Source organism: Caballeronia sp. LZ043 (genome assembly GCF_031451075.1).
Lineage (GTDB): Bacteria > Pseudomonadota > Gammaproteobacteria > Burkholderiales > Burkholderiaceae > Caballeronia.
In genome coordinates, this window is record NZ_JARUXT010000001.1 from 2,499,435 (window position 1) to 2,550,560 (window position 51,126).

Sequence of the window (51,126 nt, forward strand, 5' to 3'; positions counted from 1 at the left end):
AACCACTGCACTTCCGTCTTGCGTCGCTGCATCAGCAGCAGAGAAACGAGATTATGAACAACGTTTTGAAGTCTGTCAACAAGAAATTCGAACTTCCTTATCGACCAAAACTGCTTTGCGTCGATCCGCCTCACTTGATGCAAACGGGCCGTGTGGACTTCACACGGCCCGTCGACCTCAAGCTTGGTGCCGGCTGCAGGACTCGAACCCGCCACCTCATGATTACAAGTCAAGCGCTCTACCTGATGAGCTAAGCCGGCGAAGGACGAGATTCTACTTCATTTGACGACTTTGAGGTGGGACCTCACAGCCGATTTCGAAGCGTCTTCTTCGAGCCCGGACTGCGGCTCTTCGCGCGCGGCATCGGCTGCCTCGCCCGGCGATTCCCCAACCTGGCGAGGAGCGCGCTCGGTGGGACGCGGCGCAAGCGGCGCACCGACCGGTTCCGCGCCAGGATGCGCCGCCGGCTCGACCGGGAAGGCCATGCCCTGCCCATTCTCTCGTGCATAAATGGCGAGCACATTCGCCACCTGCACTTCGATCTTGTGCGACTTGCCAGAGAACCGCGCGCTGAACTCGATCCATTCATTGCCCATCTGCAACTGGCTCGTCGCCTCGAAGCTGATGTTCAACACGATCTCGTCGTTGCGGACGAACTGCCGCGGCACGCGCGTAGCCGCGTCGACCCGCACCGCGATGTGTGGCGTGAACCCGTTATCCGTGCACCATTCGTACAGCGCGCGCAGCAGATAAGGCTTGGTGGAAATCTCTTGCATCAACTTTCCTCCGCCGGGAGCGCCGCGCCGCACAAGTGCGCGCCGCCGCGTCCCAACGCTCTCAGACTAGCGACGCATCACCTTTTCGGAAGGCGTCAGCGCTTCAATATAAGCCGGTCGGCTGAAGATCCGCTCGGCATACTTCATCAACGGCGCTGCATTCTTCGACAGCTCGATGCCGTAGTGATCCAGACGCCACAACAGCGGTGCGATTGCCACGTCGAGCATCGAGAATTCTTCGCCCAGCATGTACTTGTTCTTCAGGAAGATCGGTGCGAGCTGCGTGAGACGGTCGCGGATGGCACTGCGCGCCTTCTCGTGATTCTTCTCGGCCGCCTTGCCCTTCTCGTTCTCGAGCGTCCCGACGTGCACGAACAACTCTTTCTCGAAATTGAGCAGGAACAGCCGCGCCCGTGCGCGCTGCACAGGATCCGCGGGCATCAGCTGCGGATGCGGAAAACGCTCGTCGATGTATTCATTGATGATATTCGACTCGTACAGGATCAGGTCCCGCTCGACGAGAATCGGCACCTGGCCATACGGATTCATCACCGCGATGTCTTCCGGCTTGTTGAACAGGTCAACGTCGCGAATCTCGAAATCCATGCCCTTTTCGAACAACACCAGCCGGCAGCGCTGGGAGAACGGGCAAGTAGTGCCGGAATACAGAACCATCATGTTTTTAAAGTTCCTTCAGTAAACTCGAAGGGCCGGCCGCGGCATTTTCCTGAGAAAACGCCGTCGCGCCGACCCACGCCGTTGAAGGCGCGCTATTTGATATCTTTCCAGTATGCCGCGTTCAGGCGCCACGCGAGGAAACTCAAGAGCGCCAGGAACAGCAGAACCCAGACGCCGAGCCGCTTGCGCGTCTGCTGCGCAGGTTCCGACATCCACGACATGTACGAAACGAGATCGGCTACAGCAGAATCATAATCCACGGACGACATGGCGCCTGGTGTAACCTGAGTGTAACCCACGAATCTTCTTACCTTTTCGCCAGTGTGCTCGTCGACGTCAATCTCGAACTTGGCGTCCCGGATGCCCTGCAACGTCCACAACACATGGGGCATGCCGACGTTCTCATACACGAGATTGTTCCAGCCGGTGGGCCGGGTCGGATCACGGTAGAAGCTCCGCAGATACGTGTACAACCAGTCCTTGCCGCGCGCCCGCGCCTCCACCGACAAATCCGGCGGCGCCGCGCCGAGCCACGCCTTCGCGTCATCCGGACGCATCGCTATGGACATGGTATTGCCGACCTTGTCCGTCGTGAAGAGCAGATTTTCCTGAATTTGCTTCTCACTGAGGCCGATGTCGGTCAGCCGGTTGTACCGCATCAGCGTCGCGCTATGGCAGTTCAGGCAGTAGTTTACAAAAATCTGGGCGCCATGCTGCAGGGACGCAAGATTGTCGGAACTGTCCGGCGCGCGATCCAGGACCGCGCCTTCCTGGGCATGCACCGTCGTCGCCGTTCCGAACGCAAACAGCACCGCACCGATCATCGATATTGTAGAGAGCCATTTTTTCATCGTATTCGTCTCCGGACGTGAGCTCAGTGAGGTTTGTAGTGCACTCGCTCCGGCGGCGTCTTGAATTTGCCGCGCGGCGTCCAGAACGGCATGCCGAGGAAAAACGCGAAGTAGATCAGCGCGCAGATCTGCGCGATCAGCGTCGCGGCGGGCGATGGCGGTCGCGTTCCCAAAAAGCCCAGCAGCAGGAAGGCGAACACGAAGATCCCGTAGAACACCTTGTGGAACAGCGGCCGGTAACGGATCGACTTGACCGGGCTGCGGTCAAGCCACGGCAGGAAGAACAGCGACACCACCGCCGCGCCCATCACCACCACGCCCCAGAATTTCGATTCGGTCAGCGCCATGAAGATCAGCACGAGCACCGCCAGCACCGGCAGGCCCAGCCGCCACTTGCCGCGCGCCTTCAGCAACGCGAGCAAACCAAGCACCGCGATCACGATCATCAGCACGATCTTGAACGGATCCGTGGTCGCGCGCAGCATCGCGTAGAAAGCCGTGAAATACCAGACCGGCGCGATTTCCGGCGGCGTCTGCAACGGATTGGCCGGCACGAAGTTGTTCGCTTCGAGGAAATACCCGCCCATTTCCGGCGCGAAGAAGATGATCGCCGCAAAAATCAGCAGAAATACGCTCACGCCCATGAAGTCGTGCACGGAGTAGTACGGGTGGAACGGAATGCCGTCGACCGGGATGCCGTTCGCGTCCTTCTTCGCCTTGATCTCGATGCCGTCCGGATTGTTCGAGCCCACTTCATGCAGCGCGACCAGATGCGCGACCACCAGACCCAGCAGCACCAGCGGAATTGCAATGACGTGGAACGCGAAGAAGCGGTTCAGCGTGACATCGGAGACGACGTAATCGCCGCGAATCCACAGCGACAGGTCCGGCCCGATGAACGGAATCGCCGAGAACAGGTTCACGATCACCTGCGCGCCCCAGAACGACATCTGCCCCCACGGCAGCAGATAGCCGAAGAACGCCTCGGCCATGAGACACAGGAAGATGGCGCAGCCGAAAATCCACACGAGTTCGCGCGGCTTGCGGTACGAGCCGTATATCAGCCCGCGGAACATGTGCAGGTAGACGACGACGAAGAACATCGAGGCGCCCGTCGAGTGCATGTAGCGGATGAGCCAGCCCCATGGCACCTCGCGCATGATGTACTCGACCGATGCGAACGCGAGCGTCGCATCGGGCTTGTAGTTCATCGTCAGGAAGATGCCGGTGACGATCTGGTTCACCAGCACCAGCATGGCAAGCGAGCCGAAGAAGTACCAGAAGTTGAAGTTCTTCGGTGCGTAGTATTCGGAAACGTGCTTCTTCCACGTGGAGGTCAGCGGAAACCGGCGATCGATCCAGCCGATCAGGCCCGTAGTCTCCACTTCCTTGTCTGCGGTCGCCATTTACGCCTCTCCCTTTTCGTCCTTGCCGATCACGAGTTGCGTCGCGGAAGTGAACATGAACGGGGGAATGTCCAGGTTCTGCGGCGCAGGCTTGTTTTTGAAGACGCGGCCCGCCAGGTCATACGTGGAGCCGTGACACGGGCAGAGGAAACCGCCCGGCCAGTTATCGGGGAGATTGGGTTGGGCACCTTCCTGGAAGCGCGGCGTCGGCGTGCAGCCCAGATGGGTGCACACGGCGACCGCCACGAGAATGTTCTTGCGATCGGCACGGGACCGATACTCGTTGTTGCAGTACTCCGGCAACGGCATCGAGAATTCCATCTTGGACTTCGGGTCGGCCACTTCGTTGTCGGCCTTCTTGATGTCCGCGAGCATCTCGTCGGTGCGGTTGAGGATCCACACCGGTTTGCCGCGCCAGGCAACCGTCATCATTTCGCCCGGCTTGAGTCCGCTGATGTCGACCTCGACGGGCGCGCCCGCCGCCTTGGCCTTCTCCGATGGAGCGAACGAGCCCACGAAGGGCACGAGCGTTGCCACACCTCCGACACCACCTGCTACGGTCGTCGCAATCAGCCAGGTACGGCGGCCGCCGTCGACGCGTTTCTCATCCTTGTCTCGCATCACACGCCCCACTTCTGAGTTGGATTTATACCGTCACATCAGTGTTCCGCCGTTAGTGTGCGCGAATGGACTTGGCATTTACAAGGGCTGACTAGCAAAAATCACTCGAAGTAATTGATGCTTCAGGGTTTTCCCCACGTTTTTCGCGCAATCTCGTGAAGCATTCTTTTAACGCTGTTAAGGCGGTTGCAAGCAGAAATAATCGATGCTGCGACTTAATGGCGCATTAAACCGGGTTATCGATGTCGATAAAAAGATGCTCGATATCGAACTGCTCCGAGAGATGTGCGCCCAGCGCCTGCACGCCATAACGTTCGGTGGCGTGATGACCCGCGCCGATATACGCGACGCCCGATTCCGCCGCCGTGTGCATGGTCTGCTCGGAGACTTCGCCGCTCAGATACACGTCGGCGCCGGCCGCGATGGCTTCGTCGAAATAGCCTTGCGCGCCGCCGGTGCACCATGCCACGCGGCGCAGTTCGCGGTCCGCATCGCCGAATACGAGCGGCTTGCGGCCGAGCGCATTCTCGACCATCGCGCTGAAGTGCTCGAGCGAGAGCGGCATCCCGAGCGTCGCGATCCAGCCCAGGTCCTGGTCGGCGAAACGGTTGTCCGCGATCAACCCGAGCCGCGCACCAATCTGCGCATTGTTGCCGAACTCCGGATGCGAATCGAGCGGCAGGTGGTAGGCGAACAGGTTGACGTCGTTGGCGATCAGCGTGCGCAGTCTGCGATGCTTGCGCCCCGTGATCTGCGGCGCCTCGTTGCGCCAGAAGTAGCCGTGATGCACGAGCACGGTGTCGGCGCCCCATTCCAGCGCGGCCTCGAGGAACGCCAGCGAGGCCGTCACGCCGGTCGCGATCTTCTGCACGCGGCGCGTGCCTTCAACCTGCAGACCGTTCGGGCAATAGTCCTTGAAGCGGCCGATTTCCAGCAGATTGTTCAGATACAATTCGAGTTCGATCCGATCCATGAAATCCTCTATCCCTTCAAATGCTTAGACGCTTCTGGCTATTTTTTGCCCAAGCGGTCACCGTGCTTTTGGCCCTGATGTTCATCATTGCGACCTTGAAACCGCAGTGGCTTCAGCGCCAGGGCCAGTTCGGCAAGCAGCTTGCCGAGCCGATCGTCGCGTTGCAGGAAGTGGCGCCGAGCATCGGCTCACGCCCCGTTCAATCGTCCTATTCGGAAGGCGCGCAAAAGGCGATGCCGGCCGTCGTGAACGTGTTCTCCAGCAAGGACGGCAACCTGCCGCCCGACCCGCGCGCGAAAGACCCGCTGTTCCGCTATTTCTTCGGTGACAAGAACAAGCGCAAGAGCGACGAGCCGCCGGCGTCGAATCTCGGCTCAGGTGTCATCGTCAGCTCGGAAGGTTACATTCTAACGAACCAGCATGTCGTCGACGGCGCAGATCAAATCGAGGTTGCGCTCGCCGATGGCCGCACGTCCAGCGCAAAGGTGATCGGCGTCGATCCGGAAACCGATCTGGCGGTGCTGAAGATCAACATGACCAACCTGCCGTCCATCACGCTCGGCCGCATGGACCAGACGCGCGTCGGCGATGTCGTGCTGGCGATCGGCAATCCGTTCGGCGTCGGGCAGACGGTCACGATGGGCATCGTCAGCGCGCTCGGCCGCAATCACCTCGGCATCAACACGTTCGAGAACTTCATCCAGACCGACGCGGCCATCAACCCGGGCAATTCCGGCGGCGCGCTCGTCGACGTCAACGGCAACCTGCTCGGCATCAATACTGCCATCTACTCGCGCAGCGGCGGCTCGCTCGGTATCGGCTTCGCGATTCCGGTGTCCACTGCGCGCAGCGTGCTCGAAAGCATCATCACGACGGGCAGCGTGACGCGCGGCTGGATCGGCGTGGAGCCGCAGGATGTGACGCCGGAGATCGCCGAATCGTTCGGGCTGGACCAGAAGGCCGGTGCGATCGTTGCGGGCGTGCTGCAAGGCGGCCCGGCCGACAAGGCCGGCATCAAGCCGGGCGACATCCTCGTGTCCATCAACGACGACACGATCACCGACACCACGCGCCTGCTCAACGTCGTTGCACAGATCAAGCCGGGCACCTCGGTGAAGGTTCACCTGATGCGCAAGAACAAGGAGCTCGACGTCAACGTGATGATCGGCAAGCGCCCCGCGCCGCCGCGCGCGCCGCAGATGCCGGAAGACGATCAGGGCGATCAGAACGACGAGTAAGCGGCGCCGCGTCTGAATGGCGAAAAAGGCAGCTTCGATGACTCGAAGCTGCCTTTTTATTTGCATGAGCGCGTGGGGCGCGACAATCGGCCGCACCCGTTCGGCTATTCCGTTGCCGCTTCGTCCTTCTTGACGCCATCCTTGCCGATCACCATCCGCGCCGCGATGATGCCGGCCTCATAGAGAATCACCAGCGGAATGGCGAGGATCAGTTGCGAGAACACGTCGGGCGGTGTGACCACCGCCGAAATGACGAAGGCGCCGACGATCACGTAAGGGCGGATCTGCTTGAGCTTCTGAATGGACACGACGCCCATGCGCGCGAGCAGCACCACGACGATCGGCACCTCGAAGGTCACGCCGAACGCAAGGAACATGGTCAGCACGAAGCTCAGATAGTTGTCGATATCCGTCGTCATTTCCGCGCCGAGCGGCGCATTGTAATGGGCCATCACGCGGAAGATGGTCGGGAACACGACGAAATAGGCGAACGCCATGCCGCACAGAAACAGCGAATAGCTGCTGAACACGAGCGGCGCGACCAGCTTCTTCTCGTGCTGGTATAGACCCGGCGCGACGAACGCCCAGATCTGGTACAGCACGAACGGCAGCGCAATGACGAAGGCGACGAGCATGGTCACCTTCATCGGCACGAAGAACGAGCCGGTGACGTCGGTGACGATCATCTTGCCGTCGCGCGGCAGGTTCTGCATCAGCGGGCGCGCCAGCAGCCGGAAAATGTCCGGCGCCCAGTACACCAGCCCGATGAACACGACGATGACCGACGCGCCCGCGCGAATGATGCGGTCACGCAGTTCGACGAGATGGGAAATGAACGTCTCTTCGACGGGCTCTTGCTTTGTTTCTTGCGGGTCGCTCACGCCGCCCTCGGTTGGAGTCATCGGTGAAGGAAGTGCGGCTCTCAGAAGAACTTCGTCGGCCGGCGCAGGGTGGCCGGGGTATGGCGGGCAACGCGCGCCGCGCCCGATTGCACGCGCGTGCGATGCACGGTGGTGCGCTTGTACCAGTTGGGGATTGCGCCCTGCTTGACGCGCCAGTTCTTGCGCTTCGCCGTGCCCGAAGTGGACGACGACTGCGCCCAGGGCTTGTCCGATCCAGCCGACGCCATGTCCACCGCTTCATCGGCACCGCCCGCGATGCTCGGCGCGACCGACGTGCCCTGATTCCACGCGTCGTTGAGTTCGGTTTCGTGGCGCTTCAGATTCTCGTGGATCGACGTTTCGACGTTGGACGCCGCCGTCTCGAACTCGGTGCGCATCTTCTTGAGTTCGTCGAGCTCCATCTCGCGCACGACTTCCGACTTGACGTCGTTGATGTAGCGTTGCGCGCGCCCGAACAGCGCGCCCGCCGTGCGGGCCACGCCGGGCAGGCGCTCCGGCCCGAGGACCACCAGCGCCACGACGCCGATGACCGCCATTTTTGTCAGACCGAGATCGAGCATTGAACGAGCTGTGAAGAGTTGCGGTCGGCGGACGGATTAACGGTAGTCGCCCGAACGGGACTTGTCCTTCGCTTCGACGTCCACCGCGCCGTTACGCGGCAGTTCGCGCTGGTCGGCCGGAGTGGCAGCCGTTTCATTCTCGCGCATGCCTTCCTTGAAGCCCTTCACCGCGCCGCCCAGATCGCCGCCGATGTTACGCAGCTTCTTCGTGCCGAAGACCAGCGCCACGATCAACAGAACGATCAACCAATGCCAAATGCTCAACGAACCCATGAATGAAAACTCTCCGTGATTCCGCCCCGATTGGGATTCCGCGACGGAAGGTCGGCCTTTCAGCCCGTGCCGAGACAGGTCGCCTCTGCATCAATTATCGATTTTGCTCGCCCAATATTTCATTGGAAAGGAGAAAGCCAACAAACCTTTCAGTTTTATCCCATCCGGCGCCACGGACGGTCGCCCGCCAGCAGATGCGCATGAATGTGATACACCTCCTGACCGCCCCCCGGCCCGGTATTGATGACCGTGCGAAAACCGGTTTCGCCGCCCGTGTAGGCCACGCCCAGTTCCTTCGCCAGCCGTCCGACGAGGCTCACCATTCTACCAAGCAGCGGACTATCGCTTTCCGTGCAGTGCGAAAGTGTCTCGATATGTTTCCGCGGAATCACCAGCACGTGCACCGGCGCCGCCGGATTGATGTCGTTGAAGGCAACGAATTCATCGTCTTCGTAGACTTTCGTGCTCGGCAACTGGCCCGAAGCAATCTTGCAGAAGATGCAGTTGTCTTGGCTCATGAATGTTCCGTGGATCAGAACCACGCACGCGGTTCGATCGTCTTGTTTTCGTAGAGAAACAGCCAGCCCTTGACGACGCGGTAAAGCGTCCAGATGCTGACCGCGGCAAGAATCAGGAAGCCGACGCCGATCCAGATCGTCACGAGTCCGATCACATGGCCGAGCAGCGCCCACCAGAACGTGCGGATCTGCCAGGTGAAGTGATCTTCGTACGGCGTGCCGGCGGCGTCGCCGCGCTTGATGTAGTTGAGAATGATGGCGATCAGGCCGGTCAGCCCGCCCGTCAGCCAGTAGACGGCGTACAGCGCGTACAGCACATGGGTGAAGGTGCGCATGTTGCGCGGATCGCTCGAATCCTGCACGACAGGCGGCGGATACGGTTCATAAGGCCGGTTCATGCTTGCCCTCCTTCGCATCTAGGCGAAAAGCTCGTCAGCCGCCGTTCTGCTCGCGCTCGCGCGACTTGCGCAGCGCCTTCTCCTCGATTCCCGACAAACCTTCGCGCCGCTCCAGTTCCGCGATCACGTCGGCAGGGCTCAAGTCGAAGTGCGACAGCATCACGAGACAATGAAACCACAAATCGGCGACTTCGCTGACGAGCGCCTTCGGCGCGCCGCCATGTCGCGCGTCCTTCGCGGCGAGCACGACCTCCGTCGCTTCCTCGCCGATCTTCTTCAGGACCGCGTCGTCACCTTTGTGAAAGAGTCGCGAAACGTAGGATTGTTCCGGATCGCCGCCCTTGCGGCCGTCGATGACGGCGGCAAGGCGCAACAACGTGTCCAGCGTGGTGGCTTGCGTCATTTGTAGATGCGTTCGGGGTCTTTCAGCACGGGCTCGACGGCAACCCACTCGCCGCTGTCCGCCGTGCCTTCGAATTTCTGGAAAAAACAGGAATGGCGGCCGGTGTGGCACGCAATGCCCGACACCTGCTCGACCTTGAGCAGCACGACGTCTTCGTCGCAATCGAGCCGCACGTCGTGGACATGCTGCACGTGTCCGGATTCCTCGCCCTTGAACCACAGGCGCTGGCGCGAGCGCGAGAAATACACCGCGCGCTTGAGTTCGATGGTCTTCGCGAGCGCCTCGCGGTTCATCCACGCGAACATCAGCACGTCGTTGGTCGAGGCTTCCTGCGCGATCACCGGCACGAGGCCGTTCGCGTCCCATTTGACGTGGTCGAGCCAGCTGGCGTTATCAGTCATGCTTCAGGTCCTCACCGCGATGCCCTGCCCGGCCATGAAGCGCTTCGCTTCGCCGACCGTGTGCTCGCCGTAGTGGAAGATGCTGGCGGCCAGCACGGCGTCCGCATGACCTTGCACGACGCCGTCCGCGAGATGCTGGAGCGAACCCACGCCGCCCGACGCGATCACCGGCACCGGCACCGCGTCCGAGACGGCGCGCGTCAGGGCGAGATCGAAGCCGGACTTGGTGCCGTCGCGGTCCATGCTGGTCAGGAGAATTTCGCCCGCGCCGAACTCGGCCATCTTGCGCGCCCATTCGATCGCGTCGATGCCGGTCGCCTTGCGGCCGCCGTGCGTGAAGACTTCCCAGCGCGACGGTTCGCCGTCCGCCGACACACGCTTGGCGTCGATGGCGACCACGATGCATTGCGAGCCGTGCTTGTCCGAGGCGTCGCGCACGAGCTGCGGGTTCGCGACCGCCGACGAGTTCATGCTGATCTTGTCCGCGCCGGCATTGAGCAGGCGCCGCACGTCTTCCACGGCGCGCACGCCGCCGCCGACGGTCAGCGGAATGAACACCTGGGACGCGACGGCCTCGATGATCGGCAGGATCAGGTCGCGCTGGTCCGAGGTGGCGGTGATGTCGAGGAAGGTGAGTTCGTCGGCGCCCTGGTCGTCATAGCGGCGCGCGATTTCGACGGGATCGCCGGCGTCGCGCAGCTCGACGAAGTTGACGCCCTTCACGACGCGGCCCGCGGTCACGTCGAGACAGGGAATGATGCGTTTAGCGAGAGCCATGTTCTGCCACTACTGGTTCGGTACGAAGTGAGGGCGGCTCGCGCCGCCCGATGCGCTTCTCAACATGTCCGCGCTGCAACGGCTTCAGGCGCCGTCGGCCTCGCGCAGCGCGTCGGCGCGCGTCTGGGCCGACTGGAAGTCGAGGTCGCCGGAGTAGATCGCGCGGCCGCAGATCACGCCTTCGATGCCTTCCGACTCGACCTCGCAGAGCGATTCGATGTCCGCCAGGTTCGACAGGCCGCCGCTCGCGATCACCGGAATCTTGACGGACTGCGCGAGCCGCACGGTGGCGTCGATGTTGATGCCCTGAAGCATGCCGTCACGGCCGATGTCGGTGTAGATGATCGACTCGCAGCCGTAGTCCTCGAACTTGCGCGCGAGATCGACGACTTCGTGACCGGTCAGCTTGCTCCAGCCGTCGGTGGCGACCTTGCCGTCCTTGGCGTCGAGCCCGACGATGATATGTCCGCCGAACGCGCTGCAGGCATCGCGCAGGAAACCCGGATTCTTCACCGCCGCCGTGCCGATGATCACATAGGCGAGGCCGTCGTCCAGATAGCGCTCGATGGTCTCGAGATCGCGGATGCCGCCGCCCAGCTGCACGGGGATCTGGCCGCCGACTTCATCGACGATGGCGCGGATCGCGTCGCCGTTGCGCGGCTTGCCTGCGAATGCGCCGTTCAGATCGACGAGATGAAGCCGCCGTGCGCCGCGATCGACCCAATGTCGGGCCATGGCCGCTGGATCTTCTGAAAAAATGGTCGCCTGGTCCATATCGCCCTGCTTGAGGCGCACGCACTGACCGTCCTTGAGATCGATGGCCGGAATGAGCAGCATAGGTATCGCGTATCTTCTGGGTGGAGTTGATCAAAACGGCGCCGGGCCGGTGCCCTTGCGGAGGCCTGCCCCGCGCGCCGTCTCGCTAGTGTAGTACAAGTCTTGCAGCGGTCATGCGCCCGTAGCAATACGCGCAAACGCAAGCGTATGCACGGTTTTACGGGTTCCAGTGAACGAAGTTCCGATACACGCGCAAGCCCGCCTCCGCGCTCTTCTCGGGGTGAAACTGGGTGGCGAAGAGGTTGTCGCGCGCCACTGCCGACGTGAACGCGGCGCCGTAGACCGTTTCGCCCGACGTATGCGCCGGATTCGCCGGCACCACGTGGTAGCTGTGCACGAAATAGAAGAACGCGCCGTCCGCGACGCCGTCCCACAGCGGATGCCGCTGCGTCTGGCGCACGCGGTTCCAGCCCATCTGCGGCACCTTGAAGCGCGAGCCGTCGTCCTGCAGCTGGCCGTCCAGCTGGAAGCGCACGACCTTGCCCGGCAGCAGGCCGAGGCCTTTCGTGTCGCCTTCCTCGCTCCAGTCGAACAGCATCTGCTCGCCGACGCACACGCCGAGCATCGGCTTTTCGCGCGCCGCCTGCAGCACCGCGTCCTGCAAACCGGATTCGCCCAGATGCGCCATGCAGTCGCGCATCGCGCCCTGCCCCGGCAGCACCACGCGATCCGCCGTGCGAATGCCTTCCGGCTGGGCGACGATCGCCACCTCCGCTTCGGGAGCCGCCTTCTTCAGCGCCTGGTAGACCGAGCGCAGGTTGCCCATTCCGTAATCAACAATCGCAATCGAAGTTTTCATTTCAAAGATGGCATCAGAGCCTTCAGACCGTTGACGATGAACTCCACCGCCAGCGCGGACAACATCAAACCCATGAGACGCGTCCCGATATTGATTCCGGTGCGTCCGACCCAGCGCGCAATGGGCTCCGCGAGATTCAGCGCGCCGAAGCACAGCCCCGCGATGATCGCGCCCAGCAGGACCAGTCCGAAGCGGTCGTACCAGTGCTGCGCATTGGCAGCATAGACGATCACCGTGCTGATCGAGCCGGGGCCGGTGAGAAGCGGAATGGCGAGCGGCACGACCGCGATGCTGTTGCGTTCCTCGGCTTCCATGCGTTCTTCCGGCGTGGAGCGCGCGTTGCCGACCTGCGCGTTCAACATGCTGATCGCCATGAGCAGCATGATGATGCCGCCGCCCACTTCGAACGAGCCCACCGAGATGCCGAAGAACGCGATGATCTGCTGACCGAGCAGCGCCGTCACCCCGATCACGCAGAACACCGAAATGGACGCGACGCGGATGGTATTGCGCCGCTCGATATCGGATTGCTGCGAGGTCAGGCTGAGAAAAAACGGGATCGCGCCGATCGGATTGATCAGCGCGAGCAACGAGATGAACGACTTGAACAGATCCATCGTGGTCGCGGCACGCGCGCTCCCGGACAGCGTGATCGCTTAGAGACTGCCCTTGGTCGACGGAATCTGCCCCGCCGCGCGTTCGTCCAGTTCCACGGCCATGCGCAGCGCGCGGCCGAAGGCCTTGAAGACGGTCTCGACCTGATGGTGCGTGTTGAGGCCGCGCAGGTTGTCGATATGCAGCGTGACGCCCGCGTGATTCACGAAGCCGCGGAAGAATTCAATGCTGAGATCGACGTCGAAGGTGCCGATGCGCGCGCGCGTGAACGGCACATGGAACTCGAGACCCGGCCGGCCGGAGAAGTCGATGACGACGCGCGACAGCGCCTCGTCCAGCGGCACGTACGAATGACCGTAGCGGCGAATGCCCTTGCGGTCGCCGATGGCCTTCGCCACCGCCTGCCCGAGCGTGATGCCGGTGTCTTCCACCGTGTGATGGTCGTCGATATGGAGGTCGCCATGCGCTTCGATGTCGAGATCGATGAGCCCGTGACGGGCAATCTGGTCGAGCATGTGATCGAGGAACGGGACGCCGGTGGCGAGCTTCTGCTTGCCGGTGCCGTCCAGATCGAGCTTCACACGGATCTGCGTTTCGCTGGTGTTGCGAACGACTTCCGCAATGCGCATGGTGATTCCTTGAGACTGATCGAATGTGGGGGTTAGTTTGGGGCGAGCGGTGCGAGCTTTTTCAGCGCCGCGACCATGTGCGCGTTTTCTTCAGCCGTTCCGACCGTCAAACGCACGCAATTTGCCAGCAATGGGTGCATTTTACCCACGTTTTTGATCAAAACCCGCGAAGTCAAAAGGGTTTCGAAAGCCACCGCGGCATCCGGCACGCGCACCAGCAGGAAGTTGCCGGCGCTCGGAAAAACCGTCATGCCGGGCAAGGCCGCGACTTCCGCCGCGAGCTGCGTGCGCTGGCGGCGCAACTCGGCGGCCTGGGCGTCGAGCACGTCGAGGTGATCGAGCAGGAAGGCGGCGGTCGCCTGCGTCAGCACGTTGATATTGTATGGCGGGCGCACCTTGTCGAACTGCATGATCCAGCCGGGACGCGCCGCCATGTAGCCCAGCCGGATGCCCGCGAGCCCCAGCTTCGATACGGTGCGCATCACGGCCACGTTGTCGAACTCCGCCGCGCGCGGCATCCAGCTCTTTTCCGCGAACGGCTGATACGCCTCGTCGATCACGACGAGACTCCGGCTCGCCGCGGCGATGACGCGCTCGATGTCGGCGTCGTCGTAGAGCGTGCCGGTCGGATTGTTCGGGTACGCGAGATACACGAGCGCGGGCGTGTGCGTTTCGATGGCGGCGATCAGCGCATCGATGTCCAGCGTGAAGTCCGCCTTCAGCGGCACGCCGATGAAGTCGAGATGCGCGAACTTCGCCGACATCTCGTACATGACGAAGCCCGGCACCGGCGCGACGATCTTCGCGCCCGGCTTCGAGCACGCCACCGACATCATGCTGATGAGTTCGTCCGAACCGTTGCCGAGCAGCACGTCGCAGGCATCGGGCACCTGCATCGTGCGCTTGATCTTCGCGAGCAGTTCGGCGGGACGCGGCGCCGGATAGCGGTTCAGCGCGACGCCGGCGAGATGCTCGCCCAGCGCCTTCGCGAGACTCTCCGGCAGCGTCCAGGGATTCTCCATCGCGTCGAGCTTGATGAGGCCCGTGGCGTCGGGCACCGGATAGCTCGCCATCGCGAGGACGTCGGGACGAATGATGTCTTGTGCTGTGGTCATGTTGTTCCAGCGTCTCTCTCGCCGGTCAGACGGCAACTCTCAGGTTGCCTCGTTCAGTGGGCCGGCCTCGTTCAGCCGACGTTCTTCATCCGGTATTCCGCGCTGCGCGCATGCGCCTGCAAGCCTTCGCCGTAAGCCAGTTCCGCCGCGATCTCGCCGAGCGTCTGCGCACCGTCCGCGCTCACTTCGATCACGCTCGAACGCTTCATGAAGTCGTACACGCCGAGCGGCGACGAGAAGCGCGCCGTGCGCGAGGTGGGCAACACGTGATTCGGTCCGGCGCAATAGTCGCCCAGGCTCTCACTCGTGTAGCGGCCGAGGAACATCGCGCCCGCGTTGTGGATCTGCGCGGCCCATTGATGCGGATCGAGCGCGGAGATTTCCAGGTGTTCCGGCGCGATGTCGTTGGCGATCGCGCACGCTTCGGCCATGTCCTTCACCTTGATGAGCGCGCCACGGTCTTCCAGCGAACGCAGGATGACGTCGCGGCGCGGCATCGCCGGCAGCAGTTCGATGATCGCTTCCTCGACGCGCCGGATGAAGGCCTCGTCCGGGCACAGCAGGATGGATTGCGCGAGTTCGTCGTGCTCGGCTTGCGAGAACAGGTCCATCGCGACCCAGCGCGGGTCCGTGGTGGCGTCGCAGATCACGAGAATTTCGGACGGTCCCGCGATCATGTCGATGCCGACCGTGCCGAACACGCGCCGCTTCGCCGACGCCACGTAGGCATTGCCCGGGCCGCAGATCTTGTCGACGGCCGGCACGGTCTTCGTGCCGTAGGCGAGCGCGGCCACGGCCTGCGCGCCGCCGATCGTGAACACGCGGTCCACGCCGCCCAGCAGCGCCGCCGCGAGCACCAGCGGATTCTTCACGCCGTCGGGCGTCGGCACGACCATGACGATTTCCTTCACGCCTGCGACGCGCGCCGGAATCGCGTTCATCAGCACCGACGACGGATACGCCGCCTTGCCGCCCGGCACGTAGATGCCCGCGCGGTCGAGCGGCGTGACCTTCTGGCCGAGCACGGTGCCGTCGGCTTCCGTGTATTGCCAGCTATGGCTGCCGCACTCGATGCGCTGCTTCTCGTGATAGCCGCGCACGCGCGCCGCCGCCGCTTCGAGCGCCGCGCGACGCTTCGGTTCGAGTCCTTCGAGCGCGGCTTCCATCTCGGCGAACGGCAGTTCGAGCGCAGCCACGCTGTCCGCCTTCAGGCGGTCGAACTTGTTGGTGTAGTCGAGCACGGCTGCGTCGCCGCGCGCCTTCACATCGGCGAGGATCTGCGCGACCGAGCGCTCGATCGCTTCGTCTTCACTGGCCTCGAAGGCGAGCACCGCGCGCAGCGCCTGCTGGAAGCCGTCGGTGCTGGAATCGAGTTTGCGAATCTTGATGGACATGCCGGTTTTCCGTTTTGCTGATGGCGCGCCGCGCGTGCGGCCCGCCTAATTGCCTGACCCGCCGGTGGCGCGCTCGAACGCGTCGAGGTACGGCTTCAGCGCCGCCCGCTTGAGCTTCAGCGCCGCCTGATTCACGACGAGGCGCGACGAAATCTGCATGATCTCCTCCACCTCGACCAGATTGTTCGCCTTGAGCGTGCCGCCCGAGCTGACCAGGTCGACGATCGCATCCGCGAGCCCGACCAGCGGCGCCAGTTCCATGGAGCCGTACAGCTTGATCAGGTCCACGTGCACGCCCTTCGACGCGAAATGCTGCCGCGCCGTCTCGGTGTACTTGGTCGCGACCCGCAGGCGCGCGCCCTGGCGCACCGCGCTCGCGTAGTCGAAACCGGCCTTGACCGCGACCGACATCCGGCACCGCGCGATATCCAGATCCACCGGCTGATACAGGCCACCGCCGCCATGTTCGATCAGCACGTCCTTTCCCGCCACGCCGAATTCCGCCGCGCCGTATTCGACGTAGGTGGGGACATCGGTTGCGCGCACGATGATGACGCGGAGATTCGGATTGGTGGTCGGCAGAATGAGCTTGCGCGAGCTTTCCGGATCCTCTGCCACCTGCACGCCGGCTGCCGCGAGCAGCGGCAGCGTTTCCTCGAAGATACGCCCTTTCGACAAGGCGAGCGTCAGCGGCGCGCTCGCCGCCAGCGACGACGACGTCTGCGGCAACGAACTCATTGTTCGCCTCCGCTGCCCGCGATACGGCGCACGTTGGCGCCGACCGCTGTCAGCTTCGCTTCCATGCGGTCGTAGCCGCGGTCGAGGTGGTAGATGCGGTCGATCAAGGTTTCGCCGTCTGCGCACATCGCCGCGATCACGAGGCAGGCCGAGGCCCGCAGGTCCGTTGCCATGACCTTCGCGCCGGACAGCTTCTCGACGCCGGCGACCAGCGCCGTATTGCCGTCGATGGTGATGCTCGCGCCCAGACGGTTCAGCTCCTGCACGTGCATGAAGCGGTTCTCGAAGATCGTCTCGACCACTTGCGAGGTGCCGTTGGCAATGGTGTTGAGCGCCATGAACTGCGCCTGCATGTCGGTCGGGAACGCCGGGTATTCGGAGGTGCGGATGTTCACCGCTTCGGCGCGCTGCGCCATGCGCACGCGCATCCAGTCGTCGCCTTCCTCGATGCTCACGCCCGCCTCGCGCAGCTTGGCCGTCACGGCATCGAGCAGATGCGGCCTGACGTGACGCAGCGTGACGTCGCCGCCCGCCGCCGCGACCGCGCACAGGAACGTGCCCGCTTCGATACGGTCCGGCACGACCGCATGCCGCGCGCCGTGCAATTTCTCGACGCCCTGGATCACGAGCCGGTCCGTGCCGATGCCGTCGATCTTCGCGCCCATTTTCACGAGCAGTTGCGCGAGGTCCGTCACTTCCGGTTCGCGCGCGGCGTTCTCGATCACCGTCTCGCCGTCGGCGAGGACCGCTGCCATCAGCAGGTTCTCGGTGCCGGTCACGGTGATCATGTCGGTGATGATGCGCGCGCCCTTCAGACGCTTCGCGCGCGCTTCGATGAAGCCGTGCTCGATGTTGATCTCGGCGCCCATCGCCTGCAGGCCCTTGATGTGCTGATCGACCGGACGCGCGCCGATCGCGCAGCCGCCCGGCAGCGACACCTTCGCCTCGCCGAAGCGCGCGACCAGCGGCCCGAGCACGAGGATCGACGCGCGCATCGTCTTCACGAGCTCGTACGGCGCGACGAGGTTGTCGACCTTCGATGCATTGAGCGTCACGCGGCCGTCCGCCGACACTTCCGACTGCACGCCCATCTGTTTCAGCAGCTTGAGCGTGGTGCGCACGTCCTGCAGGTTCGGCACGTTCGACAGATGAACGTCGTCCGCGGTGAGCAGGCTTGCGCAAAGAATCGGCAGCGCCGCGTTCTTGGCGCCCGAGACGGTGATTTCGCCGGAAAGCGGGGTGCCTCCCGTAATGACCAGTTTATCCATGATGACGTGTCCTTCGACCGAGCTTCCTGCTGCGGAGCCGCTTTCGACGCCGCGGTTGTCTTTGATGATTCGCACTGTCTACTGCCTATGTCTGCGTGATTCTCCCGGCGATGCCGGCATGGCCGGCCGGGTTCAGGCCGCTTGCCACTCCTCGGGCGTGAGCGTCTTCATGCTGAGCGCGTGAATTTCCTCGCGCATGCGCTCGCCGAGCGCGGCATAGACGAGCTGATGGCGTGCGATCGGCCGCTTGCCGGCGAACGCGTCGCTCACGATGGTCGCGAAGAAGTGCTGGCCGTCGCCCTCCACTTCGAGATGCTGGCAGGCGAGACCGGCTGCGATATAGCCTTTCACCTGCTCCGGAGTCGGTTGCATGGAAGTCTCCTTGAATTTAATGACGCAGCTTGAAGCCGCTCGCGAGCATGCGCACGGCGATCAACGCCAGCGCGGCCAGGAATGCGCCGACGATGCACAGGCTCACCAGCGGATTCACGTCCGAGACGCCGAAGAAGCCGTAGCGAAAGCCGTCGATCATGTAGAAGAACGGGTTCAGATGCGACACCGCGCGCCACAGCGGCGGCAGCGAATGTGTCGAGTAGAACACGCCGGAAAGAAACGTGAGCGGCATGATCAGGAAGTTCTGAAATGCGGACAGATGGTCGAACTTGTCGGCCCAGATGCCCGCGATCAGACCCAGCGTACCGAGGATGCCCGAGCCGAGCACCGCGAACGCAATGATGTAGAACGGCGCGGAAAAAGACATCGGGATGAACCATATCGTCACGATGAACACGCCTAGCCCGACGCACAGCCCACGCGCCACCGACGCCAGCACATAGGCGAAGAACATCTCCCAGTGCGCGATGGGCGGCAGCAGCACGAACACCAGATTGCCGGTGATCTTCGACTGGATCAGCGACGACGAGCTGTTGGCGAACGCGTTCTGCAACACGCTCATCATCACGAGGCCGGGCACGAGAAAGCTCGTGTAGCCCACGCCCGGATACACCTGCACGTGCCCCGACAATGCATGACCGAAGATGGTCAGGTACAGGAGCGCCGTCACCACCGGCGCCAGCACGGTCTGGAACGACACCTTCCAGAAGCGCAGCAGCTCCTTGTAGAACAACGTCTGGAAACCGCTCATGAAAGTCCCTCGACCACTTCGGGCCCGTTCATCACCTGCATGAACACGTCTTCGAGATCCGCCTTGCGCACTTCGATTTCGTCGAAGGTGCAGCCGGCCGCGCGGCATTTGGCGAGGATCGGCTCGACGTCGTCGTAGCTCGTGAGCCGCAGCAGATGCTGGGCGCCGGACACGGCCTGCGGATCTACTTCGAGCGCACGCAGTTCGGTGGGCAACGGGCCATTCGCCAGACGCAGGTAAAGCTGCATGCCGGCGAAGCGCTGCAACAGCGTGCTCGTGCGTTCCAGCGCGACGACTTCGCCGCGCCGCAGCATCGCGAGGCGGTCGCACAGGGATTCGGCTTCTTCCAGGTAATGCGTGGTCAGCACGATGGTGTGACCTTCGCGGTTCAGGCGCGAGATGAACTTCCAGAGCGTCTGGCGCAATTCGACATCGACGCCGGCGGTGGGCTCGTCGAGCACGATCACCGGCGGCCGGTGCACCAGCGCCTGCGCCACCAGCACGCGGCGCTTCATGCCGCCCGACAGCGCGCGGGTGTTGACGTCGGCTTTCTCGGTGAGATCGAGATTGGCCATCACTTCATCGATCCAGTCGTCGTTGCGGCGCAGGCCGAAGTAGCCCGACTGGATCCGCAGCGACTCACGGACGGTGAAGAAAGGATCGAACACGAGTTCCTGCGGCACCACGCCCAGCGCGCGGCGCGCCGCGCGAAAGTCGCTGACGACGTCGTGTCCGCGCACGGAGATCGTGCCGCTATCGGCACGGGCGAGGCCGGCCAGGATGCTGATCAAGGTGGTTTTGCCCGCGCCGTTCGGGCCGAGCAGACCGAAGAATTCACCCTCTTCGACCGTGAGGCTCACGCCTTTGAGCGCCTGGAGCTCCTTGTAGCGCTTCCTGACGTTTCGGATTTCTATCGCTGACATGGACTGTGCGCGGGCCACGTTCGGCCGCGCCTCGATTGTGCGGGGATGGCGCTTTCGGGCCCGCTCGAACCGGCTCGCATAAAGAGGGCCGGGGCAACGCCCGAAAAAACGTTTGATTATAGGGCAAAGCGGCCTGGGCCGACCTTGCGGCGATCCTGCTGGCGTGAACGCAGCGGCCACCTGGGCCGCTGCGAGTTCAGTGCTGGATCAATGTCGGAAGGAGAGAAGCGTATCGACGCCATAGGCTCGCGCAAGACTCTCGAGCCCGGAGGGAAGATTGAAGACGCCGAGCGCGGCGCCACGCGCCGACGCGGCGCGCTGCCATGCGAGCAGCACGGCGAGCGCGGAGGAATCGAACTGCGTGAGCGGTGCGCAATCCACCTCGCTCGCGCCCGCCGCGATGCGCGACAGGCCGGCTTCGAGCGCGGCCTTCGCGCTCTCATGCGTCAGCGACGCGGCCGTCTGAAAACGGCCGCCCGTGGCCGGCGTACTCACGATGCCTTGCCGCTCGCGAGCTGCTGATTGCGCTGCGTGAGGAACTGCAGGAGGCCGCTCACGCCATGCTGCTGGATCTGCTCGTTGAACTGCTGCTGATACGCCTGGATCAGCCACGCGCCGAGCACGTTGATGTCGTACACGCGCCAGCCTTGCGGGGTCTTGTACAGGCGGTAATCCAGTTCGACCGGCGAACCGTTGTTCATCACGACCGAGCGGACCACGACATCGTTATCTTCCGGCGACGCGCGGAACGGCTTGTACTGGATGGTCTGGTTACGCACTTGCGCCAGCGCGCCCGCGTAGGTGCGGATCAGCAGCATCTTGAACTGCTCGACGATCTGCTTCTGCTGTTCGGGCGTGGCCGTGTTCCAGTTGCGGCCCATCACGAGACGCGTGGTGCGCGTGAAATCCGTATAAGGCAGGATCTTTTCGTTGACGAGCTTGGTGATCTCGTTGATGTTGCCCGACTGGATCTGCTTGTCGGACTTGAGTTGATCGAGTACTTGCGTGGTCACGGTCTTGATCAGCTGTTCCGGCGAATTCGCATCCACCGACTGCGCCGACGCCGAACCGCAGAAAGCCACCAACATGGCGAAAAGGGGAAGAAGCAATAGTTTTTTCATCGCAAACCCTGCAGAGATAGAGGCTTCAGTTTGAGCGTGCTGCCTGAATCGAGTTCAGGCGAGACACGCTCCAAATCGTAAGAAATGACGTCAGCTATGTTACCGCGCGTTAGCTAACCACCGCTCAACGCAGGCGGAACGAAGGGAACCCGGGCGGCGCGCGCGGCGGTACGTACTGGTTGCCGGGCACGGTGCCGTTGACGTCGCTCGCCGGAGCAGGTGCAGCCGCCGTGCCTGATGCCGGCGCGGCGCCCTCGGCTGCCGATGATGCTGCCGACGCGGGCTCGGCGGGTGCTGCCGTTTCCGATGCCCCGGTCGCAGCGGCCGCGCCTTCGCTGTCGGAATAATTCGGCGGCGGCGTTTCATAGTCGGACATGCTGCTGCCGCCCCCGGTGATCAGGAACTGGCGGCGCTGCAGGTACGTGTTGCGCACGAACGTGTATTTGTCGAGGGCGGCGTCGGCCAGCAGGTCGGAGACGTCCAGCAAATTCGCCCGCGTGTTGATGAGGTTCACGCCGTACAGCGCCCAGCTCACCGAATCCGGGCTGACGTAGGTCAGCGGATTGCCGAAATAGTCGACCACCAGGCCGGCGGAATCGCGCACGGTGCTCGGGCCGAGCAGCGGCAGCACGACATACGGCCCCGGCGGCACGCCGTAATGGCCCATGGTCAGGCCGAAATCGCCCACGTGCTTCGGCAGCTTCGCGAGCGTTGCGACGTCGAACAGGCCGCCGACGCCGAACACCGTGTTGATCGCGACGCGCATGATGTCCGACACGCCGTCCGCGATCTTCAACTGCATGAGATTGTTCGCGGCGATGTACACGTCGCCGATGTTCGAGAAGAAGTTGGTCACGCTGTTGCGCACCGGCTCCGGCACCGCCCACACGTAGCCCTTCGCCACCGGCTTCAGCGCGTAGCGGTCCACCGTGTCGTTGATCGTGAACATCGTGCGGTTGTAGCTCTCAAACGGATCGCCCTTGCTGGGCGTCGTCACGGTGGCACACCCGCCGAGTGCCGCTGCGCACACGATCATCGCCGCGCACCGCATCCCCATGGCCTGCATGTTCTTCTCCTTATTGAGCCGCGCCCGATGCAGGCGACGCAGCCGAAGCCCCAGAAGCCCCCATTGCGCTCGCCGCGCCCGGGAAGGCCGGTGCAGCGGGAGCCGGTGCAGCCGGCGCCTTCGATGCGCCGGAATCCGCCGCCTTGTTATAGAGGAACTGGCCGATCAGGTTTTCGAGCACCACGGCGGACTGCGTCATCGTGATGGTGTCGCCGTTCTTGAGCATCTGGTCGTCGCCGCCGGGATCGAGGCCGATGTACTGCTCGCCGAGCAGGCCCGAGGTCAGGATCTTCGCCGACGAGTCCTTCGGAAACTGGTACTGCTTGTCGATGTCGATGGTGACCACGGCCTGGTACGTGTTCTGGTCGAAGCCGATGCTGCCGACCCGTCCCACGGTCACGCCCGCGCTCTTGACCGGCGCGCGCGGCTTCAGTCCGCCGATGTTGTCGAACTTGAGCTTCACCGCATAGGTTTGCTGGAACGACAGGGAACTCATGTTGCCCGCCTTCAGCGCGAGAAACAGCAGCGCCACGAAACCGAGCACCACGAACAGGCCGACCCAAAAGTCGAGAGCAGTCTTTTTCATCGTCTTCCCAAAGAGAATCTTTTCGCAGATGGCGCGTGACGGTCTGTGGCCTTCACAACGCCCGCGCCGGATCCGGCACCTGGCACCGGGTTCTAGCTGAACATCAGCGCGGTCAGCAGGAAATCGAGCCCGAGCACGGCCAGCGACGCGTACACGACGGTTTTCGTCGTCGCGCGCGACACGCCTTCCGGCGTCGGCCTCGCTTCGTAGCCCTGGAACAGCGCGATGAACGTCACCGCGAAACCGAACACCACGCTCTTGAGGACGCCGTTGCCGACGTCGCGCCAGACATCCACGCCGCTTTGCATCTGCGACCAGAACGCGCCCGGATCCACGCCGATCAGCATCACCCCGACCACATAGCCGCCGAGAATGCCCACCGCGCTGAAGATGGCCGCCAGCACCGGCATGGCGATGATGCCCGCCCACAGGCGCGGCGCCACGACGACCCTCAGCGGGTCGACGGCCATCATTTCCATGGCCGTGAGTTGTTCGCCGGCCTTCATCAAGCCGATTTCCGCCGTCAGCGACGTGCCCGCGCGCCCGGCGAACAGCAGCGCGGTGACGACCGGGCCGAGTTCGCGCACCAGCGACAGCGCGACCAGCAGGCCGAGCGCCTGTTCGGAACCGTAGCGGCTCAGCGTGTAATAGCCCTGCAAGCCGAGCACGAAACCGACGAACAGGCCCGACACCGCGATGATGACGAGCGAATAGTTGCCGACGAAGTGAATCTGTTTCGTGACGAGCCGCGGACGGCGCAGCAGCGGGAAGAATTCGAGCACGAGCCGCGCGAACATGCGCGTGGCGTAGCCCGCGGTGCCGAAGCCGTCCAGCACCCAGCGTCCGATTGCGCTGATCATGCGCGCCCTCCGATGCCGAAATCCTCAGCAAGCGGAGTGCTCGCGTAGTGGAACTTGAACGGGCCGTCCGGCGTGCCGTCGATGAACTGGCGCACGGTCGGGTCTTCCGAGGCCCGCAGTTGCGCCGGCGTGCCTTCGGCGTGAATGCCGCCGTTCGCGATGAAATACACGTAGTCGGCGATGGCGAAGGATTCGGGCACGTCGTGCGTGACCAGAATGGATGTGGCGCCGAGGGCGTCGTTGAGCGTGCGGATGAGCTGCGCCGTGATGCCGAGCGAGATGGGATCGAGGCCGGCGAAGGGCTCGTCGTACATCATCAGTTGCGGATCCAGGGCAATGGCGCGCGCCAGCGCCACGCGCCGCGCCATGCCGCCGGAAATCTCCGACGGCGCGAGGTCGCGCGCGCCGCGCAGGCCGACCGCGTTCAGCTTCATCAGCACGAGGTCGCGGATCAGATCTTCCGGAAGATCGGTGTGTTCGCGCAGTGCAAACGCGACGTTTTCGAACACGGTCTGGTCCGTGAACAGCGCGCCGAACTGGAACAGCATGCCCATCTTGCGGCGCAGTGCGTACAGGCCTTCGCGCGTCTGCGCGCCGACGTCCTGGCCGCCGAACATCACCTGGCCGCGGCTCGCCTTCACGAGGCCGCCGATCAGACGCAAGGTAGTGGTCTTGCCGCAGCCGGAGCCGCCCATGACGGCGACCACCTGCCCACGCGTGAAACGCATGTTCAGGTTGGATAGAACGAGCCGGTCGCCGTAGCCGAAATCGACGTCGCGCAGCTCCAGCAGAGTCTCGGAAGAAGCAGGCACTGGGTAAGAGATTCCGTTGACGCAAGAGGCCGAATTATAGGGCCTGCGCGCAATCGGTGCTTTGCCTAGGGCCGTGCCTCCGCCTTTTTGAGAGTTTTCACGGTTGACCAGCAAACATTTGTTGCAATGTCGAAACCGCTACGGCGGTGTCCGGCGCCTCGGTGACGGCACGCACTACCGCGCCGCTGCCGACGCCCGTCGCGAGCACGCCGGGCATCGCCTGGGCATCGATTCCGCCGATCGCCACCAGCGGCACGCGGCCCGACAGCAACTGCACGTAGCGCGCGAGCCGCGCCAGGCCCTGCGGTTTGGTCGGCATGACCTTGGTCGTGGTCGGGAACACGGCGCCGAGAGCCAGGTAGCTCGGCCGGAAATGCAGCGCGCGCAGCATCTCGTAATAGCCGTGCGTGGACAGGCCGAGCCGCACGCCGGCCCGCGCGATCGCGTTCAGATCCGCCGTCTGCACGTCTTCCTGGCCGAGATGCACGCCATAGGCGCCCGCCGCGATCGCCTCGCGCCAGTGATCGTTGATGAACAGCTGCGCGCCGTGCCTGCGCCCCGCTTCGACCGAAAGCGAAATTTGCTCGCGCAAAACGGCGGGCGTGTCGGAGGCGGTCGACTTGCGGCGCAGCTGCGCCGTGCGCACGCCGAGATCGAGGACCCGTTCCACCCAGGTGGCATCCGGCAGCACCGGATACAGCCCGAGCCGGTCCGGACACGGCGCGAAGCCGCCTTCCGGTGCGGGCGGCAAGTCCGCGACGCGCGGGAAGGTCGCGAAATCGACGGGCCATGCGTCGTCGCGCGCCTCGTCGCCGGCACGCCACGCAAGCGCGAGCACCAGCGCGTCGTGCGGCTCGAAGTTGCAATCAAGGAACGCGGCGAGCGCCGCGAGCCAGTCGTCGCTGCGTGCGCCTTCCAGTGCGAAACGCTCGTCGCCCCGATGCAGCACCACGCGCTCCTCATGGGCTTCGAGCACGGCCGCGCCCTGCTCCGTCAGGCGCCCGGCGTCGGCGTCGTGCGCCTCGGAGAACACGATCAGGTCGTTCGCCTGCGGCGTTTCGGGCGCGGTCAGGCAAATGCGCCAGCGCGTTTCCGCAACGGGCCAGTCGCCCAGCCGGGCGCGGATCCGTTCCGCGACCTCGATCAGCTCGTCCGCCGGCGGCCAGAACACTTCACGATTCAGCAAGCTCATGCCGCGCCTCCTTCCTGATGCCAGAACGGCATGCCGACCACCGGCGTGCTCGCCTGCGCGCTGTCGCGCTCGGCCATCGGTCCGGCGAGAAACGCGGTGCGTCCCGCCTCGACGCCCAGCGCGAACGCCCGCGCCATCTGCGGCGGAAAGGTCGCCTGCGACACCGCCGTGTTGAGCAGCACGCCGTCGAAGCCCCATTCCATCACCTGACTGGCGTGCGACGGCACGCCGAGCCCGGCATCGACGATCAGCGGCACGTCCGGCAAACGCTCGCGCAGCGTGCGCAGCCCGTACGGATTGGTCACGCCGCGACCGGTGCCGATCGGCGCGCCCCATGGCATCAGCGCTTCGCAGCCCACGTCGAGCAGGCGCCGGCCGATCACGAGGTCTTCCGTGCAATAGGGCAGCACCTTGAAGCCATCGCGGATCAGCTTCGACGCCGCCTCGACCAGACCGATCGGATCGGGCTGCAAGGTGTAGTCGTCGCCGATCAGTTCGAGCTTGATCCAGGGCGTCTCGAACACTTCGCGGGCCATGCAGGCCGTGGTCAGCACCTCGTCGACGCTCTGGCAGCCCGCCGTGTTCGGCAGCAGCGCGACGCCGTGACGCTTGAGCACGTCGAAGAAGCCGGCCTCGCCAGTCTCGGACTGGCGCCGCAGCGCAACCGTCACCATGCCGGGACGCGCGGCGTCGATGGCGTCCGACAGCGATTGCAGCGACGGATAACGCGACGTGCCGAGCAAGAGCCGGCTCGGGAACGACTGGCCGTAGAGCGTGAGCACGTCGGCGGTCTGTGTGGTCATGATGGGATCCTTCGATTCTTCGGAATGCGTCATGCGACCTAGCCGCCCGCGACGGGCGACACGACGTCGAGCCGGTCGCCGGCGGAAAGCGTACGGATGGCGTGCTCGCCGCGCGCGACGAACTGGCCGTTGAGCGCGACGGCGAACGGCGGTGTCGCGCCGAAGGCGGCGAGCGCCTCGTTGACGGTGGCGGCGTCGGGCAGCTCGAAGGCGCGCTGATTGATGTGGATGTTCATGGCTTTGTCTCTTGTCTAGTGCGACAGCGCCGGCGCCGGTGTCGCAACGGTGTCGGCCGCGCCATGCAGCAGTTCCGGCCAGCGGGCGGCGCGGCGATGTTCATCGAAGCTCGCGTGGCTGGCCACATTGCCGGCGATGAGCGCTTCCGCCAGCCGGCACGCGGCGTCCGCGACTTCGGGCGCAATCATGAAGCCATGCCGATACAGCCCGTTCACGCGCACCGTCCGTGCCCCGTCCCAGACGATGGCGGGCCGGTGATCCGGCAAGGTCGGCCGGCAGTGGGCGTTGAGCTCGAGAATGCGCGCCTCGCCGAAACCCGGATGCACGGCGAACGCGGCGCTCAGCAGTTCGAGCGCGGACCGCACGCTCACCGGCGACATGTCCTCGCCTTCGATTTCCGTCGCGCCGATCACGTAGAGATCGTCCTGCTTCGGCGCGATATAGAGCGGATAGCGCGGATGCAGCAGCCGCACCGGCCGCGACAGCCCGATGCCCGGCGCGTGCACTCGCGCCACCTCGCCGCGAATTCCGCGCAGCGCGGGCCAGGCGGGCTTGCCGCCGAGGCCGCGGCAATCGATGATCCAGCGCGCGTCGGGCATGGCCTCGACCGTCGTGTTCCAGTGCGTGCGCACGCCGCGCGCGGCGAGTCCCGCGGCCAATGCGGCGAGCGCCTGGCGGTTGTCGAGCTGTCCTTCGTTCGGCAGCAGCCAGCCTTGCGCGAAACGCGTGCCGAGCGCCGGTTCCGCCTGCGCGACCTGGGTGCCGGCGAGCTTGACGAAGCCGCCATCGAGCAGGCCGGCCGGAGAATTGGCGCGCAGCCGGCGTTCGAGCAAGGGCGCCTCGGCGCGATCCGCGCCATGCCAGACGACAAGCGTGCCGTTGCGCTGGAAAAAGACCGGCTCGGGCAATTGCGCGATGAGCCCCGGCCAGCGTTCGAGCGATGCCGCGCCGAGCCCGACCACAAGCGGTTCCGCGCTGGCGGCTTCGGCGAGCGGCGCCAGCATCGCGGCGGCAACCCAGGCGGCTGACTGCGAGCCGAGCGCGTCGCCGCGCTCGAAAAGACTCACTCGATGCCCCGCGCCTGCCAGCTGCCAGGCCACGAGCCGGCCGACGAGCCCGCCGCCGATCACGGCGAAATCCGCCTGGGGGTCGGCGGTCTGATGGATGCTGTTCAATTCGATGTCTCCTATCGGCCGGCGCGGGCACATAAAGCGTGCGCACGAGGCTCATGCCTCACGCTGCGTCAGAAAGGAGGAAGGCAGAATTGGCCCGATCCGTCCGTGCAGGCGCTGCGGCACATCACAAGGACGACATGGGCGGAGAGACCGGCCCGGCTGCGGATGCGCGCCGGACGGAAAGAACAAGGTGCGGAAGAAACTGGAGGAATGGCGCGGGTGGCGCGCGTTCTCCGGAAACTTCCCTCGCCGGTATTACCCGGATCGGGTGCAAAGGGTCTCTCTCAGCCTCGCTGCGTGAGGGCCGGTTCCGGCCGTCGATGCATGCAAAGCACCCCTGTTTCGTCGAAGGTCATTAGAACATGAAAGGCAAAGGCGCTGCAAACCGGGATTGCGCCCTGCTTTTTTCCTGTGCGGCGGCACTCTGGCACAATGCCGCGAACACGGTTCAGCCGGCGAGCGCGCGAAATTAAGTGAGCGTTAAGGCAAGTTCGGAACAATTTGCAGGCCCGAAACTGGCTGCCCTGAACACCACCGCAGGCCGCAGCCGGCCGCACCGCGCAGCACGCCCGTCGCGCGACCACGCAACAATCCGCCGCCCGAAGGGCGCATCGGCAGGAAGCTCATGATCGACACCCGTACCGAAAATACTCAGCAAAAGGCCGACGAAGTCTCGGCGTGGAGCCTCATCAAGCCCTACTGGGTTTCCGAGGAACGCGGCTTCGCGTGGGGCCTGCTCGTGGCGATCATCGCGATCAACATGACGGTCGTGTGGATCAACGTCCGGCTCAACAGCTGGAACGCGGACTTCTACAACGCGCTGCAGAACAAGAACGTCAAGGATTTCCCGCACCTGCTGCTGATCTTCACCGGCCTGGCATTCGCCTACATCCTGCTCGCGGTCTATGGACGGTATCTGCGGCAGATGCTGGCGTTCCGCTGGCGCCAATGGCTGACGAACAAGTATCTCGAACAATGGTTCGGCGACAAGGCCTTCTATCGCATTGAACGCGACCGGCTCGCCGACAACCCTGACCAGCGTATCAGCGACGACCTGCAATCCTTCGCGACCACGACGCTTTCGCTCTCGCTCGATCTGCTCTCGACGCTCGTCACGCTGGTCACGTTCATCACGATCCTGTGGACCATCGCGGGCGCGCTGACCTTCTCGCTCGGCGGCACGCCGATCACGATTCCGGGCTACATGGTCTGGGCCGCCGCGCTGTACGCGATCCTGGGCTCGCTGATCATCCAGAAGGTCGGGCATCCGCTGGTATCGATCAACTACCAGCAGCAGAAGGTGGAAGCGGACTTCCGCTTCGGGCTGATCCGCGTGCGCGAGAACGCCGAACAGATTGCCTTCTACGACGGCATTACGACCGAAACGGCGACCGCCAAGTCCATTTTCCAGCGCATTCGCGACAACTGGTGGCTGATCATGAAGTACACGAAGCGCATGACCTTCGTGCTGAGCTTCTATGGCCAGATCGCCATCATCTTTCCGATCATGGTCGCGGCGCCGCGCTACTTCGCGGGCGCGTTCTCGTTTGGCGTGCTGATGCAGATTTCATCGGCGTTCGGCACGGTCAGCGATTCGTTTTCCTGGTTCATCAACAGTTATTCGACCTTGGTCGAATGGCGCGCCACGGTGAATCGTCTGCGTGAATTCAAGCGCGTGATGCGCTCCACCCACATCCGCGAGGAAAACTCGCCGGCGACCGCGCGCGGCGGCATTAACCTGCACTACACGAGCACGCCGTCGCTCACGACCAAGGATCTCACGCTCGCGCTGCCGAACGGCACGCCGCTGTCGCGGGTGGCGAACGTGTCGGTGGAGCCGGGCTCGCGCTGGCTGGTGGTCGGACCGTCGGGCTCGGGCAAGAGCACCCTGATGCGGGCGCTCGCGGGACTGTGGCCGTTCGGCGACGGCACCATCGACGCTCCCGTCGACGCGAAGATGATGTTCATCCCGCAAGTGAGCTATCTGCCGATCGGCACGCTGCGGGCGGCGCTCGCGTACCCGTCGCCGGGCGGCACGTTCAGCGACGAAGAAACCCGCGAGGCGCTGCGTCTCTGCAATCTCGGGTCGTATGTGGATCGGCTGGAGGAAAGTGCGCATTGGGCGCGGAGTCTGTCGCCGGGCGAGCAGCAACGTCTGGCCGCGGCGCGCGTGCTGCTGCACAAGCCGGATTTCCTGTTCCTCGATGAAGCGACCAGCGCGCTCGACGCGGAGAACGAACTGCATATCTACAACACGGTGCTGGAGAAGCTGCCGAAGGCGGCGATTCTGAGCGTTGCACATCGTGAGTCAGTCGCGATGTTCCATGACTACAAGATCGAGATCGAGAGGACGATGGCGGAAGCTTGAGGCGGTTTTCGGTTTCGGGTGGGTCGCGAGGACCGCATCGGTGAGGGATTGCTGGTGCGGTTTTTTCTTTGCTATCTGGCGCAGTAGTCAACAGCGCCTGCGCTCCTGAAAACCAAAAAGGCGGACAGCCTTTCGACCATCCGCCTTTCTCAAGCCTGACAAGACGACCCTTTAACGCGGCAGCTCACTGCTCCCCATCAGGAACGCATCGACCGACCGCGCGCACTGGCGTCCCTCGCGAATCGCCCACACCACCAGCGACTGGCCGCGCCGCATATCGCCCGCCGTGAACACCTTGTCCACCGACGTGTAATACGCTTTGTCGCCTTCGGTCGAAGCACGCACGTTGCCGCGCGCATCCTTCTCGACGCCGAACGCTTCCAGCACCGGCGACACCGGCTGCGTAAAGCCCATCGCGAGCAGCACGAGATCGGCCTTCATCTCGAACTCCGAACCCGGCACTTCCTGCATCTTGCCGCCCTTCCACTCGACGCGCACCGCAATCAGCTTCTCGACCTTGCCGTTCTTGCCCTCGAAGCGCTTCGTCGCCACCGACCAGTCACGCTCGCAGCCCTCTTCATGCGACGAAGAGGTGCGCAGCTTGATCGGCCAGTACGGCCACACGAGCGGCTTGTTCTCTTCTTCAGGCGGCTGCGCCAGCAGTTCGAACTGCGTCACGCCCTTCGCGCCATGCCGGTTCGACGTGCCGACACAATCCGAACCCGTATCGCCGCCGCCGATCACGACCACATGCTTGCCCTTGGCCAGCAGCTGGTCCGGGACCTTGTCACCGGCATTGACCTTGTTCTGCTGCGGCAGGAATTCCATCGCGTAGTAGATGCCCTGGAGCTCGCGGCCCGGCACCGGCAGATCACGCGGCGTTTCCGACCCGCCCGCGATCACCACGGCGTCGAACTGTTCCTTCAGCTCGTCCGGCGTGATGGTTTCCTTCGCCGTGTTGGCGATGTATTCCGGCATCGCTTCCTTGCCGATGAACACATTGGTGCGGAACGACACGCCTTCCGCTTCCATCTGGCGCATGCGGCGGTCGATCAGCCACTTCTCCAGCTTGAAGTCGGGAATGCCGTAGCGCAGCAGGCCGCCGATGCGGTCGTTCTTCTCGAACACGACGACGTCATGTCCCGCGCGTCCCAGCTGCTGCGCGGCAGCGAGTCCCGCGGGACCGGAACCGACCACGGCAACCTTCTTGCCCGTCTTGTGCTTCGGCGGCTGCGGCACGACCCAGCCTTCGGCGAAGGCCTTGTCGATGATCGCGTGCTCGATCGATTTGATGCCGACCGGATCGTCGTTGATGCCCAGCGTACACGCCGATTCGCACGGCGCCGGGCAGATGCGGCCCGTGAACTCCGGGAAGTTGTTGGTGGAATGCAGCACGTTGATCGCGCTCTTCCAGTCCTGCTGGAACACCAGATCGTTGAAGTCCGGAATGATGTTGTTGACCGGACAGCCGTTGTTACAGAACGGAATGCCGCAGTCCATGCAGCGCGCGCCCTGAACCTTCGCGTCTTCATCGGTCAGCGCTGCAACAAATTCCTTGTAGTGCTTGACGCGGGTCAGCGGTGCTTCGTACGCCTCGTGCTGGCGCTCGAACTCGAGAAAACCGGTTGCCTTGCCCATTTCTTTCTCTGTATTTGGTGAGGATCACGCGCTCCGACGTCTTTGCGGCAGAGCGCGCTTGTTTCTGTGTGAACGAGGCGTCAAGCCGCGATGGCGTCCTTCGACTTCTTCGCGCCAATTTCAGCCAGCGCGCGCTTGTACTCCGTCGGGAAGACCTTGACGAACTGGCGGCGCGACGCGTCCCAGTTTTCGAGCAAGGCCTTCGCGCGCGGCGAGCCGGTGAACTGGAAGTGACGCTCGATCAGCCCCTTGAGCAGCGCTTCGTCGGTCTTGCCGGCGTGCCACAGCGCGCGATCCACCGTGCGCTCCTGTTCGGCCTGCTGCAGCACCGGATCGAGCGCGACCATCGACTTGTTGCACTTGCCCGCGAAGCTGCCATCCGGGTCGTACACGAAGGCGATGCCGCCCGACATGCCCGCCGCGAAGTTGCGGCCGGTCTCGCCGAGCACGACCACCGTGCCGCCGGTCATGTATTCGCAGCCGTGGTCGCCGGTGCCCTCGACGACCGCCGTCGCGCCCGAGTTGCGCACGCAGAAGCGCTCGCCCGCGACGCCGCGGAAATACGCTTCGCCTTCGATCGCGCCGTACATCACCGTGTTGCCGCAGATGATGTTTTCCTCGGACTTGCCGCGGAAGTCGTTGGTCGGGCGAATGATGATGCGCCCGCCCGAAAGGCCCTTGCCGACGTAGTCGTTGCCGTCGCCGACCAGATCCAGCGTCACGCCCTTCGCGAGGAACGCGCCGAAGCTCTGACCCGCCGTGCCCTTCAGCTGGATGTGGATGGAGTCGTCGGGCAGGCCGTCGTGGCCATGCTTCTTCGCGATCGTGCCGGACAGCATGGCGCCGACCGTACGGTTCACGTTGCGCACCGGCTGGATGAACGACACATGCTCGCCCTTCTCGATGGCGGCCTTCGACTTCTCGATCAGGATGTGATCGAGCGCCTTGTCCAGACCGTGGTCCTGCACGTCCACATGCTTGCGCGCGACATCGGCTTCCACCGGCACCTGATAGAACACGCGCGAGAAATCGAGACCCTTCGCCTTCCAGTGCTCGACGCCCTTCTTCGTGTCGAGCAGCTCGGCGCGGCCGATCAGGTCGTCGAACTTGCGGATGCCGAACTGCGCCATGATTTCGCGCACTTCCTCGGCCACGAAGAAGAAGAAGTTGACGACGTGTTCCGGCTGGCCGGAGAACTTCGCGCGCAGCACCGGGTCCTGCGTCGCGACGCCGACCGGGCACGTGTTCAGATGGCACTTGCGCATCATGATGCAGCCTTCGACGACGAGCGGCGCCGTTGCGAAGCCAAACTCGTCCGCCCCGAGCAGCGCGCCGATCACGACGTCGCGGCCGGTCTTCATCTGGCCGTCGGCCTGCACGCGGATACGGCCGCGCAGACGGTTCAGCACCAGGGTCTGCTGGGTTTCGGCGAGACCGAGTTCCCACGGCGTGCCCGCATGCTTGAGCGACGACAGCGGCGAAGCGCCCGTGCCGCCGTCATGGCCCGCGATCACGACGTGATCCGCCTTCGCCTTCGCGACACCGGCCGCCACCGTGCCGACGCCCACTTCGGACACCAGCTTGACGGAAATGCTCGAACCGGAGTTCACGTTCTTCAGATCGTGGATCAGCTGCGCCAGGTCTTCGATCGAATAGATGTCGTGGTGCGGCGGCGGCGAAATGAGCCCGACGCCCGGCACCGAGTAACGCAGCTTGCCGATGTAATCCGACACCTTGTGACCCGGCAGCTGACCGCCTTCGCCGGGCTTCGCGCCCTGCGCCATCTTGATCTGGATCTGGTCCGCCGACGCGAGATACTCCGCCGTCACGCCAAAGCGGCCTGATGCCACCTGCTTGATCTTCGAGCGCAGCGAATCGCCTTCCTTCAACGGGATGTCGGTGACGACCTCCTTGCCGATGATCGATTGCAGCGTGTCGCCGTTCTTGATCGGAATGCCGCGCAGTTCGTTGCGATAGCGCGTTTCGTCCTCGCCGCCTTCGCCGGTGTTCGACTTGCCGCCGATACGGTTCATCGCGACCGCCAGCGTGGCGTGCGCTTCCGTGCTGATCGAGCCGAGCGACATGGCGCCGGTCGCGAAACGCTTGACGATGTCCTTGGCCGATTCGACTTCTTCGAGCGGAATCGCCTTGGCCGGGTCGACCTTGAACTCGAACAGACCGCGGAACGTCATGTGACGCTTCGTCTGGTCGTTGATGATGTGCGCGTATTCCTTGTACGTCTGGTACGAGTTGCTGCGCGCCGAGTGCTGCAGCTTGGCGATGGCGTCAGGCGTCCACATGTGCTCTTCGCCGCGCACGCGGTACGCGTACTCACCGCCCGCGTCGAGCATGTTGGCGAGGACCGGGTTGTCGCCGAACGCATCGCGATGCAGGCGAATCGCTTCCTCGGCCACTTCGAAGATGCCGATGCCGCCGACCTTCGACGCCGTGCCCTTGAAGTACTTCTCGACCAGATCCGCCGACAGGCCCACGCCTTCGAAGATCTGCGCGCCGGTGTAGGACATGTACGTCGAGATGCCCATCTTCGACATGACCTTGAGCAGGCCCTTGCCGACCGCCTTCGTGAAGTTGTAGATGACCTTCTCGGCCGAGAGATCGCCCTTCAGGCCTTCGGCCATGTTGGCGAGCGTCTCCAGCGCGAGGTACGGGTGCACGGCTTCCGCGCCGTAGCCCGCGAGCAGCGCGAAGTGATGCGTCTCGCGCGCCGAGCCGGTTTCGACGACCAGACCCGTGCTCGTGCGCAGACCGTGCGCAACGAGATGCGAGTGAATGGCCGAGGTGGCGAGCAGCGCCGGGATCGCGACATTGTCACGATCCGCGCGGCGATCCGACACGATCAGGATGTTGTAGCCCGACTTGACGGCGTCCACGGCTTCCGCGCACAGCGACGCGATGCGCGCCTCGATGCCTTCCTTGCCCCATGCAACCGGATAGCAGATGTTCAGTTCGTACGAGCTGAATTTGCCGCCGGTGTACTGGTCGATGGCGCGGATCTTCGCGATGTCCTTGAAGTCGAGCACGGGCTGCGACACTTCGAGGCGCATCGTCGGGTTGATGTTGGTCGTGTCGAGCAGGTTCGGCTTCGGGCCGATGAACGAAACGAGCGACATCACCATGTTCTCGCGGATCGGGTCGATCGGCGGGTTCGTCACTTGCGCGAACAACTGCTTGAAGTAGTTGTACAGCGTCTTGTTCTTGTTGGACATGACTGCCAGCGGCGAGTCGTTGCCCATCGAGCCGATGGCTTCCTCGCCCGATTGCGCCATCGGCGCCATCAGGAACTTGAGGTCTTCCTGCGTGTAGCCGAACGCCTGCTGGCGGTCCAGCAGCACGGCAGCTTCGCGGCGCTGCGTCTCGACGTCTTCCGCCTTCGGCTCGATCTCGTCGAGCTTGATGCGCACGGCTTCGATCCAGCTCTTGTACGGCTTGGCGTTCGCGAGGTTGTCCTTGAGTTCCTTGTCCTGGATGATGCGGCCCTGCTCCATGTCGATCAGGAACATCTTGCCCGGCTGCAGGCGCCACTTCTGGACGATCTTCGACTCGGGAATAGGCAGCACGCCCGACTCCGACGCGAGGATCACGAGGTCGTCGTCGGTGACGAGATAGCGCGCCGGACGCAGGCCGTTACGGTCCAGCGTTGCGCCGATCTGACGGCCGTCGGTGAACGCGATCGCGGCGGGACCGTCCCACGGCTCCATCATCGCGGCGTGATATTCGTAGAACGCGCGGCGGTTGTCGTCCATCAGCGTGTGCTGCTCCCACGCTTCCGGGATCATCATCATCATCGCGTGGACGAGCGGGTAGCCGGCCATCACGAGCAGTTCGAGACAGTTGTCGAACGAAGCCGTGTCCGACTGGCCCGGGTAGATCAGCGGCCAGAGCTTCGGCAGGTCGTCGCCGAGCACGTGCGAGGCGATCGCGCCGGTGCGCGCGTTCAGCCAGTTGACGTTGCCCTTCACGGTGTTGATTTCACCGTTGTGCGCGATCATGCGATACGGGTGCGCGAGCTCCCACGCCGGGAATGTGTTGGTGGAGAAGCGCTGGTGCACGAGCGCCAGCGCCGAGACGACGCGCTCGTCCTGCAGGTCGCGGTAATACACGCCGACCTGGCCCGCGAGCAGCAGCCCCTTGTAGACCACGGTACGCGACGACACCGACGGCACGAAGTATTCCTTGCCGTGCTTGAGCTTGAGCGCCTGGATGCGGTGGCTGGCGGTCTTGCGGATGATGTACAGCTTGCGCTCGAGCGCGTCCGTCACGACGATGTCCTTGCCGCGCCCGATGAAGATCTGGCGGATCAGCGGCTCGGTGGCCTTGACGGCGGGCGAGATGGGCATGGTGGAGTCGACGGGGACGTCGCGCCAGCCGAGCACCACCTGGCCTTCTGCCTTCACGGTACGTTCGAGTTCCTGTTCGCACGCGAGACGCGAGGCGTGTTCCTTCGGCAGGAAGATCATGCCGACGCCATATTCGCCCGCCGGCGGCAACGTCACGCCCTGCTTGGCCATTTCCTCGCGATAGAAACCGTCCGGCACCTGGATCAGGATGCCGGCGCCGTCGCCCATCAGCGGATCGGCGCCCACTGCGCCGCGGTGGTCCAGATTCTCGAGAATCTTGAGACCCTGCTGAATGATCTCGTGGCTCTTTTTCCCTTTGATGTGGGCGACGAAGCCGACGCCGCAGGCGTCATGCTCGTTGGCAGGGTCGTACATGCCCTGCGCGGCGGGAAGCGAACCGACTGCCGGTTGCTGATGATCGTTCATGGGGACACCGTCTCTACTGTGAGGGGCCGACTGACGCGGCCGTTGAACCATTTTCTTGTTGCTGTGCGACCGTTTTGTTTCAACGAATCAGGTCGCACTGCACGGTCGTGCGCGGCACGCTGCACCGCGGCAATCGCCGGAAATCGAAATATACGCGACGAATCAAAAAGATGGCAAACAAAATGTGATGGTCTGGCACCTATTATCGATATGGTGCAAAGTTGCCCCATTTATTTGGGGCCACATTCAAAAACCGCCAAGAAAAACGGCGTTCCGATGAAATCCGAGACGCCGTTTCGTTTTTTCCTTCAGCTTTGTATTGACGGGTCGTTATTGGGCCTGTGGAGTCTCGCGAACCTTGCGCGGCCGGCCGCGCGGCAGCGGCGACACCCGGCGATTGGCTGCCCGCGCGGCCCATTCCCGATAGGAATCGCTGCCGAGCACCCAGCCTTTGAGTGTCGCTTGCAGGAGACGCGTGGTTTCGCGTTCGTCGAGCGGTTGCTCGCACAGTTCCTTGTAGGCGTGCTGACGTTCGAAAGGCGTGTTGCCGAGCGACCAGAACAACGGATGGTCGGTGATCAGTCCATCGAGCGTAAGGCCGATGTGATGACGGAAGCTCGACCACTTGTAGTCCTGCGGCGCCGCGACGAGTTGCGCACGCACCGGCGCCATTTCGACAACGCGCGTGGCGAGCAGGAAGTAGCGCTCGCCCTCGATGACGGTCGCCCGGTAGCGGCCTTCCCAGAGTGTGCCGCGTCGCATGTAACGTCGATTGAAGTGCGCTACGTAACGACGTCCGACTGCCTGCATCGCCTTGGGCAAGCTGGATTCGTCGCGCGGCGTGACCAGCAGATGCACCGCCTGCGGCATCAATGCATAGGCGTGAATGGAGAGGTGATGATCACGCGAAGCCGTTCTCAGGCAGTCGATGAAGAGCTCATAGTCCTGGTCATCAACGAAGGCGGGCTGCTGGTCGAGACCACGCAGGATGACATGCTGCGGCTGTTCGGGAACGTAGAGTCGTGCAAGCCGTGCCATTCTGGATATTCCGTTGGTCGCGTTTGTGTTACCCCGGCAGGGGTCCTTGGGAGCCATTCCGGCATCATGTGCAAAAGCCATGCAAATGCCGTGCAACGAGGCTCCGAAGCCGCTCTGTGCCCTAGGGAAAATGCTCTACGGCACCGCTATGGTTACTTTGAAATGTTGTGTTCATAATGAGCGTGCTTTTTCGGAGGAGCACAAATTGAAAATAAAACAGGTCATCACGGGGATCGCGGCATTGGCGTGTGTGTCCACAGCGGCGCATGCGCAATCAGCCGGATCCTTCTATGTCACTGGAGGCTGGTTTCATTTTGCCCCGCAAGACAGCAGCGGTCCGCTCAAAGAAACAAGTGTAGGCGGATCTCCCGTCAATATCGATGTTCCCGGCACGGGCGCCGGCATTTCAAGCGCTGATACCGCCGGCTTCACGTTCGGTTACTTCGCAACCGATCACATCGCCGCTGAACTCGAGATGGGCATCCCGCCCACGTTCGACCTCGAAGGCACCGGCACGCTTTCGCGCTACGGCAAGCTTGGCAGCGCGAAGCAGTGGAGCCCGACGCTGCTCTTCAAATACTTCTTCAATGCTCCTCAAGCGAAGTTCCGTCCGTTCGTCGGCATTGGCGTGACGCGCACCTGGTTCACCGACGCCAAGATCACCAATGACCAGTTCGAAGGCTCGGTCCTGCATGGTCCGACCAGCGTCGACACGGATAGTTCTTGGGCGCCTGTCTTTAACGTCGGCGCAACCTACAACTTCACGGAGCACTGGTTCGCCGGATTTTCGGTTTCGTTCATTCCGCTGAAGGCAACCGCCAAGCTCAACACTGCCGCGCAAACGCCGGTGGGTACGCTCAATGTGCAATCGCAGGCAAAAATCACGCTCAATCCGATCGTGACGTATTTGCGCGTAGGTTATCGCTTCTAAAAAGCGTGTTGCTGCGTATGCGAGATTGAAAAGATCGAAGCGAAAGCGCATTAACAAAGATAACGCCGGCATGTTTTCACATGCCGGCGTTTTCATTTGCGCAATGCTTGTAAATGTGACCTTCGATGCATTGCATCGCTTGCACATGTTACGTGTCGCGAGCATGTACCATGTCTCGTCGGGCGCGGCCACGCGTCCCGTCAGCGGTTTATGAAACACCGGCACCGAACTTGCTCAGTCATGGTTTTTCCCGCTGATTCAAGGGCGGGCTATCCACGACTCATCCATCGACGGAGCGATCTATGAACGCACTGCCCAACACGCGTGACGCCATCGGAGATTCATGGACCACGACCAGCCGCCGGGCTCGACGCATGGCGCGGCATGGCCGTGAAGCAGCCGAGGATATCGGCTCGGAACTGCGCTCATTGCTGAGCGAACTGGAAAGCGCGCTGTCTGAGGGCACTTCGGCCGATGCCGCCGCGTTGCGCGCGCAGATCAGCGATCGGCTCGACAGCGCCCGTGCACGCCTCAACGATACCCACGCCGTGCTGCGTCAGCGCGCGGGTGCCGCGCTCGAAGATGCCGACGCATTCATCCACGAAAAGCCCTGGCAGACGATCGCGCTGGTCGGCGGCCTTGCGCTCGTCGCCGGGATTCTGCTCGCCCGCGTGCGTTGACCTTCTAGTCCGACGCCGCCTCCAGAAAGTCCGCGCCAATGATGTCGATGCGATCCGTACAGATCGCATCGACGCCCCATTGCGCGAGCAAGCGTGCACGCGCTGGATCGTTGACGGTATAGGCGAGGATGCGCAGCCCGGCATCCTTGATTTGCGCCACCAGCGCTTCATCGAGCGCGCGATGGTTCGCATGCAGCGACACACATGCAAGCGCCGCCGTCTGCGCGTGCCAGTCCGCCGGCACGCGCTCGTATAGCATGCCGCGCGGCAGGTCGGGCGCGGCATCGCGTGCGGCTTCGAGCGCCGCATAAGAGAACGACGACAACAGCGGCGCCGGATCGGCGTCCGCCCACAGGCTCGCCGCCTGGCGCGCCACGATCTCGCCGGTCCGGACTTCGCGTCCCGTGCTCGGCTTGATCTCGATGTTTGCCGCCATTCCATGACGCATACAGCGCTCGTGAACCTGGGCGAGCGTCGGCATGCGCGCGTGCGCGAACCTCGCGCCAAACCACGCGCCTGCATCGAGCGCCTGCAATTGCGCCAGGCTCAGCGCCTGCGCCGCGCCATGGCCATTCGACGTGCGGTCGACATCGTCGTCATGCAGCAGGAAGACGAGGTCGTCGGCCGAAAGCTTCGCGTCGAATTCGATCATCCGGTGTCCGTAACGCGCGCCGACGTCGATGGCTTCCAGCGTGTTCTCCGGCGCAAGCTTGCCGCCGCCGCGATGCGCGACGATGGCGGGATAAGGCCAGGTTCTCATCGCGGCTCCTTCAGTTGGCGCGCCTTCCGCTTGCTGCATCGAAGAAATGCAGATGGCGCGCCGGCAGCGACAGCGCCAGTTGCTCGCCGCGCCGCGGCCGATGCTCATGCGGCAGCCGCGCCGCCACATCGTGCTTGCCCCACTTGCCGTGGGCCAGGTTGTCGGCGCCGAGCAGTTCCGCCGAATCGACCTCCAGCGTTGCACTCGGCACGCCTTCGACGCCCGGCGTCATGTGCTCGGGACGAATGCCGAGCGTCCACTCGCGCCCGTGCATCTCGCGCGTGACGCCGTTCGCTCCCGACACGGGCAGTGCAGGCCCGTCGCCGGCCACATGAAACGTCGCGCCATCGTCCGCAAGGCGCCCTTCGAGCAGGTTCATCGCAGGCGAGCCGATGAAGCTCGCGACGAACACCGTCGCCGGCCGCTCGTAGACTTCGGTCGGCGCGCCGATTTGCTCGGCATGGCCCTTGTTCATCACGATGACGCGTTGCGCGAGCGTCATCGCTTCGATCTGATCGTGCGTGACATAGAGGCTCGTGGTCGCGAGACGCGCGTGCAGGCGCTGGATCTCGAGACGCATCTGCACGCGCAGCTTGGCGTCGAGGTTGGACAGGGGTTCGTCGAACAGGAACACCGCCGGTTCACGCACGATCGCGCGGCCCATCGCGACGCGCTGCCGCTGTCCGCCCGACAGTTCGCGTGGCTTGCGGGCGAGCAGATGCTCGAGTTCGAGGATGCGCGCTGCATTGGCCACGCGCGCGTCGATCGTCTTGCGGTCCGCGCCGCCGATCTTCAGCGCATACGCCATGTTCTGCGCCACGCTCATGTGCGGATAGAGCGCGTAGTTCTGGAACACCATCGCGATGTCGCGATCCTTCGGCTCCAGCTTGTTCACGACCTTGCCGCCGATTTCGATTGCGCCTTCGGAGACGCTCTCCAGTCCCGCCACCATGCGCAGCAGCGTGGACTTGCCGCAGCCCGACGGGCCCACCATCACGACGAACTCGCCATCGGCGACTGCCACGTCGATGCCGTGCAGCACGTACTGCGAGCCGTCGTAGGTCTTCTTCACGCCCTTGAGATTCAGCGCAGCCATCTATCCAGAGTCTCCGGTTATTTTTCCGCGTCGACGAGGCCGCGCACGAACCAGCGCTGCATCGTCAGCACGACGGCGAGCGGCGGCAGCATCGCGAGCAGCGTCGCTGTCATGACGAGATGCCACTCGGTCGCGGTGTCGCCCGACGCGATCATGCTCTTGATGCCGACCACCGCCGTCTGCAGCGATACCTCGTTGGTGATGAGAATCGGCCAGAGATACTGGTTCCAGCCGTAGATGAACGTGATGACGAAGAGCGCCGCGATGTTCGTTTTCGACAGCGGCAGCACGACGTCCCAGAAGAAGCGCAGCGGCCCGGCGCCGTCAATGCGCGCGGCCTCCATCAGTTCGTCGGGCAGCGTCATGAAGAACTGCCGGAACAGGAAGGTCGCGGTCGCCGACGCGATCAGCGGCAGCGTGAGGCCCGCATACGTGTTCGACAGATGCATCGACGACACGACCTGCACGGTCGGGAAGATGCGCACTTCGACGGGCAGCATCAGCGTGATGAAGATGAGCCAGAACGCGAGGTTCTTCAACGGAAAACGGAAGAACACGATGGCATAGGCCGAGATGATCGACACCGCGATCTTGCCGATGGAAATCACGAGCGCCATCACAAGACTGTTCAGCAGCATGAGCCCGAAGGGCGCCGCCGCGTTGCCGCTGCCGTAGGTCCAGACGTGCGCGATGTTCTCGAACAGATGCGAGCTCGGCACGAGCGAGAGCGGCACGCTGAACACTTCCTTCGAGTTCATCGTGGCGGCGCAGAACGCGACATACACCGGAAACACGATCAGCGCGACGCCTGCCAGCAGCACCGCGTGACAGAAGATATCGAAGCCGCGACGGTTCTCGATCATGAGTATTGCACCCTGCGTTCGACGAAACGGAACTGCACCACGGTCAGCACGATGACGATCACCATCAGCACGACCGACTGCGCGCCCGAACTGCCGATGTCGAGTCCCTGGAAGCCTTCCGCGAAGATTTTGTAGATCAGCGTCTTGGTGGATTGCGCGGGTCCGCCGCCGGTGGCCGCGTCAATGACCGGGAAGGTATCGAAGAACGCATAGACGAGGTTCACGACCAGCAGGAAAAAGCTTGTCGGCGACAGCAGCGGCAGCGCGATGCCGAAGAAGCGTCGCACGGGACCGGCGCCGTCGATGGCGGCCGCTTCGATCAGCGATTGCGGAATCGCCTGCAGGCCGGCATAGAAGAACAGGAAGTTATAGCTCACCTGCTTCCAGACCGAGGCGAGCACGACGAGGAACATGGCCTGCGTGCCGTTGAGCGCATGATTCCACTGGATACCCTGCTTCGCCAGCGCATACGTGACGAGCCCGATGCTCGGATTGAACAGGAACGACCAGAGCACGGCGGCGATGGCGGGCGCGACCGCATACGGCCAGATCAGCAGCGTCTGGTACGCCTTCGCGCCGCGCGTCACGCGATCCGCGCACGCCGCGAGCAGCAGCGAAATCACGAGGCCCGACACCGTGACGAGCGCGCAGAAGATCATCGTCGTGTTGAACGAGGACAGATACAGCGGGTCCGCGAACAGCTGCCTGAAGTTCGCCAGCCCGACGAATTCGCTCGACGTGCCGAACGCATCCTGGCTCTGCGTGGCCTGCCAGAGCGCTTCGCCCGCCGGCCACAGGAAGAACAGCGCGGTGATGGCGAGCTGAGGGGCGACGAGCAGATACGGCAACACGCTCGTATCGAAACGAGACCGTTTTTCCATGCGATGTGTCCTGAACGAAGGCGCCCGCGCCGCGCGCGGGCGCACATGCTTGCACGTGCCTAGTTGCCGGCCCCGGCCTTCTCGAAGCGGGTCAGCAGTTCGTCGCCGCGAGAGACTGCTGCGTCGAGCGCCTGTTGCGGCGTCTTCTTCTCCGCCCAGACCTGTTCCAGCTCTTCATCGACGATCGTGCGAATCTGCGGCATGTTGCCCAGACGCAAGCCCTTGGTGTACGGCAGCGGCGGCTTGTTCAACATCTGCTTGATGGCGATGTCCGCGCCCGGGTTCTTCGCGTAGAAGCCCTGCTTCTGCGTGAGTTCATATGCGGCCTGCGTGACCGGCAGATAGCCCGTGTCCTGGTGCCACTTCGCGGCGACTTCCGGCGACGACAGATACGCGAGGAACTTCGCGACGCCCTTGTACACGGCCGGGTCCTTGCCCGACAGCACCCACAGGCTCGCGCCGCCGATGATCGCGTTCTGCGGCGCGCCCTTCACGTTCGCGTCGTAGGGCATCATGCCGACGCCGTAATCGAACTTGGCGAACTTCGCGATGGTCGCGCGCGAGCCCGACGAATTCGTGATGATGCCGCAGTCGCCGCTATAGAACTTCGACACCGGCTCGTCCTTGCGGCCGACATACGTGAAGGTGCCTTCCTTCGCCATGTTCTGCAGGAACTGGATGTGCGCCACCTGCAAGGGCTTGTTGAATTCGAGCTTCGCGTCAAGACCGTCGAAGCCGTTGTTCTTCGTCGCGAACGGCGCCGCATGCCACGCGCTGTAGTTCTCGAGCTGGATCCAGCTCTGCCAGCCGGACGAATAGCCGCACGAGTAGCCGGCCGCCTTCAGCTTCTTCGCGTCGGCTTCGACATCGGCCCAGGTCTTGGGCGGCTGGTTCGGATCGAGACCGGCCTTCTTGAACGCGTCCTTGTTGTAGTACAGCACGGGCGTCGAGCTGTTGAAGGGCATCGAGAGCAGATGGCCGGTCTTCGCATCGCTGTAGTAGCCGGAGATGGTGGGCACGAAGGCTTTCTCGTCCAGCGGCACGCCGGCCTGCTTGAAGACGTCGTACACCGGGACGACAGCTTTCTTCGCCTGCATCATCGTGGCCGTGCCGACTTCATAGACCTGCAGGATGGCCGGCGCGTTGCCGCTGCGATACGCCGCGATGCCTGCCGCCAGCGCCTGGTCGTAGGTGCCCTTGAACACGGGGACGATCTTGTAATCGCTCTGCGATTTGTTGAAATCGTTGGCGATGTCGTTCACGCGCTCGCCGAGCGCGGCTTCCATCGCGTGCCAGAACTGGATTTCTGTGGCGGCGTGCGCCGCGGTGCTGGCGCCGAAGGCCAGAACGGCCGCGGCGGAGATCGTGCGGAACAAGGGCTTGCAGCTCATCGATGAGTCTCCTTTGTGACAGGGTTCGCGCTCTGAAACGCGCGATATTAATTGTTGTCGATGACAAACAGGCGTTGATACTCTTTCAAGGCATAGCGGTCGGTCATGCCGGCGATGTAATGCGAGATGAGCCGCGCCTGGGCGCTGTCGCGGCCGACGGCAGGCGCGTCGTTCGCCGATTCCTCGGCCACCGGCTCGCGCGCCTGATAGGAAGGCGGCAGCAGGCGCGGATCTTCGGTGAAGGCTTCGAAGAGGCCGGCCACGACGCGCCGCGCCTTGTTCGCCATCCGCATCACGCGATAGTGCCGGTACAGGTTCTTGAACAGAAAGCGCTTGAGCTGCGCGGCCTGCGCGGCGACCTCGTCGCTGTGCGCGACGAGCGTCGGCGCCGCGCGCACGTCATCGAGCGCCTGCGGCATCACGCGTTGCAGATTGCGGCTCGTGGAATCGATCAGATCGACGATCAGCGTATTGATGATCCGGCGAATGGTTTCGTGAATCAGCCTCCGCCCTTCGATGTCCGGATACTCGCTGCGCGCGGCGTCGAAATGCGTATGCCAGAGGCTCACCTCGGACAGCTGTTCGAGCGTGATGAGGCCGGAGCGCAGGCCGTCGTCGACATCATGATTGTTGTAGGCGATTTCATCGGCGACATTGGCGATCTGCGCTTCCAGCGACGGCTGCTTGCCGGTCAGGAAACGCTCGCCGAGCTCGCCGAGCCTGCGGGCGTTGTCACGCGAACAGTGCTTGAGAATGCCTTCGCGCGTTTCGAAGCAGAGGTTCAGTCCGTTGAACGCGCCATAGTGTTCTTCCAGCTGGTCGACAACGGCGAGGCTCTGCAGATTGTGTTCGAAGCCGCCGTGATCGCGCATGCATTCGTTCAGCGCGTCCTGTCCGGCATGGCCGAACGGCGTATGACCGAGATCGTGCGCCAGCGAGATGGCTTCGACGAGATCTTCATTGAGCCGCAGATTGCGTGCGACCGACCGCGCGATCTGCGCCACTTCGAGACTGTGTGTGAGACGCGTGCGGAACAGGTCGCCTTCGTGATTGACGAACACCTGCGTCTTGTATTCGAGCCGGCGGAACGCGGTGGAATGCACGATGCGGTCGCGGTCGCGCTGGAACTCGGTGCGCGCGGCGGGCGGCGTCTCGGCAAAGCGCCGTCCGCGCGACTGCGACGAATGCGCGGCGTACGGCGCGAGATGCGCTTCGAGTGCCAGCGACGAGGGCGCGCTCGCCGGAAGATTCAATTCTTGTTCGCTCACCGGCTGCTCCGCATCGTCTTGATTCTCGCCGCCGCTCGCGTGGATCAGACGCTGGCCGCGAGGGTTTCGCGCACGGTCCCGTCAGGCGCGCTGGTGATCTCAGTTGCGCCGAAGCGGGTCAGCAAGATGAACTTGATCTCGCCGGCTTCGGCTTTCTTGTCGACCTTCATCAGGTCGACGTAGCGGTCGGGGCCGAGCTTCGGCGCCTTGACGGGCAGTTTCGCCGCCTCGATCACGCGCACCAGACGCTGGCGTGCGGCTTCGTCGAGCCGGCCGAGCCGCACCGAAAGATCCGCCGCCATCACCATGCCGCAGCCGACGGCCTCGCCGTGCAGCCATTCACCGTAGCCCAGGCCGGCTTCGATGGCGTGGCCGAACGTGTGGCCGAAGTTGAGAATGGCGCGTTGGCCGCCTTCGCGTTCGTCCGACGCGACGACCGATGCCTTGATCTCGCACGAACGCTTCACGGCGTGCACGAGCGCGTCGAGGTCGCGACGGTTGAGCGCGCCGACGTTCGCTTCGATCCAGTCGAAGAATGCGGCGTCCGCGATCGCCGCGGTCTTGATGACTTCCGCGATGCCCGCCGCCATCTCGCGTTCCGGCAGCGAGCGCAGCGCGCCGATGTCGGCGATCACGGCCTGCGGCTGGTAGAACGCGCCGATCATGTTCTTGCCGAGCGGATGATTGATGCCGGTCTTGCCGCCCACGGACGAATCCACTTGCGAAAGCAGCGTGGTCGGCACCTGGATGAACGGCACGCCGCGCATGTAGCTGGCGGCGGCGAAGCCGGTCATGTCGCCCACGACGCCGCCGCCGAGCGCGATCAGCGTGGTCTTGCGGTCGGCGCGCCCGGTCAGCAGCGCGTCGAAGATCAGGTTGAGCGTTTCCCAGTTCTTGTACGCCTCGCCGTCGGGCAGCACGACGGTGGTCACCTTCTTGCCAAGCGGCGCGAGGGCCGCGCGCAACTGCTCGCCGTACAAGGGATCCACGGTGGAGTTGGTGACGATGGCCACCGACGCACCCTTGATGTGCGGCGCGAACAACTCCGTGCGGCCGATCAGGCCCGCACCGATGTGGATGGGATAGGCGCGCTCGCCCAGGTCGACGCTGACGGTAATGGTTGGGGCATTCATGGCGGACATTATGACTGAGCCGGTTTGACGACGCCGGCCACCTCCAGTTGCATCAGGACCATGTTGACGAGCGCGTTGACGGTCGGCCGCCCGGTCTCGACAACGAAATGAGCGGTTTCATGATAGAGCGGATCACGTGACTGAAACAGCGCTTCGAGCTTGCCGCGCGGGTCTTCGGTCTGGAGCAGCGGACGGTTCTTGTCGCGCCGGGTGCGCTGCCAGAGATCGTGCGGATTGGCGCGCAGATAGATGACGATGCCGCGATTCCTCAGATGTTCGCGATTCTCGGGCCGCAGCACCGCGCCGCCGCCCGTGGCGAGGACGATGCCGCTGCGCTGCGACAGGTCGTCGATGACGTTCGCCTCGCGCTGCCGGAAGCCGGTCTCACCTTCCAGCTCCCAGATGACCGGAATGCGCGCGCCGGTACGTGCTTCGATCTCGTGATCCGAGTCGATGAACGAGCGCTGCAGACGGCGCGCAACCGCACGGCCCACGGTGGTTTTACCCGCTCCCATGAGTCCGACGAAAAAGATGTTCGCGTTCGCGTGCCCTTCCTGCAACTCGTTTTCCTTCCAGTCCGATGCAATTTGTTCGTGCGGCAGCTTAAGGGCAAACCGCCCGCTTTGTCGAGTCGCGCCAGCCGTGGCGCGGGTCCGGCGCGGGTCCGGCATGTGTCGTGTGCTCATCGGCGCTCATCCGCTCATCCGCCGCTTGCGATGACATGCGGCGTGATCAGGATGACCAGCTCGCTTTTCGAGCGGCGCCGGGCCTCATGGCGAAACAGCCAGCCGAGCAGCGGCAGTTTCGACAATCCCGGCACGCCGGTCGTGTCGTCGCGCTCGTCGTCGGAATAAATGCCGCCGATCGCCACCGTCCCGCCATTCTCCACTTCGACGCGCGTCTGGACGTGCTTCGTATGGATCGCCGGCCCGTTCGCGGTCTGCTCGCCCAGGCTGTCTTTCGTGATGTCGAGATCGAGAATGACGTGCCCGTGCGGCGTGATCTGCGGCTCGACCTCCAGTTTGAGCGTGGCGCGCCGGAACTGCACGCCCGACATGCCGTTGCCCACTTTCGCCTGGTACGGCACTTCCATGCCCTGCTCGACGATCGACTTGACCCGGTCCGCCGTGACCACGCGCGGCCGCGACACGATCTGCCCGCGCCCTTCCGCCTCGAGCGCGCTCAGTTCCAGATTGAGCAACCGCGTTGCGTGCGCGACGAACAGGGTGAGCCCGGCCGTGGCGGCGTCGAAGCCGTTGAGCGGTCCCGCCGACAAATCGTATACCACACCGTCCTTGCCGCCCGCGAAACCGCTCGCCGGATCGTTTTGCGCCGCAATGTTCAACTTGACGCCGAGATTGCGCGACAGCCCGGCCTCGCCTTCGACGATCTTCGCCTCGATCATCACTTGCGGCGTCGACCGGTCGATCAGCGCGAGAAGATCCGCGATCTGCCGCACGCGCGCGTCGAGATCGGTGACGAACAGCAGGTTGGTGCGCGCGTCGGCCATGGCGGAGCCGCGTTTCGACAGCACGCGCTGGCTGCCGGAGCCGCTCAGCATCTTGCGCATGTCCTCGGCGCGGGCATAGCGCAGTACGAATGTACGGCTAGAGAGCGGTTCCAGGTCGGCGGCGCGGGCGTGCGCTTCGTAGCGCAGTTTCTCGCGCGCCGCGAGTTCGGCCAGCGGCGCGACCCAGATCACGTTGCCGTGTTGTTCCATCGCGAGACCGTTCACTTCGAGCAGCGTGTCAAACGCGCGCCGCCACGGCACGCCGGCAAGATTCAGCGAAACCTGACCGCGCACCTTCTCGCTCGCGACGATATTCAGGCCGGTGAACTGCGCGAACGTGTGCAGCGTGGCGCGCAGTTCCGCGTTCTTCAGGTCGAGCGTGATGGTCTTGCCGTCGCCGCCGGGAACCGGATCGGCGTCGCTCAGCCGCTCGACGGGCCGCAACGGCACCGGCGGTCCTTCCAGCGGCGCGTCGGGCGCAGCCGGAGGTTCGGCGACGGGCTTGGCGGCGGGCACATCCGGAGCGGGTGGTTCGGACGGAAGATTCGCGTCGGTCGTCGCCTGCTCCGTGGTCAATTCGTCGAACGCGGCCGGTAGCGGCGGCAGCGGTGCGACGGGCGCGTCATCGCTTCCCACGGCAAGCGATGCCTGAGCGAACAGACACGCGACGGCCGCTACGGACAGGACCGGCCTGGCGACGCCGCGAAAGAACTGCGCGCGCGGGCTCACTTGCGATCCTCCGCCATCGTCAGTTTCCGCGACGGACCGCGGTCGGGCATGAGCTCCACGACACGCGGCACGACCCACGCAAGCCGTTCAGCGCCGATCTTCTGCCCCGGCGCGTAGCCGCTGACTTCGCTGCCGCTTTGCAGAAGCGCCATCGCGCGCCGGGTGCCGACCAGCGTGCCCACCAGCAGGATATCGCCACCCTGGGCGAGCGCATCCCCGCCGCCAAAAGGATCGATGACGAACGAACTGGCGCGCGGCGCAGCGACGGTCAGCGGAATACCCGGCTGATTCTCGAACACCCGGAGCGACGCCTCGACCGCGAGCGCATCCGCGAGCCCGCCCGATGAACGCACGCCGGCGGGCTGCCTGATCTGCGCGCCTTCCGGCACCACGAGCCGCGGCAAACCGGCCAATGCCTCCAGGAAACGGTGAATCTCGTCGAAAGAACCTTCCGCGCGAAGCTTGAGCGGCCGCCCGGACTCAACTTGCGACGGCGCTTCCGGACCGGCGCCCGCGCGCGCGGCCGGCTCGATCGACACGTCGCGGAGCCCGCTCTGTGCCGCCAGTTCCACGACGGCACGCAGCGCATCCGCCGTGCTCCACTGCTCCGGCTGCAGGCGGGCAGAAAGCGCGCGCGCCTTCAGGCCAGGCAACTCCGCCCTGATGCGCCTGACTTCGTGCTCGCGGGTTTGTGCCGCCGTCAATTCGGCGCGTGCGAGTTCGAGTCCGCCCGGATCCGACATTCGCCACGCAGTCGTGCCCGCCACACCCACGAGCAGAGTCAGCGCAAGCGCGCTTGCCGCAAGCCGGGTACGCGACCAGGCATCGAGCGGCCGCAGCAGCGCAGCCACGCGCATGTTCCGGCGTTTATCCCGGTGCAACAAGAGATTCATCGGCATCGCGTTCATGGGCGCCTCCCTTGCGCGCCCGGGCGGCCCGCCGTGAGTACCGGCCGGGCACGACGCGAAGCGTCCTCATGGCCGGAGCGGTCCGACTCGTAACGCACGAGCGCGACGAACTCGTAGTGCCCTGCTCCCTCAGACGGCGGCGCGCCACGAACCCCTCGCGTAGCCACAGCGCTGCGCCGCTTCATCTCGACGACCTCCACCGCCTCCACCCCGCGCACCTGTTCCAGCCGCTTGAGCCAGTGCGCCGCAGCCTGCGAATCAGGCGCCCGCGCCGCGAGTTCGACCTCGTCCGTCCGCTGCGAGACGCGTTGCAGCGCCACGCCGGTTTGCGCCGGCACGTCGGCAAGCGCTTCCAGCAGCGCGAGAAAGCGTTCGCGCGGCGCAGCAAGCGGCTGGGCGCTTTCACGGGCGCGCCGCCGTTCCTCGGCGGCACGCACCAACCGCGCATGTTCGTCGACCGGTGCGCTCGATGCCAGCAGCGAGGCCTCCAGCGCCGCGCGGCGCTCGGTCAGCCGCGCACGCTCGAAGGCATCGCGTCCCGCGACCACGCCCACTGCGGCGCATCCCGCGATGCTCGCAGCCGCCAGCAGCGCGAGCCGCCGGCGCCTCACCTCGCGCCGCCGCCGCGCCCGATACGGCAGCAGATTGAATCCGTCCAGCATGGCGGCGCTCATTGCATCACCTCGCGTAACGCCAGTCCGAACGCCGCCGCGAAGCGTGGCGAATGCCGGTGCGCCGCGACGATCGCCGACGCGCCGTTGCAATACGGCGCCGCCTCGAACGGCAGCGCGGGACAGCCCAGGCTCTTGCCCAAAACGGGCAGCGCCAGACCCGCATGACCCAACAGTTCGATCCGGCCGCCCGCATAAACGCAGTCGAGCGGCGCGCCGTCACCCGCCAGATCCTGCAGCGCCTCGGCCATGCTGCGATATTCGAGCGCAGGATAGCGCGCCTCGTTCTCGACACCCCGCGCGCCGACGAGCCAGCCATGCAATCCTGAGTTCTCCAGCCAGCAGACCATATAGCGCGCGTCTTCATCGAGCTCCACCGAGCCCACGT

Annotated in this window: 53 protein-coding genes, 1 tRNA gene, 1 pseudogene and 1 riboswitch; of the genes and pseudogenes, 4 read left to right on the forward strand and 51 right to left on the reverse strand. The window is 64.1% G+C overall.

The window, feature by feature from the left end; genetic code table 11:
• Positions 1–184: 184 nt before the first annotated feature.
• The 7 genes from QCE64_RS11315 to QCE64_RS11345 form a co-directional block, all read right to left on the reverse strand.
• Positions 185–260, reverse strand: a tRNA-Thr gene (locus QCE64_RS11315).
• A gap of 18 nt (positions 261–278) precedes the next feature.
• Positions 279–776 (reverse strand): ClpXP protease specificity-enhancing factor, encoded by a 498-nt coding sequence (locus QCE64_RS11320; RefSeq protein WP_310003825.1) that lies wholly within the window; start codon positions 774–776, stop codon positions 279–281.
• Positions 777–842: 66 nt separating this feature from the next.
• Entirely contained in the window at positions 843–1,454 is a 612-nt protein-coding gene (locus tag QCE64_RS11325; protein WP_008344155.1) for a glutathione S-transferase N-terminal domain-containing protein, read from the reverse strand.
• Positions 1,455–1,546: 92 nt separating this feature from the next.
• Positions 1,547–2,305 carry a cytochrome c1 gene (locus QCE64_RS11330; RefSeq protein ID WP_310003828.1) on the reverse strand — a complete coding sequence of 253 codons (759 nt, stop codon included), beginning with the start codon at positions 2,303–2,305 and terminating at the stop codon, positions 1,547–1,549.
• Positions 2,306–2,328: 23 nt separating this feature from the next.
• Positions 2,329–3,711, reverse strand: a complete 1,383-nt coding sequence (locus QCE64_RS11335; protein ID WP_310003830.1) for a cytochrome bc complex cytochrome b subunit — start codon at positions 3,709–3,711, stop codon at positions 2,329–2,331.
• Positions 3,712–4,332 (reverse strand): ubiquinol-cytochrome c reductase iron-sulfur subunit, encoded by a 621-nt coding sequence (petA, locus tag QCE64_RS11340; RefSeq protein ID WP_309833512.1) that lies wholly within the window; start codon positions 4,330–4,332, stop codon positions 3,712–3,714.
• A 226-nt stretch (positions 4,333–4,558) separates the two neighbouring features.
• Positions 4,559–5,305: a Nif3-like dinuclear metal center hexameric protein gene (locus QCE64_RS11345; RefSeq protein ID WP_309810175.1), complete on the reverse strand. Its 747-nt coding sequence runs from the start codon at positions 5,303–5,305 to the stop codon at positions 4,559–4,561.
• A gap of 20 nt (positions 5,306–5,325) precedes the next feature.
• Here QCE64_RS11345 and QCE64_RS11350 point away from each other — a divergent pair, with 20 nt between their 5' ends.
• Positions 5,326–6,543 (forward strand): Do family serine endopeptidase, encoded by a 1,218-nt coding sequence (locus QCE64_RS11350; RefSeq protein ID WP_310003832.1) that lies wholly within the window; start codon positions 5,326–5,328, stop codon positions 6,541–6,543.
• A gap of 104 nt (positions 6,544–6,647) precedes the next feature.
• Here QCE64_RS11350 and tatC read toward each other — a convergent pair whose 3' ends face one another.
• The 29 genes from tatC to QCE64_RS11495 form a co-directional block, all read right to left on the reverse strand.
• Positions 6,648–7,424, reverse strand: coding sequence for a twin-arginine translocase subunit TatC (gene tatC / locus QCE64_RS11355; RefSeq protein ID WP_309918725.1), 777 nt, complete (start codon positions 7,422–7,424; stop codon positions 6,648–6,650).
• A gap of 41 nt (positions 7,425–7,465) precedes the next feature.
• Positions 7,466–8,005 carry a Sec-independent protein translocase protein TatB gene (gene tatB, locus QCE64_RS11360; protein WP_309918728.1) on the reverse strand — a complete coding sequence of 180 codons (540 nt, stop codon included), beginning with the start codon at positions 8,003–8,005 and terminating at the stop codon, positions 7,466–7,468.
• A gap of 36 nt (positions 8,006–8,041) precedes the next feature.
• The gene (tatA, locus tag QCE64_RS11365; protein WP_309918734.1) at positions 8,042–8,278 is read right to left on the reverse strand and encodes a Sec-independent protein translocase subunit TatA; all 237 of its coding nucleotides are present in this window, start codon (positions 8,276–8,278) and stop codon (positions 8,042–8,044) included.
• Between the two features lie 155 nt (positions 8,279–8,433).
• Positions 8,434–8,796, reverse strand: coding sequence for a histidine triad nucleotide-binding protein (locus QCE64_RS11370; protein WP_309918737.1), 363 nt, complete (start codon positions 8,794–8,796; stop codon positions 8,434–8,436).
• Between the two features lie 14 nt (positions 8,797–8,810).
• Positions 8,811–9,194: a hypothetical protein gene (locus QCE64_RS11375; protein WP_309810190.1), complete on the reverse strand. Its 384-nt coding sequence runs from the start codon at positions 9,192–9,194 to the stop codon at positions 8,811–8,813.
• A 34-nt stretch (positions 9,195–9,228) separates the two neighbouring features.
• Positions 9,229–9,597 carry a phosphoribosyl-ATP diphosphatase gene (locus tag QCE64_RS11380; RefSeq protein WP_309810192.1) on the reverse strand — a complete coding sequence of 123 codons (369 nt, stop codon included), beginning with the start codon at positions 9,595–9,597 and terminating at the stop codon, positions 9,229–9,231.
• A complete protein-coding gene (hisI, locus tag QCE64_RS11385) occupies positions 9,594–9,998 on the reverse strand; it encodes a phosphoribosyl-AMP cyclohydrolase (protein WP_309810197.1) in 405 nt (134 codons plus the stop codon). The genes QCE64_RS11380 and hisI overlap by 4 nt, the downstream gene beginning before the upstream one ends.
• Positions 9,999–10,001: 3 nt before the next feature.
• Positions 10,002–10,775, reverse strand: coding sequence for an imidazole glycerol phosphate synthase subunit HisF (hisF, locus tag QCE64_RS11390; protein ID WP_309810200.1), 774 nt, complete (start codon positions 10,773–10,775; stop codon positions 10,002–10,004).
• An 84-nt stretch (positions 10,776–10,859) separates the two neighbouring features.
• On the reverse strand, positions 10,860–11,612 hold the full coding sequence (gene hisA / locus QCE64_RS11395; protein WP_309810203.1) for a 1-(5-phosphoribosyl)-5-[(5-phosphoribosylamino)methylideneamino]imidazole-4-carboxamide isomerase: 753 nt from the start codon (positions 11,610–11,612) through the stop codon (positions 10,860–10,862).
• Between the two features lie 157 nt (positions 11,613–11,769).
• Positions 11,770–12,411, reverse strand: a complete 642-nt coding sequence (hisH, locus tag QCE64_RS11400; protein WP_310003835.1) for an imidazole glycerol phosphate synthase subunit HisH — start codon at positions 12,409–12,411, stop codon at positions 11,770–11,772.
• Complete coding sequence (locus tag QCE64_RS11405; protein ID WP_309810208.1) at positions 12,408–13,028, reverse strand: NAAT family transporter; 621 nt, start codon at positions 13,026–13,028, stop codon at positions 12,408–12,410. Before QCE64_RS11405 ends, hisH begins: the two co-directional genes overlap by 4 nt.
• A 39-nt stretch (positions 13,029–13,067) precedes the next feature.
• Positions 13,068–13,655: an imidazoleglycerol-phosphate dehydratase HisB gene (gene hisB, locus QCE64_RS11410; RefSeq protein WP_310003837.1), complete on the reverse strand. Its 588-nt coding sequence runs from the start codon at positions 13,653–13,655 to the stop codon at positions 13,068–13,070.
• 32 nt (positions 13,656–13,687) lie between these two features.
• Complete coding sequence (gene hisC / locus QCE64_RS11415; RefSeq protein WP_310003839.1) at positions 13,688–14,770, reverse strand: histidinol-phosphate transaminase; 1,083 nt, start codon at positions 14,768–14,770, stop codon at positions 13,688–13,690.
• 71 nt (positions 14,771–14,841) lie between these two features.
• On the reverse strand, positions 14,842–16,164 hold the full coding sequence (gene hisD, locus QCE64_RS11420; RefSeq protein WP_309918744.1) for a histidinol dehydrogenase: 1,323 nt from the start codon (positions 16,162–16,164) through the stop codon (positions 14,842–14,844).
• A 45-nt stretch (positions 16,165–16,209) separates the two neighbouring features.
• On the reverse strand, positions 16,210–16,902 hold the full coding sequence (hisG, locus tag QCE64_RS11425; protein WP_310003841.1) for an ATP phosphoribosyltransferase: 693 nt from the start codon (positions 16,900–16,902) through the stop codon (positions 16,210–16,212).
• Complete coding sequence (gene murA / locus QCE64_RS11430; RefSeq protein ID WP_309918748.1) at positions 16,899–18,170, reverse strand: UDP-N-acetylglucosamine 1-carboxyvinyltransferase; 1,272 nt, start codon at positions 18,168–18,170, stop codon at positions 16,899–16,901. Before murA ends, hisG begins: the two co-directional genes overlap by 4 nt.
• Before the next feature lie 132 nt (positions 18,171–18,302).
• Entirely contained in the window at positions 18,303–18,542 is a 240-nt protein-coding gene (locus QCE64_RS11435; protein ID WP_309810225.1) for a BolA family protein, read from the reverse strand.
• 16 nt (positions 18,543–18,558) lie between these two features.
• The gene (locus tag QCE64_RS11440; RefSeq protein ID WP_309833534.1) at positions 18,559–19,314 is read right to left on the reverse strand and encodes an ABC transporter permease; all 756 of its coding nucleotides are present in this window, start codon (positions 19,312–19,314) and stop codon (positions 18,559–18,561) included.
• Positions 19,311–20,237 carry an ABC transporter ATP-binding protein gene (locus tag QCE64_RS11445; protein ID WP_309931127.1) on the reverse strand — a complete coding sequence of 309 codons (927 nt, stop codon included), beginning with the start codon at positions 20,235–20,237 and terminating at the stop codon, positions 19,311–19,313. Before QCE64_RS11445 ends, QCE64_RS11440 begins: the two co-directional genes overlap by 4 nt.
• Before the next feature lie 207 nt (positions 20,238–20,444).
• Positions 20,445–20,732 (reverse strand): STAS domain-containing protein, encoded by a 288-nt coding sequence (locus QCE64_RS11450; RefSeq protein WP_309810234.1) that lies wholly within the window; start codon positions 20,730–20,732, stop codon positions 20,445–20,447.
• Positions 20,729–21,358: an ABC transporter substrate-binding protein gene (locus QCE64_RS11455; RefSeq protein ID WP_310003843.1), complete on the reverse strand. Its 630-nt coding sequence runs from the start codon at positions 21,356–21,358 to the stop codon at positions 20,729–20,731. Before QCE64_RS11455 ends, QCE64_RS11450 begins: the two co-directional genes overlap by 4 nt.
• A 124-nt stretch (positions 21,359–21,482) precedes the next feature.
• The gene (locus QCE64_RS11460; protein WP_309918757.1) at positions 21,483–22,424 is read right to left on the reverse strand and encodes a VacJ family lipoprotein; all 942 of its coding nucleotides are present in this window, start codon (positions 22,422–22,424) and stop codon (positions 21,483–21,485) included.
• Positions 22,425–22,434: 10 nt separating this feature from the next.
• Positions 22,435–23,010, reverse strand: coding sequence for an outer membrane lipid asymmetry maintenance protein MlaD (mlaD, locus tag QCE64_RS11465; protein ID WP_309918760.1), 576 nt, complete (start codon positions 23,008–23,010; stop codon positions 22,435–22,437).
• 92 nt (positions 23,011–23,102) lie between these two features.
• The gene (gene mlaE / locus QCE64_RS11470; RefSeq protein ID WP_309918763.1) at positions 23,103–23,870 is read right to left on the reverse strand and encodes a lipid asymmetry maintenance ABC transporter permease subunit MlaE; all 768 of its coding nucleotides are present in this window, start codon (positions 23,868–23,870) and stop codon (positions 23,103–23,105) included.
• The gene (locus QCE64_RS11475; RefSeq protein ID WP_309918766.1) at positions 23,867–24,682 is read right to left on the reverse strand and encodes an ABC transporter ATP-binding protein; all 816 of its coding nucleotides are present in this window, start codon (positions 24,680–24,682) and stop codon (positions 23,867–23,869) included. The genes mlaE and QCE64_RS11475 overlap by 4 nt, the downstream gene beginning before the upstream one ends.
• Before the next feature lie 97 nt (positions 24,683–24,779).
• Entirely contained in the window at positions 24,780–25,874 is a 1,095-nt protein-coding gene (gene thiE / locus QCE64_RS11480; RefSeq protein WP_310003846.1) for a thiamine phosphate synthase, read from the reverse strand.
• Positions 25,871–26,677, reverse strand: coding sequence for a thiazole synthase (locus QCE64_RS11485; protein WP_309918773.1), 807 nt, complete (start codon positions 26,675–26,677; stop codon positions 25,871–25,873). Before QCE64_RS11485 ends, thiE begins: the two co-directional genes overlap by 4 nt.
• A 38-nt stretch (positions 26,678–26,715) precedes the next feature.
• On the reverse strand, positions 26,716–26,913 hold the full coding sequence (gene thiS / locus QCE64_RS11490; protein ID WP_310003848.1) for a sulfur carrier protein ThiS: 198 nt from the start codon (positions 26,911–26,913) through the stop codon (positions 26,716–26,718).
• 15 nt (positions 26,914–26,928) lie between these two features.
• Complete coding sequence (locus tag QCE64_RS11495; protein ID WP_309918779.1) at positions 26,929–28,089, reverse strand: FAD-dependent oxidoreductase; 1,161 nt, start codon at positions 28,087–28,089, stop codon at positions 26,929–26,931.
• A gap of 224 nt (positions 28,090–28,313) precedes the next feature.
• A riboswitch (TPP riboswitch) is annotated at positions 28,314–28,438 on the reverse strand.
• Between the two features lie 276 nt (positions 28,439–28,714).
• Here QCE64_RS11495 and QCE64_RS11500 point away from each other — a divergent pair.
• Entirely contained in the window at positions 28,715–30,457 is a 1,743-nt protein-coding gene (locus QCE64_RS11500; protein ID WP_310003850.1) for an ABC transporter ATP-binding protein/permease, read from the forward strand.
• A gap of 171 nt (positions 30,458–30,628) precedes the next feature.
• Here the strand turns inward: QCE64_RS11500 and QCE64_RS11505 are convergent, their stop codons facing one another.
• The 3 genes from QCE64_RS11505 to QCE64_RS11515 form a co-directional block, all read right to left on the reverse strand.
• A complete protein-coding gene (locus QCE64_RS11505) occupies positions 30,629–32,095 on the reverse strand; it encodes a glutamate synthase subunit beta (RefSeq protein ID WP_309918786.1) in 1,467 nt (488 codons plus the stop codon).
• 80 nt (positions 32,096–32,175) lie between these two features.
• Positions 32,176–36,879 carry a glutamate synthase-related protein gene (locus QCE64_RS11510; protein WP_309918789.1) on the reverse strand — a complete coding sequence of 1,568 codons (4,704 nt, stop codon included), beginning with the start codon at positions 36,877–36,879 and terminating at the stop codon, positions 32,176–32,178.
• 330 nt (positions 36,880–37,209) lie between these two features.
• Positions 37,210–37,917: a transposase gene (locus tag QCE64_RS11515; RefSeq protein WP_309810277.1), complete on the reverse strand. Its 708-nt coding sequence runs from the start codon at positions 37,915–37,917 to the stop codon at positions 37,210–37,212.
• A gap of 205 nt (positions 37,918–38,122) precedes the next feature.
• On the opposite strand from QCE64_RS11515, the gene QCE64_RS11520 reads away from it, so the two are divergent.
• Positions 38,123–38,848, forward strand: coding sequence for an OmpW family outer membrane protein (locus tag QCE64_RS11520; protein WP_309811703.1), 726 nt, complete (start codon positions 38,123–38,125; stop codon positions 38,846–38,848).
• A gap of 302 nt (positions 38,849–39,150) precedes the next feature.
• Entirely contained in the window at positions 39,151–39,528 is a 378-nt protein-coding gene (locus QCE64_RS11525; RefSeq protein WP_309810280.1) for a DUF883 family protein, read from the forward strand.
• Between the two features lie 4 nt (positions 39,529–39,532).
• On the opposite strand, the gene ugpQ is transcribed toward QCE64_RS11525, so the two are convergent.
• The 12 genes and pseudogenes from ugpQ to QCE64_RS11585 form a co-directional block, all read right to left on the reverse strand.
• Complete coding sequence (gene ugpQ / locus QCE64_RS11530) at positions 39,533–40,288, reverse strand: glycerophosphodiester phosphodiesterase (RefSeq protein WP_310003852.1); 756 nt, start codon at positions 40,286–40,288, stop codon at positions 39,533–39,535.
• A gap of 10 nt (positions 40,289–40,298) precedes the next feature.
• Positions 40,299–41,384, reverse strand: a complete 1,086-nt coding sequence (locus tag QCE64_RS11535) for a sn-glycerol-3-phosphate import ATP-binding protein UgpC (protein WP_309918794.1) — start codon at positions 41,382–41,384, stop codon at positions 40,299–40,301.
• A gap of 17 nt (positions 41,385–41,401) precedes the next feature.
• Positions 41,402–42,247: a sn-glycerol-3-phosphate ABC transporter permease UgpE gene (ugpE, locus tag QCE64_RS11540; RefSeq protein ID WP_309931141.1), complete on the reverse strand. Its 846-nt coding sequence runs from the start codon at positions 42,245–42,247 to the stop codon at positions 41,402–41,404.
• Positions 42,244–43,128: a sn-glycerol-3-phosphate ABC transporter permease UgpA gene (gene ugpA, locus QCE64_RS11545; protein WP_309810293.1), complete on the reverse strand. Its 885-nt coding sequence runs from the start codon at positions 43,126–43,128 to the stop codon at positions 42,244–42,246. Before ugpA ends, ugpE begins: the two co-directional genes overlap by 4 nt.
• Before the next feature lie 59 nt (positions 43,129–43,187).
• Positions 43,188–44,519 (reverse strand): sn-glycerol-3-phosphate ABC transporter substrate-binding protein UgpB, encoded by a 1,332-nt coding sequence (gene ugpB / locus QCE64_RS11550; RefSeq protein WP_309918799.1) that lies wholly within the window; start codon positions 44,517–44,519, stop codon positions 43,188–43,190.
• A gap of 47 nt (positions 44,520–44,566) precedes the next feature.
• Complete coding sequence (locus QCE64_RS11555) at positions 44,567–45,787, reverse strand: deoxyguanosinetriphosphate triphosphohydrolase (protein ID WP_310003855.1); 1,221 nt, start codon at positions 45,785–45,787, stop codon at positions 44,567–44,569.
• 44 nt (positions 45,788–45,831) lie between these two features.
• Complete coding sequence (aroB, locus tag QCE64_RS11560; protein WP_309918804.1) at positions 45,832–46,929, reverse strand: 3-dehydroquinate synthase; 1,098 nt, start codon at positions 46,927–46,929, stop codon at positions 45,832–45,834.
• The gene (locus QCE64_RS11565; protein ID WP_309919847.1) at positions 46,929–47,435 is read right to left on the reverse strand and encodes a shikimate kinase; all 507 of its coding nucleotides are present in this window, start codon (positions 47,433–47,435) and stop codon (positions 46,929–46,931) included. The genes aroB and QCE64_RS11565 overlap by 1 nt, the downstream gene beginning before the upstream one ends.
• A 185-nt stretch (positions 47,436–47,620) precedes the next feature.
• On the reverse strand, positions 47,621–49,159 hold the full coding sequence (locus QCE64_RS11570; RefSeq protein WP_404987323.1) for a type IV pilus secretin PilQ: 1,539 nt from the start codon (positions 49,157–49,159) through the stop codon (positions 47,621–47,623).
• On the reverse strand, positions 49,156–50,067 hold the full coding sequence (gene pilO, locus QCE64_RS11575; protein ID WP_309918807.1) for a type 4a pilus biogenesis protein PilO: 912 nt from the start codon (positions 50,065–50,067) through the stop codon (positions 49,156–49,158). The genes QCE64_RS11570 and pilO overlap by 4 nt, the downstream gene beginning before the upstream one ends.
• A complete protein-coding gene (locus tag QCE64_RS11580; protein ID WP_310003859.1) occupies positions 50,064–50,741 on the reverse strand; it encodes a PilN domain-containing protein in 678 nt (225 codons plus the stop codon). The genes pilO and QCE64_RS11580 overlap by 4 nt, the downstream gene beginning before the upstream one ends.
• A pseudogene (locus tag QCE64_RS11585) lies at positions 50,738–51,126 on the reverse strand (hypothetical protein); the annotation flags it as partial. The pseudogene QCE64_RS11585 and the gene QCE64_RS11580, both read right to left, overlap by 4 nt.

What these genes read in the sequence shown, in the direction of transcription:
- QCE64_RS11320 (WP_310003825.1), bottom strand. Translation starts at nt 776, where the DNA reads ATGCAAGAGATTTCCACCAAGCCTTATCTGCTGCGCGCGCTGTACGAA.
- QCE64_RS11325 (WP_008344155.1), bottom strand. Translation starts at nt 1,454, where the DNA reads ATGATGGTTCTGTATTCCGGCACTACTTGCCCGTTCTCCCAGCGCTGC.
- QCE64_RS11330 (WP_310003828.1), bottom strand. Translation starts at nt 2,305, where the DNA reads ATGAAAAAATGGCTCTCTACAATATCGATGATCGGTGCGGTGCTGTTT.
- QCE64_RS11335 (WP_310003830.1), bottom strand. Translation starts at nt 3,711, where the DNA reads ATGGCGACCGCAGACAAGGAAGTGGAGACTACGGGCCTGATCGGCTGG.
- petA (WP_309833512.1), bottom strand. Translation starts at nt 4,332, where the DNA reads ATGCGAGACAAGGATGAGAAACGCGTCGACGGCGGCCGCCGTACCTGG.
- QCE64_RS11345 (WP_309810175.1), bottom strand. Translation starts at nt 5,305, where the DNA reads ATGGATCGGATCGAACTCGAATTGTATCTGAACAATCTGCTGGAAATC.
- QCE64_RS11350 (WP_310003832.1), top strand. Translation starts at nt 5,326, where the DNA reads ATGCTTAGACGCTTCTGGCTATTTTTTGCCCAAGCGGTCACCGTGCTT.
- tatB (WP_309918728.1), bottom strand. Translation starts at nt 8,005, where the DNA reads ATGCTCGATCTCGGTCTGACAAAAATGGCGGTCATCGGCGTCGTGGCG.
- tatA (WP_309918734.1), bottom strand. Translation starts at nt 8,278, where the DNA reads ATGGGTTCGTTGAGCATTTGGCATTGGTTGATCGTTCTGTTGATCGTG.
- QCE64_RS11370 (WP_309918737.1), bottom strand. Translation starts at nt 8,796, where the DNA reads ATGAGCCAAGACAACTGCATCTTCTGCAAGATTGCTTCGGGCCAGTTG.
- QCE64_RS11375 (WP_309810190.1), bottom strand. Translation starts at nt 9,194, where the DNA reads ATGAACCGGCCTTATGAACCGTATCCGCCGCCTGTCGTGCAGGATTCG.
- QCE64_RS11380 (WP_309810192.1), bottom strand. Translation starts at nt 9,597, where the DNA reads ATGACGCAAGCCACCACGCTGGACACGTTGTTGCGCCTTGCCGCCGTC.
- hisI (WP_309810197.1), bottom strand. Translation starts at nt 9,998, where the DNA reads ATGACTGATAACGCCAGCTGGCTCGACCACGTCAAATGGGACGCGAAC.
- hisF (WP_309810200.1), bottom strand. Translation starts at nt 10,775, where the DNA reads ATGGCTCTCGCTAAACGCATCATTCCCTGTCTCGACGTGACCGCGGGC.
- hisA (WP_309810203.1), bottom strand. Translation starts at nt 11,612, where the DNA reads ATGCTGCTCATTCCGGCCATCGATCTCAAGGACGGTCAGTGCGTGCGC.
- hisH (WP_310003835.1), bottom strand. Translation starts at nt 12,411, where the DNA reads ATGAAAACTTCGATTGCGATTGTTGATTACGGAATGGGCAACCTGCGC.
- QCE64_RS11405 (WP_309810208.1), bottom strand. Translation starts at nt 13,028, where the DNA reads ATGGATCTGTTCAAGTCGTTCATCTCGTTGCTCGCGCTGATCAATCCG.
- hisB (WP_310003837.1), bottom strand. Translation starts at nt 13,655, where the DNA reads ATGCGCATTGCGGAAGTCGTTCGCAACACCAGCGAAACGCAGATCCGT.
- hisC (WP_310003839.1), bottom strand. Translation starts at nt 14,770, where the DNA reads ATGACCACAGCACAAGACATCATTCGTCCCGACGTCCTCGCGATGGCG.
- hisD (WP_309918744.1), bottom strand. Translation starts at nt 16,164, where the DNA reads ATGTCCATCAAGATTCGCAAACTCGATTCCAGCACCGACGGCTTCCAG.
- hisG (WP_310003841.1), bottom strand. Translation starts at nt 16,902, where the DNA reads ATGAGTTCGTTGCCGCAGACGTCGTCGTCGCTGGCGGCGAGCGCGCCG.
- murA (WP_309918748.1), bottom strand. Translation starts at nt 18,170, where the DNA reads ATGGATAAACTGGTCATTACGGGAGGCACCCCGCTTTCCGGCGAAATC.
- QCE64_RS11435 (WP_309810225.1), bottom strand. Translation starts at nt 18,542, where the DNA reads ATGCAACCGACTCCGGAGCAGGTGAAAGGCTATATCGCAGCCGGTCTC.
- QCE64_RS11440 (WP_309833534.1), bottom strand. Translation starts at nt 19,314, where the DNA reads ATGAGCGGTTTCCAGACGTTGTTCTACAAGGAGCTGCTGCGCTTCTGG.
- QCE64_RS11445 (WP_309931127.1), bottom strand. Translation starts at nt 20,237, where the DNA reads ATGTCAGCGATAGAAATCCGAAACGTCAGGAAGCGCTACAAGGAGCTC.
- QCE64_RS11455 (WP_310003843.1), bottom strand. Translation starts at nt 21,358, where the DNA reads ATGAAAAAACTATTGCTTCTTCCCCTTTTCGCCATGTTGGTGGCTTTC.
- QCE64_RS11460 (WP_309918757.1), bottom strand. Translation starts at nt 22,424, where the DNA reads ATGCAGGCCATGGGGATGCGGTGCGCGGCGATGATCGTGTGCGCAGCG.
- mlaD (WP_309918760.1), bottom strand. Translation starts at nt 23,010, where the DNA reads ATGAAAAAGACTGCTCTCGACTTTTGGGTCGGCCTGTTCGTGGTGCTC.
- mlaE (WP_309918763.1), bottom strand. Translation starts at nt 23,870, where the DNA reads ATGATCAGCGCAATCGGACGCTGGGTGCTGGACGGCTTCGGCACCGCG.
- thiE (WP_310003846.1), bottom strand. Translation starts at nt 25,874, where the DNA reads ATGAGCTTGCTGAATCGTGAAGTGTTCTGGCCGCCGGCGGACGAGCTG.
- QCE64_RS11485 (WP_309918773.1), bottom strand. Translation starts at nt 26,677, where the DNA reads ATGACCACACAGACCGCCGACGTGCTCACGCTCTACGGCCAGTCGTTC.
- thiS (WP_310003848.1), bottom strand. Translation starts at nt 26,913, where the DNA reads ATGAACATCCACATCAATCAGCGCGCCTTCGAGCTGCCCGACGCCGCC.
- QCE64_RS11500 (WP_310003850.1), top strand. Translation starts at nt 28,715, where the DNA reads ATGATCGACACCCGTACCGAAAATACTCAGCAAAAGGCCGACGAAGTC.
- QCE64_RS11505 (WP_309918786.1), bottom strand. Translation starts at nt 32,095, where the DNA reads ATGGGCAAGGCAACCGGTTTTCTCGAGTTCGAGCGCCAGCACGAGGCG.
- QCE64_RS11510 (WP_309918789.1), bottom strand. Translation starts at nt 36,879, where the DNA reads ATGAACGATCATCAGCAACCGGCAGTCGGTTCGCTTCCCGCCGCGCAG.
- QCE64_RS11515 (WP_309810277.1), bottom strand. Translation starts at nt 37,917, where the DNA reads ATGGCACGGCTTGCACGACTCTACGTTCCCGAACAGCCGCAGCATGTC.
- QCE64_RS11525 (WP_309810280.1), top strand. Translation starts at nt 39,151, where the DNA reads ATGAACGCACTGCCCAACACGCGTGACGCCATCGGAGATTCATGGACC.
- ugpQ (WP_310003852.1), bottom strand. Translation starts at nt 40,288, where the DNA reads ATGAGAACCTGGCCTTATCCCGCCATCGTCGCGCATCGCGGCGGCGGC.
- QCE64_RS11535 (WP_309918794.1), bottom strand. Translation starts at nt 41,384, where the DNA reads ATGGCTGCGCTGAATCTCAAGGGCGTGAAGAAGACCTACGACGGCTCG.
- ugpE (WP_309931141.1), bottom strand. Translation starts at nt 42,247, where the DNA reads ATGATCGAGAACCGTCGCGGCTTCGATATCTTCTGTCACGCGGTGCTG.
- ugpA (WP_309810293.1), bottom strand. Translation starts at nt 43,128, where the DNA reads ATGGAAAAACGGTCTCGTTTCGATACGAGCGTGTTGCCGTATCTGCTC.
- ugpB (WP_309918799.1), bottom strand. Translation starts at nt 44,519, where the DNA reads ATGAGCTGCAAGCCCTTGTTCCGCACGATCTCCGCCGCGGCCGTTCTG.
- aroB (WP_309918804.1), bottom strand. Translation starts at nt 46,929, where the DNA reads ATGTCCGCCATGAATGCCCCAACCATTACCGTCAGCGTCGACCTGGGC.
- QCE64_RS11565 (WP_309919847.1), bottom strand. Translation starts at nt 47,435, where the DNA reads ATGGGAGCGGGTAAAACCACCGTGGGCCGTGCGGTTGCGCGCCGTCTG.
- pilO (WP_309918807.1), bottom strand. Translation starts at nt 50,067, where the DNA reads ATGAACGCGATGCCGATGAATCTCTTGTTGCACCGGGATAAACGCCGG.
- QCE64_RS11580 (WP_310003859.1), bottom strand. Translation starts at nt 50,741, where the DNA reads ATGAGCGCCGCCATGCTGGACGGATTCAATCTGCTGCCGTATCGGGCG.